This window comes from Aeromonas sp. 2HA2 (assembly GCF_029237345.1).
GTDB lineage: Bacteria > Pseudomonadota > Gammaproteobacteria > Enterobacterales > Aeromonadaceae > Aeromonas > Aeromonas salmonicida.
The window spans coordinates 57,672-115,342 of record NZ_JAACGB010000003.1 but is presented as its reverse complement, the minus strand read 5'-3'; the positions used below and the strand labels follow the sequence as shown (position 1 = coordinate 115,342).

Annotated in this window: 44 protein-coding genes, 6 tRNA genes and 5 pseudogenes (2 of these 55 cut by a window edge); 19 read left to right on the top strand and 36 right to left on the bottom strand. The window is 56.8% G+C overall.

Translation table 11 applies throughout. The features are described from left to right. A protein-coding gene (lrp, locus tag GWQ29_RS06840; RefSeq protein WP_005300047.1) for a leucine-responsive transcriptional regulator Lrp crosses the window boundary here: on the bottom strand, nt 1–208 show its 5' end (the start). It extends 284 nt beyond the left edge of the window; 208 of the gene's 492 nt are visible here — the first part of the coding sequence; the start codon lies at nt 206–208; its stop codon lies off the left edge, out of view. 150 nt (nt 209–358) lie between these two features. Between lrp and GWQ29_RS06835 the strand changes: the two are divergent. The 3 genes and pseudogenes from GWQ29_RS06835 to GWQ29_RS06825 form a co-directional block, all read left to right on the top strand. Further along, nucleotides 359–559 (top strand): annotated as a pseudogene (locus GWQ29_RS06835) (alanine dehydrogenase); the annotation flags it as partial. A gap of 722 nt (nt 560–1,281) precedes the next feature. Continuing rightward, nucleotides 1,282–2,232 (top strand): thioredoxin-disulfide reductase, encoded by a 951-nt coding sequence (gene trxB / locus GWQ29_RS06830; RefSeq protein WP_275919062.1) that lies wholly within the window; start codon nt 1,282–1,284, stop codon nt 2,230–2,232. A 57-nt stretch (nt 2,233–2,289) separates the two neighbouring features. After that, nucleotides 2,290–3,537, top strand: coding sequence for a diguanylate cyclase (locus GWQ29_RS06825; protein WP_059112415.1), 1,248 nt, complete (start codon nt 2,290–2,292; stop codon nt 3,535–3,537). A 102-nt stretch (nt 3,538–3,639) separates the two neighbouring features. Here GWQ29_RS06825 and GWQ29_RS06820 read toward each other — a convergent pair whose 3' ends face one another. Beyond that, nucleotides 3,640–4,110 (bottom strand): glycine zipper 2TM domain-containing protein, encoded by a 471-nt coding sequence (locus tag GWQ29_RS06820; RefSeq protein ID WP_275908921.1) that lies wholly within the window; start codon nt 4,108–4,110, stop codon nt 3,640–3,642. A 19-nt stretch (nt 4,111–4,129) separates the two neighbouring features. On the opposite strand from GWQ29_RS06820, the gene aat reads away from it, so the two are divergent. The 3 genes from aat to infA all read left to right on the top strand — a co-directional run bounded on the left by aat (nt 4,130) and on the right by infA (nt 5,837). Beyond that, nucleotides 4,130–4,837, top strand: a complete 708-nt coding sequence (aat, locus tag GWQ29_RS06815; RefSeq protein ID WP_275919061.1) for a leucyl/phenylalanyl-tRNA--protein transferase — start codon at nt 4,130–4,132, stop codon at nt 4,835–4,837. Continuing rightward, nucleotides 4,834–5,550 carry an arginyltransferase gene (locus GWQ29_RS06810; RefSeq protein WP_275919060.1) on the top strand — a complete coding sequence of 239 codons (717 nt, stop codon included), beginning with the start codon at nt 4,834–4,836 and terminating at the stop codon, nt 5,548–5,550. The genes aat and GWQ29_RS06810 overlap by 4 nt, the downstream gene beginning before the upstream one ends. Before the next feature lie 68 nt (nt 5,551–5,618). Further along, complete coding sequence (infA, locus tag GWQ29_RS06805) at nt 5,619–5,837, top strand: translation initiation factor IF-1 (RefSeq protein WP_005300033.1); 219 nt, start codon at nt 5,619–5,621, stop codon at nt 5,835–5,837. Nucleotides 5,838–5,905: 68 nt separating this feature from the next. On the opposite strand, the gene clpA is transcribed toward infA, so the two are convergent. After that, nucleotides 5,906–8,158, bottom strand: coding sequence for an ATP-dependent Clp protease ATP-binding subunit ClpA (gene clpA, locus GWQ29_RS06800; RefSeq protein ID WP_059169068.1), 2,253 nt, complete (start codon nt 8,156–8,158; stop codon nt 5,906–5,908). A 59-nt stretch (nt 8,159–8,217) separates the two neighbouring features. Beyond that, a complete protein-coding gene (gene clpS / locus GWQ29_RS06795) occupies nt 8,218–8,535 on the bottom strand; it encodes an ATP-dependent Clp protease adapter ClpS (RefSeq protein WP_005310725.1) in 318 nt (105 codons plus the stop codon). Between the two features lie 229 nt (nt 8,536–8,764). On the opposite strand from clpS, the gene cspD reads away from it, so the two are divergent. Continuing rightward, nucleotides 8,765–8,983 carry a cold shock-like protein CspD gene (gene cspD, locus GWQ29_RS06790; protein ID WP_005300025.1) on the top strand — a complete coding sequence of 73 codons (219 nt, stop codon included), beginning with the start codon at nt 8,765–8,767 and terminating at the stop codon, nt 8,981–8,983. A gap of 110 nt (nt 8,984–9,093) precedes the next feature. Here cspD and folD read toward each other — a convergent pair whose 3' ends face one another. After that, nucleotides 9,094–9,957, bottom strand: coding sequence for a bifunctional methylenetetrahydrofolate dehydrogenase/methenyltetrahydrofolate cyclohydrolase FolD (gene folD / locus GWQ29_RS06785; RefSeq protein WP_265421369.1), 864 nt, complete (start codon nt 9,955–9,957; stop codon nt 9,094–9,096). A gap of 203 nt (nt 9,958–10,160) precedes the next feature. Between folD and GWQ29_RS06780 the strand changes: the two genes are divergently transcribed. From GWQ29_RS06780 to GWQ29_RS06765, 4 genes and pseudogenes are all read left to right on the top strand, one after another. Continuing rightward, nucleotides 10,161–10,237 (top strand) — tRNA-Pro (locus GWQ29_RS06780). Nucleotides 10,238–10,274: 37 nt separating this feature from the next. After that, nucleotides 10,275–10,351 (top strand) — tRNA-Arg (locus GWQ29_RS06775). A 52-nt stretch (nt 10,352–10,403) separates the two neighbouring features. Then, nucleotides 10,404–10,479, top strand: a tRNA-His gene (locus GWQ29_RS06770). A 176-nt stretch (nt 10,480–10,655) separates the two neighbouring features. After that, a pseudogene (locus GWQ29_RS06765) lies at nt 10,656–10,830 on the top strand (IS481 family transposase); the annotation flags it as partial. Nucleotides 10,831–10,880: 50 nt separating this feature from the next. Here the strand turns inward: GWQ29_RS06765 and GWQ29_RS06760 are convergent. From GWQ29_RS06760 to GWQ29_RS06650, 23 genes and pseudogenes are all read right to left on the bottom strand, one after another. Continuing rightward, nucleotides 10,881–10,997, bottom strand: a pseudogene (locus tag GWQ29_RS06760) (IS630 family transposase); the annotation flags it as partial. Nucleotides 10,998–11,137: 140 nt separating this feature from the next. Next, a complete protein-coding gene (locus GWQ29_RS06755) occupies nt 11,138–11,929 on the bottom strand; it encodes a hypothetical protein (protein ID WP_275919059.1) in 792 nt (263 codons plus the stop codon). 397 nt (nt 11,930–12,326) lie between these two features. Then, a complete protein-coding gene (locus GWQ29_RS06750; protein ID WP_275919058.1) occupies nt 12,327–12,677 on the bottom strand; it encodes a hypothetical protein in 351 nt (116 codons plus the stop codon). Continuing rightward, nucleotides 12,674–14,998: a glucosaminidase domain-containing protein gene (locus GWQ29_RS06745; protein WP_275919057.1), complete on the bottom strand. Its 2,325-nt coding sequence runs from the start codon at nt 14,996–14,998 to the stop codon at nt 12,674–12,676. Before GWQ29_RS06745 ends, GWQ29_RS06750 begins: the two co-directional genes overlap by 4 nt. Nucleotides 14,999–15,007: 9 nt before the next feature. Beyond that, nucleotides 15,008–17,053: a type VI secretion system tip protein TssI/VgrG gene (gene tssI, locus GWQ29_RS06740; protein WP_275919056.1), complete on the bottom strand. Its 2,046-nt coding sequence runs from the start codon at nt 17,051–17,053 to the stop codon at nt 15,008–15,010. A gap of 11 nt (nt 17,054–17,064) precedes the next feature. Then, on the bottom strand, nt 17,065–17,352 hold the full coding sequence (locus GWQ29_RS06735) for a type VI secretion system PAAR protein (protein WP_111588344.1): 288 nt from the start codon (nt 17,350–17,352) through the stop codon (nt 17,065–17,067). Nucleotides 17,353–17,644: 292 nt separating this feature from the next. Continuing rightward, nucleotides 17,645–19,081, bottom strand: a complete 1,437-nt coding sequence (locus tag GWQ29_RS06730) for a VasL domain-containing protein (protein ID WP_275919055.1) — start codon at nt 19,079–19,081, stop codon at nt 17,645–17,647. Between the two features lie 44 nt (nt 19,082–19,125). Continuing rightward, nucleotides 19,126–22,623: a type VI secretion system membrane subunit TssM gene (gene tssM / locus GWQ29_RS06725; protein ID WP_275919054.1), complete on the bottom strand. Its 3,498-nt coding sequence runs from the start codon at nt 22,621–22,623 to the stop codon at nt 19,126–19,128. 42 nt (nt 22,624–22,665) lie between these two features. Next, nucleotides 22,666–24,111: a type VI secretion system protein TssA gene (tssA, locus tag GWQ29_RS06720; protein WP_275919053.1), complete on the bottom strand. Its 1,446-nt coding sequence runs from the start codon at nt 24,109–24,111 to the stop codon at nt 22,666–22,668. A gap of 8 nt (nt 24,112–24,119) precedes the next feature. Continuing rightward, nucleotides 24,120–24,725 carry a type VI secretion system-associated protein VasI gene (vasI, locus tag GWQ29_RS06715; RefSeq protein ID WP_275919052.1) on the bottom strand — a complete coding sequence of 202 codons (606 nt, stop codon included), beginning with the start codon at nt 24,723–24,725 and terminating at the stop codon, nt 24,120–24,122. Beyond that, nucleotides 24,725–26,263, bottom strand: coding sequence for a sigma-54 dependent transcriptional regulator (locus tag GWQ29_RS06710; RefSeq protein ID WP_275919051.1), 1,539 nt, complete (start codon nt 26,261–26,263; stop codon nt 24,725–24,727). The genes vasI and GWQ29_RS06710 overlap by 1 nt, the downstream gene beginning before the upstream one ends. A gap of 2 nt (nt 26,264–26,265) precedes the next feature. After that, entirely contained in the window at nt 26,266–28,908 is a 2,643-nt protein-coding gene (tssH, locus tag GWQ29_RS06705) for a type VI secretion system ATPase TssH (RefSeq protein WP_275919050.1), read from the bottom strand. A 21-nt stretch (nt 28,909–28,929) separates the two neighbouring features. Continuing rightward, complete coding sequence (gene icmH, locus GWQ29_RS06700; protein WP_265461402.1) at nt 28,930–29,709, bottom strand: type IVB secretion system protein IcmH/DotU; 780 nt, start codon at nt 29,707–29,709, stop codon at nt 28,930–28,932. Between the two features lie 23 nt (nt 29,710–29,732). Next, entirely contained in the window at nt 29,733–31,067 is a 1,335-nt protein-coding gene (tssK, locus tag GWQ29_RS06695; RefSeq protein WP_275919049.1) for a type VI secretion system baseplate subunit TssK, read from the bottom strand. A 2-nt stretch (nt 31,068–31,069) separates the two neighbouring features. After that, nucleotides 31,070–31,585, bottom strand: coding sequence for a type VI secretion system lipoprotein TssJ (gene tssJ / locus GWQ29_RS06690; RefSeq protein ID WP_275919048.1), 516 nt, complete (start codon nt 31,583–31,585; stop codon nt 31,070–31,072). Further along, entirely contained in the window at nt 31,585–32,820 is a 1,236-nt protein-coding gene (gene tagH, locus GWQ29_RS06685; protein ID WP_212540975.1) for a type VI secretion system-associated FHA domain protein TagH, read from the bottom strand. The genes tssJ and tagH overlap by 1 nt, the downstream gene beginning before the upstream one ends. Before the next feature lie 40 nt (nt 32,821–32,860). Beyond that, nucleotides 32,861–33,859 carry a type VI secretion system baseplate subunit TssG gene (gene tssG / locus GWQ29_RS06680; protein WP_059112431.1) on the bottom strand — a complete coding sequence of 333 codons (999 nt, stop codon included), beginning with the start codon at nt 33,857–33,859 and terminating at the stop codon, nt 32,861–32,863. After that, nucleotides 33,823–35,589 (bottom strand): type VI secretion system baseplate subunit TssF, encoded by a 1,767-nt coding sequence (gene tssF, locus GWQ29_RS06675; protein WP_005310691.1) that lies wholly within the window; start codon nt 35,587–35,589, stop codon nt 33,823–33,825. The genes tssG and tssF overlap by 37 nt, the downstream gene beginning before the upstream one ends. Before the next feature lie 3 nt (nt 35,590–35,592). Beyond that, entirely contained in the window at nt 35,593–36,024 is a 432-nt protein-coding gene (gene tssE / locus GWQ29_RS06670; protein WP_087755878.1) for a type VI secretion system baseplate subunit TssE, read from the bottom strand. A 6-nt stretch (nt 36,025–36,030) separates the two neighbouring features. Beyond that, nucleotides 36,031–37,509 carry a type VI secretion system contractile sheath large subunit gene (gene tssC / locus GWQ29_RS06665; protein ID WP_256688174.1) on the bottom strand — a complete coding sequence of 493 codons (1,479 nt, stop codon included), beginning with the start codon at nt 37,507–37,509 and terminating at the stop codon, nt 36,031–36,033. A gap of 38 nt (nt 37,510–37,547) precedes the next feature. Then, nucleotides 37,548–38,051, bottom strand: a complete 504-nt coding sequence (gene tssB / locus GWQ29_RS06660) for a type VI secretion system contractile sheath small subunit (protein WP_265421355.1) — start codon at nt 38,049–38,051, stop codon at nt 37,548–37,550. 654 nt (nt 38,052–38,705) lie between these two features. Continuing rightward, complete coding sequence (locus GWQ29_RS06655; RefSeq protein WP_275919047.1) at nt 38,706–40,064, bottom strand: tetratricopeptide repeat protein; 1,359 nt, start codon at nt 40,062–40,064, stop codon at nt 38,706–38,708. A 258-nt stretch (nt 40,065–40,322) separates the two neighbouring features. Further along, the gene (locus GWQ29_RS06650) at nt 40,323–41,021 is read right to left on the bottom strand and encodes a DUF2931 family protein (RefSeq protein WP_275919046.1); all 699 of its coding nucleotides are present in this window, start codon (nt 41,019–41,021) and stop codon (nt 40,323–40,325) included. Between the two features lie 19 nt (nt 41,022–41,040). Between GWQ29_RS06650 and GWQ29_RS06645 the strand changes: the two are divergent. Beyond that, a pseudogene (locus GWQ29_RS06645) lies at nt 41,041–41,640 on the top strand (IS3 family transposase); the annotation flags it as partial. An 87-nt stretch (nt 41,641–41,727) separates the two neighbouring features. On the opposite strand, the gene GWQ29_RS06640 reads toward GWQ29_RS06645, so the two are convergent. The 8 genes and pseudogenes from GWQ29_RS06640 to dauA all read right to left on the bottom strand — a co-directional run bounded on the left by GWQ29_RS06640 (nt 41,728) and on the right by dauA (nt 51,454). Next, nucleotides 41,728–42,429 (bottom strand): DUF2931 family protein, encoded by a 702-nt coding sequence (locus GWQ29_RS06640; RefSeq protein ID WP_275919045.1) that lies wholly within the window; start codon nt 42,427–42,429, stop codon nt 41,728–41,730. Further along, nucleotides 42,429–44,375, bottom strand: a complete 1,947-nt coding sequence (locus tag GWQ29_RS06635) for a DUF2235 domain-containing protein (protein ID WP_275919044.1) — start codon at nt 44,373–44,375, stop codon at nt 42,429–42,431. Before GWQ29_RS06635 ends, GWQ29_RS06640 begins: the two co-directional genes overlap by 1 nt. Continuing rightward, nucleotides 44,375–45,175 carry a DUF4123 domain-containing protein gene (locus GWQ29_RS06630; protein WP_275919043.1) on the bottom strand — a complete coding sequence of 267 codons (801 nt, stop codon included), beginning with the start codon at nt 45,173–45,175 and terminating at the stop codon, nt 44,375–44,377. The genes GWQ29_RS06635 and GWQ29_RS06630 overlap by 1 nt, the downstream gene beginning before the upstream one ends. After that, nucleotides 45,172–45,849, bottom strand: a complete 678-nt coding sequence (locus GWQ29_RS06625; RefSeq protein WP_275919123.1) for an ADP-ribosyltransferase — start codon at nt 45,847–45,849, stop codon at nt 45,172–45,174. The genes GWQ29_RS06630 and GWQ29_RS06625 overlap by 4 nt, the downstream gene beginning before the upstream one ends. A 174-nt stretch (nt 45,850–46,023) precedes the next feature. Beyond that, nucleotides 46,024–47,955: pseudogene (locus GWQ29_RS06620) on the bottom strand (type VI secretion system tip protein VgrG); the annotation flags it as partial. A gap of 305 nt (nt 47,956–48,260) precedes the next feature. Beyond that, the gene (gene hcp1, locus GWQ29_RS06615) at nt 48,261–48,779 is read right to left on the bottom strand and encodes a type VI secretion system effector Hcp1 (RefSeq protein ID WP_021140316.1); all 519 of its coding nucleotides are present in this window, start codon (nt 48,777–48,779) and stop codon (nt 48,261–48,263) included. A 576-nt stretch (nt 48,780–49,355) separates the two neighbouring features. Further along, nucleotides 49,356–49,443 (bottom strand) — tRNA-Ser (locus GWQ29_RS06610). Between the two features lie 274 nt (nt 49,444–49,717). Then, nucleotides 49,718–51,454, bottom strand: a complete 1,737-nt coding sequence (gene dauA / locus GWQ29_RS06605) for a C4-dicarboxylic acid transporter DauA (protein ID WP_275919042.1) — start codon at nt 51,452–51,454, stop codon at nt 49,718–49,720. 567 nt (nt 51,455–52,021) lie between these two features. Here dauA and GWQ29_RS06600 point away from each other — a divergent pair. The 7 genes from GWQ29_RS06600 to GWQ29_RS06570 form a co-directional block, all read left to right on the top strand. Then, nucleotides 52,022–52,097 (top strand) — tRNA-Asn (locus GWQ29_RS06600). Between the two features lie 2 nt (nt 52,098–52,099). Continuing rightward, nucleotides 52,100–52,175: transfer RNA gene (locus tag GWQ29_RS06595), tRNA-Asn, on the top strand. 211 nt (nt 52,176–52,386) lie between these two features. Continuing rightward, a complete protein-coding gene (locus GWQ29_RS06590) occupies nt 52,387–52,854 on the top strand; it encodes a hypothetical protein (RefSeq protein ID WP_265422069.1) in 468 nt (155 codons plus the stop codon). Nucleotides 52,855–53,085: 231 nt separating this feature from the next. Further along, nucleotides 53,086–53,571 carry a YqhA family protein gene (locus tag GWQ29_RS06585; RefSeq protein WP_265422070.1) on the top strand — a complete coding sequence of 162 codons (486 nt, stop codon included), beginning with the start codon at nt 53,086–53,088 and terminating at the stop codon, nt 53,569–53,571. Nucleotides 53,572–53,688: 117 nt separating this feature from the next. After that, nucleotides 53,689–54,138: a hypothetical protein gene (locus tag GWQ29_RS06580; protein WP_265461392.1), complete on the top strand. Its 450-nt coding sequence runs from the start codon at nt 53,689–53,691 to the stop codon at nt 54,136–54,138. 4 nt (nt 54,139–54,142) lie between these two features. Beyond that, on the top strand, nt 54,143–57,133 hold the full coding sequence (locus tag GWQ29_RS06575) for a hypothetical protein (RefSeq protein WP_275919041.1): 2,991 nt from the start codon (nt 54,143–54,145) through the stop codon (nt 57,131–57,133). After that, nucleotides 57,133–57,671 carry the 5' portion of an FTR1 family protein gene (locus GWQ29_RS06570; RefSeq protein WP_275919040.1) on the top strand. Its footprint extends 301 nt past the window's final position, so the window shows 539 of its 840 coding nt (coding positions 1–539); its start codon is at nt 57,133–57,135; its stop codon lies beyond the right edge, outside the window. Before GWQ29_RS06575 ends, GWQ29_RS06570 begins: the two co-directional genes overlap by 1 nt.

The following is a 57,671-nucleotide window of genomic DNA, read 5'->3' as shown; positions in this document are numbered from 1 at the left end:
CCAGATAATGAGGGTTCAGAATAGCGGCATATCCTTCGATATAACCTTGTCGCTCGAGGCGACGAACCCGTTCCAGACACGGTGTAGGACTCAGGCCAACTCGCTTGGACAACTCAACGTTCGAAATCCTGCCATCCTTTTGCAGTTCATTCAGAATGTTGCGGTCAATCCTGTCCAAATCCTTTAGCCGACTCTTAGCTTCCATCATTTTATTCCATCCTTTGGCTATTTTTTGGTAAGAATCACCAGTCATTTTATAATTATGGTCACAAATCCTGTCAATACCTGAATATGATAGGCGCAAATGTTACGTAACCTTGAAGCAACATAAAACACCGGTCGATAGACGAGGGATAGCATGATTATCGGTGTACCTAAAGAAATAAAAAACCATGAATATCGCCTAGACATGGTTCCGGCCAGTGTACGTGAACTGACAGCACGAAACCATACTGTTTTCGTCCAAAGCGGCGCAGGAAGCGGCATTGGCTTGGATGAGGCAGATTATCGCGCTGTCGGTGCCGATATTTTGGTCTCTGCAGCAGCCGTTTTCGCCAAGACCGGATGATCATCCAGACCAGATAACTCCGCACATCAAACATGCCTGCCCCACGGGGAACACCCCCCTCTTTAATTCCGTTGTGCCACCTGTTTGCATTGGGTCCCGGGCACTGGCCCTGTCAGTCAATCGCGGCCCCCTCTAAACCATCCGCCCGAAATGACCTGACGCTGCCGCCCATGGCGAAGAAAGTGGCTGAACGCATCTCTATTCATTCGAATAGCCCGCATGCTCCTCTTCTGCCTGACTGTCTTGGTATTCTGCTGAACGTCATCTCGCTGTTGAAGTGGTCAAGACAGGGATCAGCTGCGCAATGATGGCACCGGGCGCCACTGCGCCAAGAGTTGTCAACCATGACCATATTGTCCGCATGAAGCCGGGTTCGGCCATCGTCGGCATGACACAGATACGGGCAAAGACGAGAAGCCCCTCACCCGTACACATCCGGTTTGCGGCTTCGTCAACGAGGCAAGACCCGATAACGCAGCCGAAATACCGGGGGGACCAAGGCCATCCCGAGCGAACTCGCAAGCCCCGCCCAACCTGGCGCTGGCAAACGCACTTCTCTGAGTCAGGATCCGTCCAGAATGAACCCTTTTCACCTCAAAATGAGCATCAGCCTGCACCTATGGTCGATTGGCACAATCGACTCACTGACCTTTGACCCCATATCACGAATTACCTACAATCGCGCAAACTCATCACGTCTCGGAAATCACATCATGAGCCAAGTCACTCACAGCAAACTGCTGATCCTGGGATCAGGCCCGGCCGGTTACACTGCCGCCGTCTACGCAGCCCGCGCCAACCTGAATCCTCTGCTCATCACAGGCATGCAGCAAGGTGGTCAGCTGACCACCACCACAGAGGTGGAAAACTGGCCCGGTGATCCCGAAGGTCTGACCGGTCCAGCCCTGATGGAGCGCATGAAGGCCCATGCGGAGAAGTTCGATACCCGCATCCTGTTTGATCACATCAATGAAGTGGAGCTGACCCAGCGTCCGTTTCGCCTCAAGGGCGACAGCGCCGAATACACCTGCGATGCGCTGATCATCGCCACCGGCGCCTCCGCCAAATATTTGGGACTGCCTTCCGAAGAGGCCTTCAAGGGACGCGGCGTCTCCGCCTGCGCTACATGCGACGGCTTCTTCTATCGCAACCAGGAAGTGGCTGTGATCGGCGGCGGCAATACCGCAGTGGAAGAGGCACTCTATCTGGCCAACATCGCCAAGAAGGTGCACCTCATTCACCGCCGCGATGAGTTTCGCGCCGAGAAGATCCTGATCAAGCGTCTGCACGACAAGGTAGCGAGCGGCAACATAATGCTGCACACCCACCAGACCCTGGACGAAGTACTGGGGGATCAGATGGGCGTGACCGGTGTGCGCCTGCGCAGCACGCAGGATGACACCACGACAGATCTGCCGCTGATGGGCGTATTCATCGCTATCGGTCACCAGCCGAATACCCAGATCTTCGAGGGCCAGCTGGCGATGCAAAACGGCTATCTGATCGTGCGTGGCGGACTGGACGGCTTTGCCACCCAGACCAGCATTGAAGGGGTATTTGCCGCCGGTGACGTGGCCGATCACAACTACCGTCAGGCCATCACGTCTGCCGGCACCGGCTGCATGGCCGCCCTCGATGCCGAGCGATATCTGGACGCGCAATAAGCGCAAGGGATATAAAAGGCATGCCGTGAGGCATGCCTTTTTACGTTAAGGAGCCGGATGAAACAGAAAATATTGATTGTCGAAGATAGCATGACGATCCGTCGCATGTTGATCCAGGCCATCGCGCAGCAAACTGGCCTGGAGATTGATGCCTTCGATACCCTGGAGGGGGCACGTCACTGCCAGGGAGACGAATACGTGGTCGCACTGGTGGATCTCACCCTGCCTGATGCTCCCAGCGGGGAAGCCGTCAAGGTGTTGCTGGAGCGAGGCTTGCCAGTGGTGATCCTCACCGCCGACATCAGTGAAGACAAGCGGGAGGCCTGGCTGGAAGCAGGGGTGCTGGATTATGTGATGAAAGATTCACGTCACTCCCTGCAATACGCGGTCGGTCTGGTACATCGCCTCTATCTCAATCAGCAGATTGAAGTGCTGGTCGTCGATGATTCACGCACCTCCCGCCACCGCACCATGGCACAGCTACGCAAGCAGTTGTTGCTGGTCCACGAGGCGAGCCATGCCCGCGAAGCCCTTGCCACCCTTGAGCAGCATCCGGCCATCCGGCTGGTACTGGTCGACTACTACATGCCGGAAATTGACGGCATCAGCCTGGTACGGATGCTGCGAGAGCGCTACAGCAAGCAGCAGCTCGCCATCATAGGGATCTCGGTGTCGGACAAACGGGGCTTGTCTGCCCGCTACCTCAAGCAAGGGGCCAACGACTTTCTCAACCAGCCGTTCGAGCCGGAAGAGTTGCAGTGTCGGGTCAGCCATAACCTGGAGGCGCTTGAGCAGTTCAACAGCATTCAGGAATCCGCCAACCGTGACTACCTGACCGGGCTTTATAACCGACGCTACTGGTTCAACGAGGGGCAAAAGTGGTTTGAGGAGCATCAGCGCCAGCAGACGCCGCTCGCGCTGTGTGTCCTCGATGTGGATCACTTCAAGCAGGTCAACGATCACTGGGGTCATGCCATCGGCGATCAACTGCTCTGCCACCTCACCCGATTGCTGACCCAGTTCTTCCCCGATGCCATGATTGCCCGCTTTGGGGGAGAGGAATTTGCCCTTATGGTGCCCCATTGCACAGTGCCAGTGCTGCTCAAACGGCTGGAGGGACTGCGCCAACAACTGCGTCAGCAACCCTTGTCACGGGAGACGCCGCTGTTCGTTCGCGCCAGTTTCGGGGTAATCAATGTCGGGCGAGTCTCCATGGACGAGGCACTGAGTGAAGCGGATCGCCTGCTCTATCAGGCAAAAAACACAGGTCGCGACAAGATAGTGTCTCAGGGCTCATCTGCCTGAGCTAGATGAGTTCCGTGTAGTACCGCCCGACTGGCTCCTGCCAATGGAGACCGTCGGGTTGCTCCCCTTCCCTCTTTTCTGCTTCGCTCGATGCGCCCTGTCTCAGTAGGTCTTGTCGACTCGTACCCCATCGTCGAAATAGAGGATGCGCACCTTGTCTCCGTTCATGAATACCATGGCCGGATCGTAATCCTGGATAACGTTGACCAAGCCGTTTTGCTCGTTGCGAATGAGCAGCTCTACCAGCTTGTTCTCCACCACAGTGTCGCCAGACTGATACTGCTGCGCCGCAGCCGCGCCGGCCAGCGCCCCGACGGCGGTAGCAATTTCACGGCCGTGACCGCCGCCAAACTGGTTGCCAAGCAGGCCGCCCAAAACGGCACCACCCAGGGTTTTCCAGCCGGAATGTTCAGACTCCAGGATCTGGCGCTGGGTGATGTTGCGCACCGTCTCCACCTGGCCAAACACCACCTGATTGACGGGCCGCGCCGTGTTGCGCTCGTAAACCTGGGCCCCGGCGGGCGCAGTGACAAAGCAGAGCAAGCTGGATACTATCAGGATAATGGCCTTCATCTGTGAACCTCTTCGCCTTATGTCTCGCTATCTTACCCAATTGGATGATGCGCTGTGCTGGTTTCCCGACCCCGAGCACGCACTGGATGAACCCAACGGCCTGCTGGCGATCGGCGGGGATCTCTCCCCTGAACGATTGCTGGCAGCTTACCACAAGGGGATCTTCCCGTGGAACGAGCCCCACCAGCCGTTGCTGTGGTGGTCGCCGGATCCCAGAGGGCTCATCATCCCCGAACAGCTGCACATAGGTCGCAGCCTGCGCAAATTTATCCGCCGCACCTCATTCGATATTTCCATCAATCGCGCCTTTAATGAGGTAATAGCGGCCTGCGCCGCCCCCCGTCGCAGTGCCAGTGGAACCTGGATAAGCACGCCCATGATCGACGCCTATCGACAACTTCATCGCCTTGGCCATGCCCACTCCGTCGAGATCTGGCAGCATGGCCAGTTGCAAGCTGGCCTCTATGGCCTCTCCCTCGGCCGCCTCTTCTGCGGTGAGTCCATGTTCAGCCGCATCGACAACGGCGCCAAGCTGGCCATGGTGGTGCTCTGTCACCACTTCGCCAGCCACGGTGGTGCACTGATCGATTGCCAGATGCAGAATGATTTTCTGGCCACCATGGGGATCCAGGAGTGGCCAAGAGAGACGTTTTTGACGGCGCTGACCAAACTGAGCCGGCAGCCGTTGGCAGATAACTGCTGGCAAGCGGGGAGCATCAGCCTATGACAGAAGAAGTGATCCTAAAAGTAGGCCTGACCCCCAAGCATCAATGCAGCTATCTGGGCCATGAACAGGAGCAACTGCTGGTATTGATGGACCACAACCTGCTCAATGCCAGCGGCTATGAGCGGTTGCTGACGGCGGGATTTCGGCGCAGCGGAAATGACATCTATCGGCCCCACTGCCCCGCCTGCAGTGCCTGCCAGTCGCTGCGCATTCACAGCGAACGCTTTGTGCCGAGCCGCAGCCAGAAGCGGATCCGTCAGTTGAATCAGGACCTTGAACTGGTGCTCAGCTATGACGACAAGCCCGAATATTACCAGCTCTACGAGCGCTACATTCGCGAGCGTCACCATGACGGCAGCATGTATCCCCCCAGCCGGACCCAGTACAAGAGCTTTTTGCATTGCGACTGGATGCCGCCACTTTACCTTGAAATGCGCAAGGACAACCGGTTGATCGGGGTCGCCACCACGGATCTGCTCCCCCACTCCTTGAGCGCCATGTATACCTTTTTCGATCCGGCTCACGCCGATCGCTCCCTCGGTACCTTCGCCATTCTGAGTCAGCTGGATCTGGCCAAGCGCACAGGTCGAACCTGGTTGTATCTTGGCTATCTGGTGGAGGCGTGCCGCAAGATGAATTACAAGCGCCAATACCTGCCTCACGAGCGGCTGATACAGGGGGAATGGAAAAATATCGACACCAAGCCCGAGTAAACTTTACACATAGCCTTAAATCCGGCATGATCCAGCGGATTTTTGTTGTGGCTTATCAAGAGGATTCAATGGCTAAAGAAGACAGTATTGAGATGCAGGGCACCATTCTCGAAACCCTGCCCAATACCATGTTCCGTGTGGAACTGGAAAATGGTCACGTGGTTATCGCTCATATTTCCGGCAAGATGCGCAAAAACTACATCCGTATCCTGACTGGGGACAAAGTAACGGTAGCTCTGACTCCGTACGATCTCTCCAAGGGACGTATTGTTTTCCGCTCTCGCTAAGCCAGGAATTCAGCAAAAAACCCCAACCTCTCGGCTGGGGTTTTTTGTCGCTTTCTAACTATCAGTGCTTAGTGGGAGACAGCTTCAATATTGACCTGAAAGTCAAAGCTGAGGCTGTCATTTACCAACTCAACCTTCACTACCCCTCCATCAACCAGTGATCCAAACAGGATTTCATTGGCCAGTGGTTTCTTGAGGTGTTCCTGGATGACCCGTCCCATGGGTCTGGCTCCCATGGCCCTGTCATATCCCTTCTCGGCCAACCAGTGGCGGACACCCTCGGACACTTCAAGAGACACGCCCTTGGCATCCAGCTGTACCTGCAACTCGACAATGAACTTGTCGACCACCTGGTGGATCACCTGCATATCCAGATGGTTGAACCAGATGGTGTGATCCAGTCGGTTGCGGAACTCAGGACTGAACGTCTTGTTGATCACCGCCATGGCGTCGTGGCTCATGTCTTGTTGCTGGAAGCCAATGGACTTGCGCTGGGTCTCCTGCACACCGGCGTTGGTGGTCATCACCAGGATCACGTTACGGAAATCGGCCTTGCGCCCGTTGTTGTCCGTCAGGGTCCCGTTGTCCATTACCTGCAACAGCAGGTTGAACACATCAGGGTGCGCCTTCTCAATCTCGTCCAGCAACACCACAGAGTGGGGATGCTTGAGCACTGAGTCGGTCAGCAAGCCGCCCTGTTCAAAACCGACATAACCGGGAGGGGCACCAATCAAACGTGAGACGGTATGGCGTTCCATGTACTCGGACATATCAAAACGCAGCATTTCCACCCCGAGCGCCTTGCCAAGCTGCTGGGTGACCTCCGTCTTGCCCACCCCGGTCGGGCCGGCAAACAGGAAGCAACCCACCGGGCGGCGTTCATTGCCAAGACCGGAGCGTGACAGCCGGATGGCATCAGTCAACACCTCTATGGCCTTGTCCTGGCCAAACACCACCATCTTGAGATTACGCTCCAGGTTTTTCAGCACTTCCTTGTCAGAAGAAGAAACAGATTTCTCCGGGATACGGGCAATCTTGGCAACGATGGCTTCGATTTCCGGCACATTGATCACTTTCTTGCGCTTGCTCACCGGCAGCAGTCGCTGCCCTGCCCCGGCCTCGTCGATCACGTCGATGGCCTTGTCAGGCAGATGGCGGTCGTTGATGTACTTGGCCGAGAGTTCGACCGCAGCACGGATCGCCTTCACGGTATAACGCACACCGTGGTGCGATTCGTAACGGCTCTTGAGCCCCATCAGGATGCGGGTTGTATCATCCACGCTCGGCTCGACGACATCGATCTTCTGGAAACGACGGGCCAAGGCACGGTCTTTCTCGAAGATCTGGGAGTATTCCTGGTAGGTTGTCGACCCGACACAGCGCAGCAAACCATTGGAGAGCAACGGCTTGATGAGGTTGGCGGCGTCAAGCTGGCCACCCGAAGCCGCACCGGCCCCTATGATGGTGTGGATCTCGTCGATGAAGAGGATGGCCCCTTCTTGGCGCTCAATCTGCTTGAGCAACACCTTGAGGCGTTTTTCGAAATCACCACGATACTTGGTGCCAGCCAGCAAGGACCCCATATCCAGTGAATAGATGGTGCTACCGGCAATCACCTCGGGCACATCCCCCTTGACGATGCGATAGGCCAGGCCTTCGGCGATGGCTGTCTTGCCGACACCGGCTTCACCCACCAGCAGCGGGTTGTTCTTGCGGCGACGGCACAATACCTGGATGGTGCGGCTCAGTTCCTGATCGCGGCCGATGAGCGGGTCAATACGCCCTTCCAGCACCAACTGATTCAGGTTGGTGGCAAAGCTTTCTATCTGGGCAGCAGAGACATCATCGTCAGACTCGGCATTGTTACTGCTGTTGTCTGGCTTGCTATCTTTTCGCACTCCATGGGAGAGGAAATTGACCACATCCAGCCGGCTTATCTCGGCCTTTTTCAGAAAATAGGCCGCCTGAGATTCCTGCTCACTGAAGATGGCCACCAGCACGTTGGCGCCGCTGACCTCAGTATTGCCAGAGGATTGCACATGGAAGACAGCACGCTGCAGCACTCGCTGGAAGCCAAGCGTGGGCTGGGTTTCTCTGTCTTCATCATCGCGGGGAATAAGCGGGGTTGTTTGACCGATGAATGCGCTGATCTCTTTGCGCATCAGTTCCACATCAGCACCACACGAACTCAACGCCTCATGGGCTGAGCTGTTATCCAGCAGGGCTAACAACAGGTGCTCGACAGTCATGAATTCGTGGCGCTCGTCACGGGCCAGTTTGAAAGCCTCGTTCAGCGTCTTTTCTAGATCTTTATTCAACATAGGCACCTCCCCTAGTACAGCAACAATGTGGTGTCGTTCTCGCCATCAAGTCATCAGATTCAAGCCTTTTCCATGGTACATAGCAGTGGATGTTCGTTGTTACGTGAATAGGTGTTGACCTGGACCACTTTGGTTTCGGCAATCTCGGCGGTAAACGTACCACAGACTCCCTTACCACTATAATGCACACTCAGCATCACTTGGGTAGCCTTGTCCAAATCCATACCAAAGAACTTTTGCAGCACCTCCACCACAAACTCCATCGGTGTGTAGTCGTCGTTGTTCAGGACGACCTTGTACATGGGTGGCGGTTGCAGCTTCGTTTTCTCTGCTTGTGCAATCTCTTCATTAGCAAAGAGTTCTTTCTGCTTGCTCATAGTCGCGCTTCGGTACCTCTAGATTACTACCGTCTAACACAAGATTGTCAATAGACTTGTTAACCAGATCACATCAGTTGTTAACAACTCCTTGACTCGCTCAAAAGTTAGACTAGATTGGTTACTTGCTAATCGGCGCCCGTCTGCTATAGACGTATGCTACTAGTTATAAAGGGCTGGCGCAGGTTACTCAACGACTTCAGGGTAATCAATAAAAGGATGTAGATGTATGGCAACCGGAACAGTCAAGTGGTTTAACAACGCAAAAGGATTTGGGTTTATCTGTCCGGAAGGGGGTGGTGAAGATATCTTCGCCCACTACTCCACGATACAAATGGAAGGTTACAAGACCTTGAAAGCAGGTCAGGCAGTCAACTTCGAACTGCAGCAGGGGCCGAAAGGAAATCACGCCTCTGTCATCGTGCCAAACGAAGCACAGAACATGTAAGAGTCAAACTGGATAAATAAAAAACCCGGCGAACCGCAAGGTTGCCGGGTTTTTTATTGTGACCTTTGAGTGCGAGCGTGAAGCCAATCAGATGCAGGCTTCACCCATCATCACAGTGCCTGGTCGTGATAGTCCTGACAGGCACACAGGGTGTTTTCCATCAGGCTCGCTACCGTCATGGGGCCGACACCACCCGGAACCGGTGTGATGAAAGAGGCATGATTACGCGCCGTCTCGAACTCCACATCCCCCACCAGAGAGCCGTCAGCCAGACGATTGATGCCCACGTCGATCACCAGGGCCCCCGGCTTGACCCACTCTCCCGGAATGAAGTTTGGCTTGCCCACGGCCACGACCAGCAAGTCGGCACGACGCACCTGTTGTTCCAGATCCTGAGTGAAGCGGTGGCAGGTGGTCGTAGTGCAACCGGCCAGCAGCAGCTCCAGCGTCATCGGGCGCCCCACTATGTTGGATGCACCGACCACCACAGCATGCAAACCATGAGTCTTGACGCCAGTGGTCTCTATCAGGGTCATGATGCCCTTGGGCGTACAGGGGCGCAGTGCCGGAATGCGTTGCGCCAGACGGCCCACGTTGTAGGGGTGAAAGCCATCCACGTCCTTGTCGGGACGAATACGCTCCAGCACCTGGGTCGTATCACAATGAGCCGGCAGCGGCAGTTGCACCAGAATGCCGTCTACATCCGCATCATCATTGAGCCGATCGATCAGGGCCAGCAGCTCTTCCTGGCTCGCCGTCGCGCTCAAATCGTAAGAGCGGGAGATAAACCCAACCTCTTCACAGGCGCGGCGCTTGCTGCCGACATAGACCTGAGACGCAGGATCCACCCCGACCAGGATCACCGCCAGACCTGGCGCCCGTTTCCCTTGTGCCAACCGCTGTTGGACTTGCGCTGCGACCTGATTGCGAATCGTTTGCGCAACCTGTTTTCCATCAATGATTTTGGCAGACATCGTTCTTCACTCACCATGTGTTCAACTGCCGCGCATTGTCGCATTTTTTTGGCGCGGGTGTTAGCAGCGCTCGCTGGGCGGGCAATAAGTAGGCACTTGAATTTACTGGCGGAAAAATACGTTGACGCTGCCTTTCCCGCTTGGGTATGATGCCCGCCCGTTGCCCAGTACCGCCGCTATCGGTATGCTGGACAAGAAATTTTCGGTGATTAGCGCAGCCCGGTAGCGCATCTGGTTTGGGACCAGAGGGTCAAAGGTTCGAATCCTTTATCACCGACCAAGTTCATCGATGAGCCACCTTGGCTGATCGATACAGAGCGCCCTTAGCTCAGTCGGATAGAGCAACGGCCTTCTAAGCCGTGGGTCGCAGGTTCGAATCCTGCAGGGCGCACCATTAATAAATCCTCCCTCCCCGGGATGGATGGTATTAATGGATATTTTCAGTGGTGGCTGTAGCTCAGTTGGTAGAGTCCCGGATTGTGATTCCGGTTGTCGTGGGTTCGAGCCCCATCAGCCACCCCATTATCTCCTTTCAGAAAAAATTCAATCTTATCTATTTAAATCCGGTAGACATCCCCCCCCCCCAATGTCCTGACCGTTGCTGAAAAAATACCTGCAACTGATCGTACAAGCGACACTCTAAAATGCATCAGCATTGGTGCTGGAGGTCGCCAGCAACCCATATCAGACCTTGTGGGCTCAAAAGGAGAACAACTTGGCATGAGTCGGTGGGGCTTGCTGTAGTCAGACTTGGACAGCTATTTGGAACAGCAGCCACAACAGAGCAGGATGATGGATGGGCAGACCCCCTACAGCATGTTTAAAAAGGGTCTGAAATTGATACCGAAGGAAGCGCGCTCTAAAGTAGCGTAAACAAGACACCGGTTTGAGGCCGGTGTCAGGTGATAACTAGATCTGTACACTTGATGTAACAGCAAGATAGCCATCAAGCGACGAGCATGACCTTTATCACGCGTGGCATGGATGATTTTGTGAATGCGGCGGCGCTGTGGCCGTGGCAGGGGTGGTAGCATAGGCATCAACTCAGTCCTTTGGGTGCGGCTTGTTTTGTTTGGCGACTAATGAGATCGCACAAGCTGGACTGAGTTCCCTTCCTCCAGTGATCTACTATTCGGAACAGCTATTTAGATCTGTACATATAAATACTAATTAAAAAATTTCACATTGGATTGATAGATATCTCTATTTCATTGACTACTTCAGAACCAAAAAACTTCATCATATAGTTATCACTTGTATAAATAAAAGCATCATCTTTCTTAGACGCAGGTACACCATATACTTTTATGACATCAAGCATTTTGCTTCCCACATAGATCCCTCTACTACTAAACCCCACATCTTTCTTAAGAATGACTTTAGTTATCCTATAATCATCAAAGTCTCTTTTTAATTTATTATAGTCAAGGTTCGATGACTCTATATATATGAAACCAAAGTCATGAGGATAAAATTTATAATCTACGCCATCAATATTTTTAAATACATCGGCAAAACCATTTCCACTATACATTTCGGTGAACCCATTAAAAGCTCCGATAACTTTACTGCAATCACCACCAACTTTTATATCATAACCATTAAAGTGTATAGCAAAATCGCTTTTTTTAACATTTAAATCCTCAGGTGATTTTTCTTTTTTGGTGATACGGGTTGAATCAACCCACCCTGTATGAGCTTCACCTTTTCGATCTAAATAACTAACATATTGAAATCCATTGTATGATGCATATGAAATTGCCTTATCCCCATTAATAATGAATTTTTTCGACTTACACTCATCAAGAGGCATGTCATAAAAAAAAGTGCGACCTTTCGATGTGACGACAACACTTGACACATCATACGCAACTTTATTACCCTTCTGAACTTCATTAAATCTTGCGTTTTCACATGCTGTTATCTCACTAAATGGATAAAGAAAAAAGACGGCACAGAGAATATTTTTCATTAATTATTCCTAACATAAAGAAGATATCTATGGTCGGCTTTATAAAACTGATGTAAATTAAAGAGATATTAAATTGCATTAGTATTTCTTTTGTCTTGAAATTTTTATAAAAATAACCACACACTGATAAAATACAGAATGCAAGTGGATAGCATTTATTAATAAATCATTTTTCAAATATCACATTGCTAAACAAGCATTTTAGCCACCATATAACTGATGGTTCTCTTTCCTCCACTTTTACAAGCATGCCCTTGAGTTTATATTCTTGGGAATGCTTGTAAACACTTAGGAAAAATGAAAAGACACCAACCGGTGTCCGGTGATAACTAGATTGTACATATTAAAGAAATGCATTGCTTGATCAAAATTTAGGTTTTTTGGAATATATCCAGCTTCAATTATTACCCACACCATAACCATTTTCTTTTAGATGCTCTGACTTCATCCACCCTTCAGTTGTCACACCATTTTTCCCAAAATACATGATATAATAAAAGCCATTATATTCCATGTAAGCATCAACCTGATCTTTAAATATAATGAACTTACTTATTTTACATTTATCATCTGGAGCTGAATAGAAATAGCTTCTCCCTTTTGTTGAAACTGTATATCCAGAATCAACACTGTTTATTCTTTCTGCTTCGACTTTACCAATAGCATCTTTATTTGAACAATAACAATCCACTTTACCATATGAAATTGAGCTATAAAAAAGTAGCAAGAAAAGAATAATTTTCTTCATTTTACCCATCCATTAGTCTTCATGATACTAATCAATTTATATGCATATTTGGGGTCTGTGGCATAACCTTTATCTTGGAGACCTTGAGCCCATAATACAGGGTCGCTTGATTCAAAAAGTGAATGATACCGTTTGTTTTTGACAAAAAAATCGGCCCTACCACTTATACTATCCTCAAAAGAATCATACGCTCTAAATTTATCTAGAATTTTAACTTTAACGCCCCCCTCATATTCATGGGTGTATATCTCAACAAACTCGGGATGACCATGAGCTTTGATACCAAAAAGATTATAACTATAAATTCCAGTATTAACATCAATTGGAACACTCTTACCATATCCAGTTTCCAAAATTGCTTGGGCAGCAGTAATTTCAGCAGGTACACGTGAGATCGCCTGACTCTCTTTAGCAGACTCATAGACGAAGGTAACAAATTCAGATCTTGTAAAATTCTTAAGTAATCTTGACGCTGTTTTCTTTTCTCGGAATATTAATGGGAAAAAGTGCCATGATTCAGAATGTAACTTGAGTTTAGCTGCGCTCTGCATCCACTCCAGCTTATCGATACGCTGTTTTTCATGGTCAACCAATAAATCAAAATCTGGCAGGCCAATCTTGGTCATAAGTTTATCTAGCCACAGATAACTGCTGGCTGACGATTTTTCATACCATTCGCTGGGGTGCTTGACGATAAGCTTGTGAAGTTGGTCTGCATTGCTGCTGTTTTGCAGGACCGCCTGTATTTCTTCACTGCTAAGTTCACCATTGCCATCGGAATCAAAGCTCTTGAGCAGATCGGTGAAAAAGGCTGGGGGGGCATCGGGATCCAGATAACCATCGGAGCCTGAACCATCGACCTTCTTGAAACCAATTTTCAGCCAGTCATGTTGGCTCAACAATTCGACTTGCTCTTTCTTGACATATTTTCCTGACGAGACACAGACCCACTCCTGCTTGATGGCGTCTTTTTCAAGCCCGGGTGATTCAACCAGCACCTCAAGGCTTTTGTCAGCGGTCGCAACCCAGAGATCTTTATCGTCCTGTTTTTTCTTCTCGTGCAAGACAAGTTCCGCAGGGACCTTGGCATAGGTAGCGCCGCCTTTTGTTCCCGCCTTGTTGGCCAGCACGTCGTCAAGACGAGGATCCTGGGTGAAGACTTCAAGATGGACTTGATGCTTGCTCTTTTTGCCTCCAATCAGAGAGCCAGGCGTTTCCACCAAGCCGAGATAGCCTATGGTCTCACCTGCGGCAATGGCCACGGGAGATGGCAACACATAGAGTTCGCCGAGATGGGAGGGAGGAAGCGTTTTTGCCTTGATAAATTCATCTTCGACGCACACCCAGGCGACACCGCAGCTACCTGGCGAGCCCTCATTATTCGGCATCACATAGTTGCATCTCGCCATCTTGCGTGCTTTGTCACCAATCCAATGGAATTCAAGTTGGTGGGCATCATACTGCAACTTGGTGTTCGCAGGCAGAGATACACTTCTGTCTCCCGCCATCAGACGACCTGTAGGTCCATTAAGAACAGGATCCGCACGACCAACCATATTGGTCAGCAGTTCAGCCTCTATCTGATCGAATAGCCAGGTCGGCAAGTTGGGTTTAATCACCTCGACAGCATCCGGGCTATTGGCGATCCAGATAGAACTCCCTTCACTGACCAATACGCCGGCCTTCTCGGCCTCTTTTATCTGGGCATTGGAAAGCTTGCTCTTGATAATCACTTTGATGAAATCATACTCCTTGCCCCCAACATTCCCCTTCTGGGATGGCGCACTGCTGTCCATCTCCAGTTCGGTATCTTTGGGCAACGTGAAACGGGGCAAAGCGGCATCAACACGCTGCTGCTCGGCATCGGGATTGGCATGGGGAACGGAATTGCGCGCATTCCAACCCTTTTTCAGCACCAGCTTTTCGGCGCTTTGGTACTTATCACAAGGCAGCAGATGCATATAAAGCGAATAGAAGGTGAACTCGTTTTTCGCTTTAGTTTCTGCATTTATTTCACAATATTCGTGCTGTACCAGGCAGAAGCAGTTGGAATAGCGTAGGGACTCACCCTGATATTCAGAGGTCAAGTAATCCTTCATCATCCGGAATGCCACCACCTTGCCATCGGCAATGGCTCTGACGGGATACTTATCCTTGCACCAAGGGGCACTCTTGTCGCTGATATGAATGCCGCCATGCCACTTGTTGTGGTTGCCAAGTAGATAGTGACCCGATTGCTCGCCATTTATCAGCTCCGTTAGCGCCTTGACGTCCTTGAACTCTTCCCCTTTGGCGGTGAGGATGGGAAATGCAAACTTCATGCTGTTTCCTTATTCAGAAAAGAGGTAGAACGCGCCAGGCTTCTCTTCTTTCAAGAGTGCCTCCATCGCCTTCTCGGTGGCGATCGCTTTGACCAGCTCAACCAGCTCGGGAGCCTTGACCACTTCTACCCCCTTGGGCACCACGGGAGCCTTGCCACCCCAGCCAGAGCCTGAACCTGCGCTGCCGCCGGCGTTGAGCTTGATGGCGGGGCCCACCAGCTTGATGCCGCTCGGGTCAACTTTCACAAAGCTGCCGCCCCCCTTGAGGGTGATCTCGGAGCCCGCCTCCAGTACCAGTTTGTCGCCCACCTTGATATGCACCTCCTGGCCCGCCTCTACCAAGAGGGACTGCCCTAGTCTCTGGTGCATGGAGGCATCGACGGTCAGCGACAGGTCACCCTTGATATGGTCGCGCTTCTCCCCCTCCACACTCAGGTGGTCGTTGGCCTTGATGCGAGTCACCCGCTCGTTGTCAATATCCCTATGCTCATCGTGCTTGATATGCCATGCAGCATCGTTTTCTATAAGCACGTTCAGGTCTTTCTGACCGTGGATATAAATCTCTTCCTGCCCCGCCTGGTCTTCAAAACGCAGTTCGTTGAAGCCCTCTCCCTGATGGGTTTCGGTGCGCAGCACAGTACGGGTCTTGTTGGCAGGCAAGTCGTAGGGCGGCCGGTTGGTGGCGTGGAAGGTGCGACCGGTCACGATAGGCTGGTCCGGGTCCCCTTCAAGAAATGAGACGATAACTTCGTGGCCGATGCGCGGAATGGCCATCATGCCGTATTGCCCACCAGCCCAGCCCTGACTCACCCGCACCCAGCAGGAGCTCTGGTCGTTGGAGCTGCCATATCTGTCCCACGGGAACTGCAGCTTCACCCGGCCATGTTCGTCGCAGTAAATCTCCTCCCCCTCAGGCCCCACCACGATGGCAATTTGCGGGCCGTCCACCATGGGCTTGTGCGGCGCTTGTGGGCTGCCAATGCGGGCACGCCAGGTGGTCGCAGCTTTGACCACCCCAAACTCGTTGTGGTAGACGGTCGGGCCGCTGCCCCCCTCCTCTTCCAGCGCCTGTGGCTGCAAGCCGGTGTGGCTGATGCGCACGATTTGCCAGTCGGTATTCAGATTGCCGTTCGGATGCTCGGTCAGCGAGAAAAACTGGCCCGGCAGCAGGGCTGCACTGTTGGATTTGCCGCTGCCCGCCACAGCGTCATTGCGCAGCGCATCGAGCCTGTGCTGGGCAAACGCTTTGCCGCTGCCGTCCTGCTTGTAGCGACCCGGGTAGTCAAAGTGCTGATAGCTATCGCGCTGATGCTCCAGCTCGCTGCCCTGTTTCTTGTGGGAGAGCCCGTAGGCCGGGGTCTTGAAGCTGTAGTCCTTGAGCTCCACATCAGAGGGGCGCACCGCTTCCCGGTAGTGGAACTGGCGCACATAGGGGCCCTGCTCCAGCGAGCGGTTGCCCAGGTTGAAAAAGAGCTCGGGGCCGGCGGTCAGCGCCGCCGCATCGTCAGCAAACACGATGCGGTGTTTGCCCGCGTCGAATTCATGAAAATAGAAGAGCCCCTCTTCGGCGGCGAGCCGATTGAGGAACGCAAGGTCGGTTTCCCGGTACTGCACGCAGTATTCCCGCTTGGCGTGCTCATTCTTGAGCGCAAAGGCGTAGTCGGTGATGCCGTGCTCTTGCAGAAGAATGCTGAGGATTTCATCGGGTTTCTGCGCCTGGAAGATGCGGGAATTGTGACGAAGCGAAAGCCGCCACAACGCCGGCTGCACCAGCAGCTGGTAGCGCGTGCGGCGAAAGCCGCTGTCCCCTTGCGCAAAATCACTGACAACCCCGCACACACGCCGTTGCAGCTCGCCGTTGTACCACACCAGGAGCTCGCAGGGCTGGTCCAGCACATCGGCAAAATCGACATCCGGCTGGGGGCTGGCCAATTCCAATCGCAACTGGAACGGCCCATTCAGCGCCTCTTCCAGCGCAAACTCGGCCACCACGAAAGTGCTCTCGGGCAGCGCCCCTACCTTGACGGTAAATTGTAATCCTGTGCTGTCTGCCATAACGCTGTTCCTTATCCTGCCTGTCCGCTGCCCGAGCCAATCACAACGCCACCGCAACCGATGGCGGTACCGGTCACGGCGATGGGCTTGCCGTTGACCAGAACGGTGCCGACGCCACCCGAGATGCTGCGCGGATGGGGGGGATTGTTGGGCTTGTCATGGGGCGCCAGCGGATCGCCCTGACGGGCCACTGGCTTGCCGTCGAGAAAGACATCCGGGCTGGCGGCAATCACTGGGGATGGGTGAAAACCATCGTGGTCGGTGCCTATGTCACCGAGCAATGCAATAGAGGGACACATATGAACTCTCCGTGTGGGCAAGGGAGCCAACCCGAGGGACTCCCGCCATGCCTCGTGCTCACCGTCGTGACCATGGGCTCAGATGCACTTGGGGTGGCTACCCAGCAGCCTTTGTGCCATGACAAAGACGCCGATAATACTGTTTTAAATCAGTCTATTAGCTTCATGTACCACAAGGCTGACAGGGGCTGCTGCAATAGTTTGCGCAAGACAGGGGGATCGCCAGGCCAGAGATTGCGCTGGCAGTCGAACACACCATAAGGTACGCAACATGTTGCTCAGTGCAGCATGATCAACTACCTGCGCTGCTCTGCTGCAACTGGTAGAGGCGGATGTTGAGTGCTTTCAGGTCATTTTCCAGACTCTTCAATTCGGCTGCCGTGACGGGCTCCTGGGATGCCTTTCTCGCCTCCAGTTCGCTCAGGCGCAGACTGAACGGGATATCCTGCATCAGGTTTTTCTGCACCTCATAGAGCTGGGACTTGAGATAGGAGATGGTCACCGTCTTGCGCTGACGCTCCAGATCCAGCAGCTGATCGAGCAAGGCGTCGACACCGGCGCGAGCATCCAGATAGGTCGGTACGCTGATCACATCCCCCTGTTGACCGGCCAACGCCGTCTGCCACTGCTTGTCCAGCGCCTTGACCGACAGCGAGTCGGGATAGAGCATCTGCAGCGAGTTGCGCAGCCCTTCCCCATAGCGATACCAGTAGAGCGGCGAGGTCTGCTCAAGCCGTCCCAGCTGGGCTTGATAACGGGACACCAGCTCGCTTTCCATACCTTGCAGGGTCTGTTCGCCCAGTACGATGCGTGCCTGGCGGATATCGTCATAACTGAGGGCCCGTGGCAACTCGGCGGCCGGTTGCTGCAAGCGCTGGGCAGCCACGGCTTTCTCCTGCTGCAGATGCTGCCAACCCAGCCAGCTCATCACCGGCAGGGCGCAACTGAGCAAACCGCAGCCAAACCAGAACCAGGCAGGGCGCTGCTTGCGGTGAGGTTCAATCTTGAGCACTGTGGGTTTGACCTGCCCCTTCTCGCGACCAATCAGTATGCTGCCCTGAGGCAGGTGTGGCGTGCTGGAAGAGGACGTTGAAGAAGAAGGGCTGTCGTGCTCCATGTCGGACTTGAAGAACACCATGGGCGGGATCTGCAGTTCCTCCTTGAGACCGGGCTCATCGGAGACGATGACGATCTCGGTCTCGTCGAACAGATGGGTATACCCCTCGATGAAGTGCACCAGATTTTCGACCCGGGGAATGCGGCTCAAGCCCACGTTGTGCAGCTTCTCGCTGATAAGCTGCAACGCCCGCTCGCAGCGATAGACGAGGCGCTTGTCTTCGTGGCTGATCTGGTACTGGCGGATCACGTCGCTGATGCGGGCAATGAACCAGTCCAGCATTTCGATACGGGCTCGCTCCTGATGCACTGGTGGCCAAAAGCTCTCCCACTGGGTCACAATCAGATTGGCCAGAAACTCGCACCCTTCGGTAAAGCCGTTCAGCCCTTGCAGGCGCGACCGCGCCAGGGTGAAGTAGATGGCGGTCTGCAGGTCCACCCCGTGCTTTTCAAAGATAAGGCTGGCGAGCCGATGGATCTTGAGCCAGTCCACCTCGGGGCGGGAGGCGTGGCTGAGTTTGTTGATCTCGCTGCGCAACGCCTCGTATTCCGGCAACATGCGAGGATCGCGCCCCACTTTCAGCGCCTGCTGACCTTGTTGATTCTGTGACATATCGGCTTCCAAAGCTTGAGGGGGCACACAGTACCCCCACTTTATCAATAGAGAGATTCAGGCAATCTGAACTGACTGAACAGGCCGCCAGTGAAGGGGTTTTGCGCGCTGTCGGTGTAGACGCGATAAGTCATGGAACCCTGATCCACCGGGAAGCGCACATCGAAGGTGGCTTCATTGACCTGGGTCAGCTCCCCCTTGTCCATCAGTCGGAACATGGCCCAGGGGCCGACGAAGCCTTCGCTGCGCGGTGAACGTTCCCTGGCTGCCGGCACCAGGGTGATCTTGCTCTCGGCACCGTCACGCATGGTGTTTGGCCACACCAACGGCACCTTGGTACGACGGCCATGGGCATACTCCAGCAACTGACCGTCCAGGTTCAGCACGCTGCGCCGCTTGTTGGCGGTGAGCTCTATGGGCTCGAGGGCGAACTGCACCTCCAGGTTGCCCTGCTGGGTGAAGAAGATCTGGCGGATACGAGCGGCTCTGTCCAGCTGCTTCACCAGCTCGGTCTGGATAGGCGAGCTGAACTCACCCTCCATCAGGCCGCTCTCCACCATGGGCTTGAGGTTGACCTGATAAAAGCTGTCCAGGGTGCCACCCGGCGCAAAGAAGCGCTCCATCTCGGACAGCGGCACATCCTTGGTTGAGCCCGGATCAAACGGATAACGACCGGCCAGCTGGCTGTTGAACGGTGCCAGTACCTTGTCCTGCCACTCTCGATTAAGGGACGACATGGCCAAGTCGATCACCAGACGAGAGCTCTGCTCGGAGAGCTGACCCACCCAGCGATCCAGCGGGGCTGGCAGACTGCGGGCATATTGCTGCAACGCAAAGACAGGATCGGCGTACTTGTTGGTCAGACGCAGCTGCACCGCCTTGAGAGCGGACTGGCCTGGCTCGGTGGCGTTGACGATGAGTTCCAGATAGTGCTGCAGCTCTACCAGCTTCTGATTGACCTCCTGGATAAGCGGCCCCTGCTCGCCACGACCGCCAAGGGCGGCATTGGTCGCCATGAAGGGACGGCCGATGCGGGCCGTGATGGCCTGCGCAGGATCCCCTTCCACATCCGATATCTTGCGGATCCGGGTGTTGTCATCCAACGAAGCCAGTACCCGCTGGAAAGGCTGATCGTTGCCGGTAATGGCAGAGAGCACGTCCAGTGCCTGCTCCGGGCTTTCAAGGGTCTGCACGTCCAGATTGGTCAGCAGTTTCTGCCACTGGTTGACGTAATCGGTGACATAACGGTCGTTGACCTGACGACCGATCTCCTTGCGATCCGCCTCGCTCAATTGACTCAGCCTGCGCTGACCCAGCACCCAGGCATCCATGGCTGTGAGATCAATCAACGCCTTGTCCTGCTTGAGGAAGAAGTCGTTGAAACCGGGCCAGGTCAACAGACGTGGCACTTGCCCTGCATTGTCACTGCGCAGGGCAAAGACGGTGTCAAAGGTTGGCCCCACTTCGTCACGTACGTTGAGATCCGGCGGCAATACGTCGTTCGCCTTCACCACCAGGTTCTGATAGACCCGCTGATACATGGGCAACTTGCCAAGCTCGCGCTGGGCGCCGTAGACAGGCTCCTTGAACGGTGCGAAGGCGATGATGGCGGCCTGATCACGGGCAGCCCTGGCACCATGCCAGTCGGTATGATCGAGGGCGTAATCCAGGTGCCCCATCAGCTGCTCCTGTACAGGGCCCTGCCCCGGGAAGGCGCGCTGCCAGCGGCTTGCCATGTACTGCTCCACCAGGTCCTTGTTGCGACCGGAGGCATCATCCAGCATCCGCATCACCCGCAGTATGGAGAGCTTCTCCTCACTGCCGGCCGGAGCCTGATTGAGATCCTCCAGCAGCCCCTGCATCTGGGCTGGCAAAAAGCGCTGACCCAGCAGTTGCAGATAGGAGCCTTCCACATGAGGACCTATTTCGTCCCCCTGATAGAGACCCAGATCCGCCACCAGCGGCGTGCGTCCGCGGTAGTTGCCAAAGGCGAGGGTCGCCTCGCGAATGAGGTTCAGACGCGGCAACTGACTCACACCGAAGGCATGCTCATCGACGACCTCGTTGGTCTCCATGAAGGCTTGCGCCTTGGTCAACACATTGCGACCGGCTTCTTCGTTGACCCGATAGAAGTAGTGCCAACCGCCGATCAGGGCCGCCGAAAAGAGTGACAGACAGCTGAGGCCGATAGCCATCCGACGGCGGCGATAGAGGGTATGCAGCCGGTTCTCCCCGGCCAGGTGGGCCTCGGGGAAGATGATGGAGGAGAACAACCTGCGCACGAAATAGGTATTGGACTCCCCGCGCAGGGCCGAGTGAATGGGCTCTGGCAGGTTGTAGCGGCGGGAGGCCGCCTGGGCAAACGCATCGAACGGCACCCCTTGCTGATAGACGGAGCTGATATAGACGCCGCGCACCAACAGCGGCTTGCTCTCCTCAATTTGCAGCGTCTCATCGAGCAGCGCAGTCACATAATCCTTCAGCCCCGCCAACTGACGCACGAACGAGAAAAGCGCGTTGCGCTGGGTGGCATCGAGTCGTGCCAGCATCAGCTCGGGCAGGTTCTGGTTGAGGTTGTCCACCCACTGATCCCAGAACAGGGCCAGATCCTGCTGCCAGGATTTTCCACGGCTGTCGGCCGGGTTGAACGTCACCCCCAGCACGGCCTCGCGGGCCTCCTTGTCGAGCTGCTCATACACCACATCGAAACCGCGCAGCAGATCGAGTTTGGTAAAAGTGACATAGAGCGGCAACCGGGTATTCATGGTGGCCGACACCTCTTGCAGGCGAGAACGCATCAGCTGGGCATAAGCCTTGCGTTCGGCCACGCTGGCGCCGGAGAGCCAGGCCAGATCCACGGTCAGCACCAGACCGTTGAGGGGCTGGCGGCGGCGGTGTTCGGAAAGCCAGTTCAACAGGTGCAGCCAGAGCCGCTCATGCTTGCGCGCCAGCGGATCGAGTTCCGGCTCGGATTGAGACAAGAGCTCACCGGCGGGATCCAGCATCACCGCCTGCTCCCCCAGCCAGCAATCGATCAGCTGATCCTGCGCCACGTCCCTGAGCTCGGTATCGAGTCTGGGGTTGAGCTTGTTGGCCGGATTGGCTCTGTGGATCAGGCTGCTCTTGCCGCTGCCGGGCAGACCCAGCACCAGATACCAGGGCATGGCGTAGAGCGCTCCCTTGCCCAGGTGTTCGACAAGGGCCTGCAACCAGCGATTGAGAAACAGCGCCTGCTTGTCGATGAGCCCTTTCACCGGATCCTGCACCAGCACGGTTTCATGCTGACGCTCGGCCTTGAGTTGCTGCATCTTGCGCCACACCCGCCAGGAGAGGATCCCCAGCATCAGCCAGAGCCAGAGCAGGGTGAATACCACCCGCCCCCACAGCGGCTCGAACGGTTTGGCGCCGCGGATCTCGAGGCGAGGACCCAGCCACCACACCAGAATGAGGGCAAGTCCCCAGAGCACCACGCCGAGCAGGGGCCAGGAGGGTTTCAATTTCGGCAGCTGTTGCCGCAGAAAAGTTAAGATGGTCTTGAACATAAGATTGTGATCCAACTCCGACTCAATGACTCATTTCGGCACTTATTTCGACAACGGGGCCGCATGGCTTTCCAGGCGACTGACCAGCCCGGGCTCCCATTGCGCCAATCCCAGGCGACTTGCCTCTTGCCACAAGTGTTGATAGTGCTGGCTAGCCAGCGAATTCATGCCTTCCTGCGCCAACAGCTCCGCCTGCACCAACTGGGCATGGAAGCGGGCTCTTGGCTCTTTCAACTGCGCCATCCTTTCATCGAGCAGGGTGAGGGCCGCAGCCACCCCCAGCTCCCCATGACGCAGGGCAACCTCTTCGGCCAGACTGGACTCCCCGTCCCCACCTGCACCACCCACCTTGGCGGGCTGCAACCAGCGGCTGCACTCGGGTGACAGGAAGGGACTGCCATCGCTGAAGGTGAGATCCCGCAGCGCCGGCAGACGCTGCAAGAAACCATCCAGCTCCTGCATGATGGCCTGGGCAACGGTGCCAAACCCCAGCTTATGGGCCACTTCGGCCGAGAGCCGATGCCCCTCGAACCAGTAGGGCGCCAGGGTCAGGCTCTGTTCGATCCGCTGCCAGAGCGCCAGATCCGGCGCGGACCGCTCCAGTGTGGCCAGAGCGGCGCGGTACTCATCCACCATGTCCACCGACATGGGGGCCAGCTGGGTTTTATTGCCCTGAGCCGTCATGGGTGGCGTGGTGATCCCGGCCCAGATGGCGTGGCGACGCAGACGATAGCCCACCGCCGCTTCCGGCTGGCGCTCGATAAGCAACTCGGCCACCTTGAGCTGGGTCTGGCGCCAGGCACGATCGTTGGAGCTGTCAATCTCGACTCCGGAGCCCTTGCTGCTGCCACTGAGCACCATGGTTCCCGACATGCCGCTCGCACTGGCTGTGGCAGCAACAGTGCTGCTTGAAGGTTGGCCACCGGCATCTGCCTGGGCCTGTGCAACCTGCTGGCGTTGGGCCCGTTTCAGCCCCATCAACAAGGGATCGAGCAGCTCGCCCTTGTCCGGGCACTGGGCAAGCCAGCAAGCCTCCAGCAGCTCGGCCTGGGCCAGCAGCTGGGCCAGCTCAGCCGGCGAGGCGCTCTCGCTCACTCGCGGCAAGGCCCCTTCAAAGCGTTTGACGATCTGCACCATCAGCCGCTGTTTCTGGCTGGTATTACCGGGCCAGGCTTGCAGCCAGTAGGCCCGGATCCAGGACTCCAGCAAGCTGAGCGCAGCCCCCAGAGGGGCCGCCTTGGCCGGATGTTGCAGGCAGCGTAGCAGCTGGGCCAGCACCCGCATGTCCTTGGTGCGGCTCTCCAGCAAGCCAAGGCAGGCTTCGGCCACCGCATTGAGATCCACCTGGCTGTGGGCCAGAGAGCCCAGCTTGACCAGTTCGGTCTCCACGTAATCCCAGCGAGGCTCGTCGGCCAGCACGGCACCTTTTATCTGCTCTTCCGGCAAACTGGTGAGCAAACGGGCACACCAGGGGTGTTGATAGCTCATGGCGCCCCCTACCAGCGACACTGTTGGCGCAGGGGCTGCAGCGCCTCTTTCAAACCGCTGAGATCGACCCGGAACAAGGCGCCGTTGTCGGCCTTCACCTGCAGCTCGCGATGACCTATCCAGCGCTTGAGCTCCTCGATGGCGGGCAAGCCACGGCCATATTCCAGCAGCAGGCCCTGATCCCGGATAAACCAGCTCTGGGCGTTGCGGCTGGGCTGGCCATCCAGTTCAATCCGTACCCGCTCACCAACCCAGGGGGCATCAAGCCTTAACCGGATATGGGTAATGCTGTCGACACAGCCTATGGCCAGGGTCGCCCCGCGCAAGGCTGGGCGAGTGAGGGTTTCGCTGCCACGCCCCGCATCGCTTTGCAGCAGGAAGGGAGCACTCTCTGGCGTGCGGGCCTGCTCCTGTGCCCAGATGGCCTGCCAGGCGGCAGACTTGGAGGCACCGCCCTCGCTCGTCTGGGCGAGGCCATTGCCGATGGCGTCATAGCAGGCCAACCGGATCAGCGGCGATGGCTCGCGGCGACACGCCTGCAAACTGGCCATGTCTTGTGGGGGTAATGCGCTGCCGGTCGCCAGCAACAGGGGCAAAAGGCCAAGGGCGCTCATCAGTTCACCTCCAGTTTCTGGCACTTGTGATCCAGGGTGCGCTTGGGAATATTCAGGCTCTCGGCCACCAGCATGCGATTGCCCTGGAAGTAGCGCAGACGCGCCTCGATGACGGAAGCCTCGTACTGCTGCATGGCCCGGCGCAGATCCCGGATGTGGTTGTAATCATCCATGGATTCGGGCAACAGGGCGCTGACTCGCTCGCGCAGCTCGGGGGGCAGCGCCTCCAGCACCACCTCTTCCCCGTGACGGGTGTGGGCGCAGGCGACCTCCAGCAGATTGCGCAGCTCGCGCACATTGCCGGGAAAGTCATAACTTTGCAGTTGCTTCAAGAACTTGCGCTGCAGCCCCGCCAGGGTTTTGCCATCCTGGGCGGCAAACTGGGCCATGAAGTGCTGGCACAGCAGGGGGATGTCATCCATGTGCTCCCGCAGGGGGGCGATGAGCAGCAGACACTGGCAGAGGCGGTGATAGAGATCGGCCCGGAACTGCCCCTCCTCCACATGGCGGGTGAGCGGCTGATGGGTCGCGGCGATGAGGCGAAAATCGGAGTGGCACTCCTGCTCTGCCCCGAGCGGCCGATAGCTTCGCGTCTCGAGCACCCGCAGCAGCTTGGCCTGCATGGCGGCGGGCATGTCGCCGACTTCATCCAGAAACAGGGTGCCGCCGTTGGCCTGGGCCACCAGCCCTGTCTTGTTGGACAGCGCGCCGGAGAAGGCCCCCTTCTGGTAACCGAACAGCTCGCTCTCGATGAGGTTCTCCGGAATGGCGGCGCAGTTGATGGCCACGAACGGTTTGGCGGCGCGATCCGAGCACTGGTGCACCAGCCGGGCGACCACCTCCTTGCCACTGCCTGTCTCCCCCTGGATGAGCACGGTCAGCTTGTGCCGGCCCGCCAGGCTTATCTGCTCGCGCAGCCCGCGGATCACCGCCGACTGGCCGATCAACTGATCGCCCAGCAGCTTCTCATGCTGGCGCTGGCGCTCTCCCTCCCCCTTCATCTGGCGCAAGGAGTCGCGCAGCACGCTCTGATCCCGGCGGCTAAGCCCCAGATCACGAATAAGGGTGAGCTGGTTGCAGAACACCTGTGACAACTGGGCAAGCTCAGGGCGAGCCGCCCACTCTTGCAGCACCTCACCGCTGTCCATCATGGCCAGCACGGCGAACGGCTTGCCGTTGCCATCATTGAGGGGAAAGGCATGCAGACCGCACTGCTGACCCAGATTGGCAAGCAAGGTACGAAACGCGGCGTGTTCGATGCGGGCGCCGCCGTGCAGGGAGTCCCAGGTGCGGGACTGCGCCTTGTGCAGCACATAGGCGAGCGGATGGGAAAAGTCATCCACAGCCAGCGCCAGCGACACCGCCTGCCCCTTGACCCAACCGCTGCATTCGAGCTGACGGCCGCTCACGTCCAGCATGCCCAGCAGTATCCCTTTGGGCTGGAAGCTGGCATTGAGGGTCGAGGTCCACCAGTGGCACAGGTGCTGCTCATCGCGCTGCTGGGTCAAGGCGAGGGCAAATGCGAGGGCTTGTTCCATGTTCAGCCCTCCACCTCGGCCACGAACTGGCGCTCGCTCACAGAGAAACGCACCCGCTTGATGGGCTCACCGGCCGAGAGGCGCTGCAGCAGTTGCAGGGAGACTGGCGGCAGCAGGGCACCGTCGATGACGGATTCCAGCATGCGGGCCCCGTTCTCGCTGCGATTGGCGCGGCGCAGTATCTCCTCAGCCACCTCGTCCTCCAGCACCACCTCAGCACCGAAACGCTCCTTGAGCAGCCTGACCAGTCGGTTGAGTTTGCCGCCCACGATCTGCACCAGGGTGTCGTGATCGAGTGGCAGATAGGGGATCACTTCCATCCGTGCCAGCAGGGCCTGCTTGAAGAAGGCGGCGAGCTCGGGATAGAGCGCATCCAGCAGAACGTCGGGCTGCTCGGCGTAATCGACTATGGTCTGGAAGCCGAGGTTGGAGGTGAGGAAGAAAACCACGTTCTTGCAGTCGATGATGCGCCCTTCCCCGTCGGCCAGCTCGCCCTTGTCGAACGCCTGATAAAAGAGGTTGAGCACGTCAGGATGGGCTTTTTCCACCTCGTCCAACAGCACCACCGAATAGGGCTTCTGACGAATGGCTTCGGTCAGCACGCCCCCTTCGCCAAAACCGACATAGCCGGGAGGCGAACCAATGAGGCGGGAGACAGTATGTTTTTCCTGGTACTCGGACATATTGATGGTAGTCAGATACTGGCGACCGCCAAACATCAGCTCGGCAATCTGCAGCACTGTTTCAGTCTTGCCGACCCCGCTCGGTCCCACCAGCAGGAAGGCCCCCAGCGGACGGCCCGGGCGGCGCAAGTCGGCGCGGGCCGTGAGCAGGTGTTTGTGCAGATGGGCTACCGCCACATCCTGCCCCTTGATAAGCTCGCCGAGGTACTCCGGCAGCCGGGTCACCACGTCCAGTTCACCCTGGGAGATGCGATTGAGGGGCACTCCGGTCCACTCGGCGATCACCGCGGCGACCTGAGTCTTGTCGACATGGGCGGAGACCAGCACCTCAGCCTGTTGCAGCTCGGCCAGCTCGCGCTCAAGCCCGGCCAACTGGTCGGCGGCCGCTTGCGGATCGAGAGGCGCATCAGCGAGATCCAGCGCCTCTCTGGTCAGCATCTCATCCTGCTGATCGGCCAGCAGGGCGGCGCGCAGTTCAACAATCTGATGCACCAGCCCCTGTTGTTGCTGCCACTTGGCTTCCTGCTCGCGCAGGGCATCACGGCTGGTCTGCTGGGCAGACTGCAGCTCGGCCAGTCGCTCTGTGTTGTCACCCAGCCCGATCAGACTCTGGCGCTCCAGCTGGCGGATCTCCAGCTCACGCTGACGCAATGCGTTTTGCAAATGACTGACGGCACGCGGCGGCGTAGTCAGGTTGATGGCCACCCGGGCACAGGCGGTATCGAGCACGTCGATCGCCTTGTCCGGCAACTGACGACCTGAAATATAACGGGCGGAAAGCTGGGCAGCCGCTTGCAGCGCCTCTTCGTCGATCAGCACACCATGGGCCTTCTCGTAGATGCTGCGCAGGCCGCGCAGGATAACCGTAGCCTCATCGGCATTGGGCTCGCCCACCTTCACCAGCTGGAAGCGACGCGAGAGAGCGGCATCTTTCTCCACGTACTTCTTGTACTCGCCCCAGGTGGTGGCGGCTATGGTACGCAGCTCGCCCCGGGCCAGCGCCGGCTTGATCAGGTTGGAGACATCCAGCCCACCGGCCTGATTGCCAGCCCCGATCAGGGTGTGGGCCTCATCGATAAAGAGGATGACAGGACGCACCGCCTCCTTGACCTCCTGCATTACCCCCTTGAAGCGTTTCTCGAACTCCCCCTTGACCGACGCACCGGCCTGCATGGCACCAAGGTCGAGCGTCATCAGCTCCACCTCGCGCAATTTTTCAGGCACCTGATCCGCCACGATGCGCAGCGCCAGCCCCTCGATCAGGGCGCTTTTACCGACCCCGGCCTCCCCCACGACTATGGGGTTGTTCTTGCGGCGCCGCGACAGGATGTCGATCATGAGGTCGATTTCGTGATCTCGACACAAAACAGGGTCCAGGCGGCCCTGGCGTGCCTGCTCGGTCACGTTGATGGTAAAGCGGGCCAGCAGGCTGGCATCGGCTGGCAGGGCTGCCTGAGTCGAGGTGCCGTTTGTAGAAACAGTCACTTGGGTCTCGGCGGACTCTTTCACCCACTCGTCAAACTGCTGGCGCAACAGCTCGCGGTTGACGTTGGCCAGCAGCCGGGTCACAGAGCCCGGCAGGTAACGCTGGGGAGTCATCAAGAGCACCAGCAGCATGACGCCGCTGCGCAGTTGGGCGTGTTGCAGCTCGGCCGAGGCCAGCAGCCAGCTGTCTTGCAACCACTCCACCAGGAGCGGCGAGAAGGAGGGGTAACCCTGGGCATAACCACTGTCTGCACCGGCAGGCTGGAGCAGGGTTTTGAGCTCGTCGACCCCGACGTCGGCCCGCTTGAGGATCTGGCGTACATCAGACAAGGGGGTATCCAGCATCTTGAGCAGCAGGTGCTCGATGCGGATCTCCGCCCCCTGATGGTTGACGCAGAGGGCCGCAGCCTCCTCCAGCATATGACGACAGATGGGGTTGAGTCTTTCCACCAGTACGGGTAGCTCTATACGAATCAAGGCGTGCTCTCCTCAGAATAATTATTTTAATAATTCGCCCAGTTGACGCAGTACGTCCTGGGTCTGGTTATTGAGTTGGTGATGATAGAGGCCAAAGATGATGGCCAGGATCAGCGCGCCCCCCATGAACAGGCTGCGCAGGGAAATCTGCTTGCGCAGTCTGTAACGGGAAGCCTGACGACCGAGGTCGAGGTGAAAGACGCTGGGGGCTTCACCGCTTGTCTCGGGGGCCAGCTGCTTGTGCAACTGTTTGACGATACGCTCGAACTCGTCACGCCCCTTGTTCATCACCTTGTAGCGCCCCTCGAAACCGAGACACAGGCACAGATAGATGAACTCCAGGATGTCGCGATAACGCACCGGGTCTTCCTGCAGACGAGCGAGCAGCACGAACACCTTCTCCCCGCCCCAGGTCTCGTTGTGAAAACGGGTCAGCAAGGAGTGTTCCGACCATTCGCTCTGGCTACCCCAGTCGCGGCCCATGACGGCCTCGTCGATGAAGGTGCAGAGGATGTAGCGAAACGACAGCACCACACCGTTCTCGTAACCCTGAGCCATCAGTTCCTGTTCTATGGCCTGGATCTCGGTCACCACCCGCTGGTACAGCTCCGGCACCCTGTCGTAGCGCGACAGCAGGCGCACCCGCTGCACCAGCCCCAGCAAGGGGGTTACCGCATCTATCATGGGGTTGATGCTCTGGCCGCGCAGGCGGAACCAGTAGTCCGAATCCATGTCCAGCTGCTCGGCATGATCGAACAGCAGGTCACTGAGTTGCTCGTTCTTGATAATGTCCGTGGTCATCTCTGCTTGTTTCCTTGATGCGATCACTGGCTGCGAATGGCCCAGAGCTGCATGTCGAGCTCGGGGAAATCACCGGCAATGTGGAAGGCGAGCGTGTTGCTGACCGCCAGTATCTGCCAGGCCGGGCTTTGCCGATCGAGCTGGAAGTAGCTGTAACCGGCGTGATAGGGCAACTGACGCGGCGCCACCGGCAGTGGCAACAACGGAATGCCGGGCAGTTGCAGGCTGATGAGTTCGCGGATCTTGTCGCTCGACGCCACCTTGGTCTGCTGCAGCAACTGCTTGCGCAGCTGCTCCTGCGGCATGCGGGCACGCACCGCCAGCACGAAGTCGGCGCTTTGCATCAGCTCGCTCTCGTTGACCATGGCCACCATGACGCCGTACTGGTGCTTGCGCAGCTGGATGGAGACGGCACGTGGCGACAGCACGGTACTGAGCGCCTGACGCAGAGCCAGCATCACAGGCTCGAAACTCACCTGCTGATCGTCGTGACGATAGGCGGCAAACTCGGGGGGCAGACGGGATTCATCGGTGAAGGTCATCAGCTCGCCACAGATCTGCACCAGGGCCTCGTGCAACCGTTCCGGATGCAGGGTGCCAAGACGCGCCAGATGGGAAAGCTGGGGCTGAGCGCGGTTGAGCAGTTGCAACATCATGAACTCGGCCACATCGGCGACCCCCTGCTGACCGGGGGCGGCAATGCGCTGGGAGAGGCTGCGAGCCCGCTCGGCCACCAGCCCGGCCGACTCGCCGAGGAAGCGCTTGAGGGTTGGAATGGCAGAGACGCTGATGCTGCAGGGCATGAAGTTGGGATCCAGCACCAGACCACCGTCCGGACGCTTGTCCAGAATGCGAGCGATGGCGAGCGAGGCATAGGCGCTGCGATCTTCGCGCTCCAGCATCAGCCGCAGGCTGACTCGCCCCACTTCCAGGGAGACAACATCCCCCCCTTCGCTGTGCAGATCGCGCACATCGTGGCGATGGGCCTGCAAGCGGGTGGCGACCTGGCCGCCCTGATTGACTTCGTTGACCCCGTTCACCGAGAGCGGCAATGCCAGGTAAACCTTCTGGTTGGCGACCGAGGCATCGGTAATTTCCAGGGGCGCCGGCAGCACATCGTCATTGGGAATATTGAAGACGGTGCCGTCCGGCAGTATGCCGGTCGCACCTACCAGGGCGATACGGCCAAACCCCAGGTAGTCCTCGTTGATGGCCAGCGACTGCAAGCCATAGAAATAGTCGCTGAGCGCACTCAGTCTGGCGTGCAGCGCATACTCTGAATGTCTTTGTTGTTGCTGGAAGTGCTGGGGCTTGATGAAGAGCCCCTCACGCCAGATAACCCGATTTCGACTCGACATGATTATTCTTCTTCTTTTTGCAGTTCCACTTCATCCAGACGCAGATGAACCAGGATTTGATAGGCTCGCCCCATGCTCTTCACCTTGATGACCTTGCGCCACTCGGCGCTGTCCGGATCGGCATAACGCGCGATCACCCCGATGTAGCGGGTCTTCTCATCGAGCTTGATGGGCGGCAGATACTTGAACTGGCCCGGCAGCAGTGTGTAGTCCTGATGATCCAGGTAGTTCTTGCCAAGGGCCTTTTCCACATCCTCGGTCACCTGGTCGTAATCGGTGGCGAGCAGCTTGGAGTCTTCGGCCAGCAGCACCACCTGAAACTCGATGGGTGCCGCCTCCCCGCTCTCGTTGGGGTTGACATCCCGCTCGGCCAGCAGGCTCAGCCCCAGGGTGGTGGCTTGTTCATCGTTGCTGCCCACCTGGATATCCGGATCCATGGCCACATCGGCCATCTTGCCCATGGTGGTACAGCCTGCCAGGGTCAGCAGAAAGGCCCCCAGCATCAGCGCACGTATCATCAAATCAGTCCCTGTTGCTGACGCACGGCCTGGTCGTATGCCTGGGCATAGACCTGATGGAACAGCTTGTCGAACCCCTGCTGACGGGCAGAAGTGAGCTCGCGGTAGTAGTGCTGGTACATGTTCCAGGCCCAGCCTTCGTCGGCTACACCGGGGGCGCCGGTACGACGGTAGTGCTCGAAACGGCCAATCAGTGCCTCTGGCGAGAAGGCTTGCAATATGCTGTCCAGCGCCGCGCCAATGGCCTGCTGGTTCGCCACATGATGAATGCGCACATTGCGCAGGCTCTCGGCCACGGCCGCCGGCGCCGTCAGGTGCACCGGACTCTTCTGTTCGGCAAACATCACCGCCAGGGTCTCGTCATAATCGAGACCAAGGCGCAGCGGATTGTCTTCGATGGGACGCAGGTGCTTGTCTGCCAGCGCAGCCTGATCGGTTTGCAACTGCAGCAGTCCTTCCACCATGGCGCGCACCGTTTTGCCCATCTCTTCGAGCATGTCGTGAGCCTGCTGGGTATCCTGCAACTGCAGGGACTGACCCAGGCCGCGCATCAAGGGGGTCAGCGCCACGTGGTCCACCCCCTCCAGCGGAGGGTGGTAATCGGGGTGATTCTCTATGGTGGGCATATCCAGAAATTCTTGGTTCATGGTGTTCTCGACAGCAGAAAAAGGGGCGAGGGATACGGCATCCATATCCGGTTGTGAACGCAGTGGTGACGGCTGGCGGGGATCCACCAGCGGGGTCAGCACCGAGCGTTCATGTTGCAGTGCCAGCAAGGGGTCGACGGCGAGGGCGCGTGGATCCTCCATGGCTTGACCGGTCTCCTCCCCGGCAAGCCACTCATCGAGCTGCTCGGAGGGCCGGTTGCCCAGCACCTGGTGCAGGTTCTGCTCGGGGGAGATGGCCCCCAGATAGGCGCGCATCCGGAACGGACCGACGATCAGTTCGTCACCCTGCTCAAGGTGTACCTTGCGGGCCCGCCCTATGGGCGAGGTCGCGCCGTTGATGTAGGTCTGACCGCTCAGATCGCACAGGCAGAAACGGCCATCGTTCAACTCGATCCGGGCGTGGGCCGGCATGACCGACCCCAACCTGTCACGCAGTTGCCAATCGTCCTGCTCTGAGGCACCCAGAGTGCCCCCCATCTCGTCGAAGCGGTACTGCACCTGCTGGCTGCCATCGAGCTGTTCGCTGTTGAGCACCACCAGGGAAAGTTGCTGATTAAAATCGTCCACATTCACTCCTGCACTGATTTCTACACCGAATTTCCTGCGTTTATTCCTGTACACAGATAGTCACAAACGGGTCGCTCGGCGGTTGGCCGAGAAAGGTACTCCATCCCAGGCGCGCGCTCTGCTCTTCTCCCAATCGCAACCCCCGGGCCTGCTCCTGGCCAAAGCCGAGTCGCAGATCCCAGGCCAATTGGTCGCGCAGGATGAAGGAGACAAAGGTCACCAGCGCATGGAAGTGTTCCCCGTTCGGGAGAAAACCGAGAAACTGGCCAAAACTCAGGTCATTGATCTTCAATAAAAACTTGCCCGCACAATCGTTCACCTTGTCACCGATGACAAAGTCGCCGCCCAAAGTGGCGCAAGCACCGCCCAGCCGGTTTTGCTGATCCTGATGGATGGGCACCTTGCGCCATTGCCAGGCACTCACTTCCACATCCGCCAGATCGAAACAGTGCGCCACCAGACCGGCCACCACCTCGGGCGAGCGGCTGGGACTGGCCAACATGCCTGCATAAGAGAGCATCTTGGCGCGATTGACCGGCAGGCTCTGGCAGACGGCCTCATTGCCCAGCCCCACCAGGGCAAACATCAGACGGGAGAAACCATCCTCGCCGTTGTCCTGAAAGCGCACGTGATAGCGATATTTGCGCCAGATCCTGTGCAGCAGCGTCAGCAGGCGGTGGTGAAAGAAGTCCAGAAACAACCCGAGCTTCTGCTCCCCTTGCGCGTACTCCCACGCCAACGAATCCAGGTAATAACCTGGCATGGGTGACTGGCTGCCGTGCAAGCCGAGAAACGCTACTTCAAGCTCATGGCGACCCTTGCCATCGCGACCCACCTGCAATACATCGCTGGTGGGAAAACCCAGGGACGCGGTCGCCTTGAAGCGGATATTTTCGTCACTCGGCAAATGGTCGAGGCCGCGCTCCTGATCGGCGCCGTCCAGCCGGTTGAGCAGTTCAACCAGCTGGAAGAAATTGAAACGGGGCGCGTCCCTGGTGGAGGTCACATCAGGGAGTGCTGACCGATCTGGACTGGCCATTGATAGCGCTCCTTGTTGTCGAGATTGACCACCTCCAGCAGGTGGAAAGCATTGACGCTGGCATACAGGGAGAAAAAGTGAGCCAGCACGGTACTGAAGAGATAGAGCTCCCCTTCGCTGCCAAAGGCGGATTGGCGAATGGAGAGTACCGACTTGAGCCCGCGCACCGGCATGCCGCGCACCAGCCTGTCCACCGGTTTGGTCTCGATCTCCTCGATCCCCGCCAGTCGCTTGCGCGATGCCTGTTCAGCCTGCTTGTCATGCAGCGCGGGGAAGTCATAGGTGCGCAGCACTTGTACCAAGGCATCCCGACGCAGCAGAGAGACATAGTTGAGCGACAGATTGGAGATGAGGGTCCAGTGCAGACTGCCATCCAGCGCCGGACGCAGCGGCCGGGTCGGCCGGATCAAGTTGCGAAAGGTGGCAAACGAAGGCGAGCTGCCGGTGGGCACACAAATGCTGCCAGCCTTGAGACGGGCAGCTCGGGAGCGGTTGGTGCACGTCAGCGTGACCGAAATGGATTCGTCCAGCTCGACCGTGGTGGTCTCATCCCCGCGTACAAACGAGAGGTTGTGCTCGAAGCCATCCCCGCTGACCGACTCTTTGACCCGCACCCGGTAATAGAGTGCCAACCTGTGCTTGGCCCGTTCGATCTGGTGCTGAAAACTTTCAAACGGCTGGTAGATACGCGGCGTACCGCGGGAGCGACCCAGGTTGCCTTCCACCCAGCCCTCGACTTGATCCACCGAGAAGATTTCGAAACTGTCCGCATGGCGATAACTCGCCTTGAGGGGATATTCCGCCTGACGGCCATTGAGGTTGACCGGCTCACTGTCGTGCTGGAACAGGTTGATGGCCGGCACACAGTTGAGCATGAAGGAGTCGGGTCGGATCTTGAGCTCGGCAGGCAAGGGCCTGTCAAAACAGAAATGGAGCTTGAATTCGCTCACCGGCAAGGGTTGTTTCGGCCAGTCGCCGCCGCTGAGTTCAAAGAAGAGGAAGCTTTCCGGGAAGCAGAAATACTCCTGCAAGATCCGGTAGCCGGAATAGACATTGTTCGGATAAGGAAGGAGCGCGTCGTCGCGCTCGAAACCGACCGATTTCAGGGCCTTGGCCTCCTGGCGAAAGCGCTTGCCATCGATCTCCAGCTCGATATGGGAGAGCTGGTTGGCGAGCCAGAAATAGAGCTCATAGGCGGTATAGCTGTCGCCACCTAGGAAGAAACGCAGCTTGTCCAGCTGCAACTCGCAGAGCGGCAAGGGAGCATGCAAGGCAATATCGAGCGAGATGGTGGAGAGATCGTTACCACTTTGCGCCGAGATATGGCGGATATCTGCCGGATAGACCCAGGCATCGTGACAGGTCTGAAAGTGACAGGTCACCTCGTCGATGGGCAGGCTGTCGAGCTGACACCCCTGCTTGACCAGCGCCGGTTGAGCGATGGCCCCCGGAATAACCGAAAACTGCATGATGGTCATGCTGGGTACGGGGCGCAGATAGTTGGGCCAGAGCATATTGAGCAGACCATGGGTCAGCTCGGGAAACTCATCCTCGATCTTGGCGCGCAGATTGCCGGTGAGAAACGCGAAGCCTTCCAGCAGGCGCTCCACATCCGGATCGGTATTTTGCTCCGACAGGAAACGGGTGAGCTCGGGATAGGTATCGGCAAATTCACGCCCTTGCAGGCGCAAAAAAGCCAATTCATCCCTGAAGTAATGTTCCAGCGACATTGATCAGACCATGCGGTAGTGACGGTGACTGTCCATATGGACGTTGAACGAGGTGACCTGCTCGATATGCTCCAGCCTCACGTGGGCCGTCACCTGAAACGACATCTCAAGCGGACTCGCCTGATAGTCGGGTGACCGTACATCCACATGAATGATCCGAGGTTCATAACGACGGATGCACTGCCGGATCGCCTCACGGATCCGCCCCTTGATATCCGCACTGCCCTGAGTAGCGTCATTGAGATCAATGACACCCAGATCGGGCGCGCTGCGGCAATTGCCGGGACGGGTATTGAGAACCTGTTCGAGCTGCCGTTTGACAGATGCGATCAGTTCCTCAGACTCCGTGCGGGGGGAAGAGCTCAGCCCCTCCCCCCGGATACGATCAAACAGACTGGCCGCATTTCCTCTATCCCAGGAAGAGAGATACGGCATCGGGCATTATTCCTTGTCCAGTCGACCTACCAGAGACAGCTCGAAGCTGGCTCCCATGTACTTGAAGTGCGGACGCACAGCCATGGCAACCTGGTACCAACCCGGCTCCCCTTCCACGTCCAGCACCTTGATCTGGGCGGCACGCAATGGGCGACGGCTGCGCACCTCTGCCGGCGGGTTTTCCTGATCCGCGACGAACTGCTTGATCCAGCCGTTCAGTTCACGCTCCAGATCCTGACGCTCCTTCCAGGAGCCGATCTGCTCGCGCTGCAGCACTTTGATGTAGTGCGCCAGGCGGTTGATGATGAACATGTAGGGCAGCTGGGTACCCAGCTTGTAGTTGGTCTCAGCTTCCCGGCCTTCCTTGGTATTGGGGAACACCTTGGGTTTTTGCACCGAGTTGGCGGAGAAGAAGGCTGCATTGTCGCTGTCTTTACGCATGGTCAGGGTGATGAAACCCTCTTCTGACAGCTCATATTCGCGACGATCGGTGATGAGCACTTCGGTCGGGATCTTGGCTTGCAGCTGACCCATGGCCTCGTAGACATGTACCGGCAGATCGTGGATGGCACCACCGCTCTGCGGACCGATAATGTTCGGACACCAGCGATACTTGGCAAAGCTGTCGGTCAGGGAGGTGCCCATCAGATACGCGGTATTGCCCCACAGGTAGTGGTCGTGATCCGAGCTGATGTCTTCCTGATAGTTGAAGCCCTTGATGGGATTCTCGGTCGGATCGTATGGCAGACGGGCCAGAAAACGCGGTGCCGTCAACCCCAGATAGCGGGCATCTTCCGATTCGCGCAGTGCGCGCCACTTGGTGTAGGACGGGCCTTCGAAGACAGACTTGAGATCCTTGATGGAAGACAAGTCCGTGAAGTTGTCGACCCCAAAGAAGGCGGGTGCTACCGAGGAGATAAAGGGGGCATGCGCCATGGCGCCAACGGCACTGACATACTGCATCAACTTGATGTCGGGTGAGCTGTGGGTGAAGGCATAATCACCTATCACGGCACCGACGGGCTGGCCACCGAACTGGCCATAACCACTGGAATAAACATGCTTGTAGAGGCCGGACTGAGTGATCTCGGGGGAGAACTCGAAATCTTCCAGCAACTCTTCCTTGGTCGCATGCAGCACCTGGATCTTGATGTTTTCACGAAAATCGGTGCGATCCACCAGCAACTTGAGTGAACGCCAGGAAGATTCCATCTCCTGCAATTCTTTGGCGTGCAGGATGACGTCCATCTGTTTGCTCAGCTTCTTGTCGAGTTCGACAATCATGCTGTCTACCAACGCCTTGTTGACAGGATCGCTGGTGGTACCGTTATCAAGAATATTGGCGATCAAGGCGGCAACGCCTTGTTTGGCAACACTGTAACCCTCATCAACAGGGCTGATACGGGCCTGCGCCATGATTTCGTCCAGCAAGGACGGGGAGGCGGTATTGGCCCCCGCTTGAACCTGTTCTTCGACCAAAGACATGTTGTTTTCCTTTCTCGTCAATCAATCCAACCTACCGATCACTCGGCAGGCTTAATCAAATCCAGCTCCTTGAGCAGTTGCTCACGAGCTTCATCACTGGACAGCAGGTCCTGCAAACGATTGCGGAAGGAGGGAATATTTCCCAGCGGTCCCTTCAGGGCAACCAGCGCCTCACGCAGTTCCAGCAGCTTGCGCAGTTCGGGTACCTGCTGGGCTACGCTGTCAGGGGTGAAGTCATCCAGTGACTGGATCTTGATCGAAACCGGCATCTCGTCCTGGCTGTTCTCCTCCAGGCGATTGGGAACGTAAAAATTCAATTCCAGTGCAGATTCTTTCATGACGGAAGAAAAGTTGTTCTTGTCGATGGAGACGGTCTGACGCTCCTCGATAGGGGTTTCTTCGGTACGGCCTTTCATATTGCCTACCACCATCATGGTCAGCGGAAGTTCAACTTCTCCCTGCTGCCCACCGGTTGCCGGCACATATTTGATATTGATGCGTTCTTTGGGCGCAACAGTGGCGCCATCGATACTCTTTCCCATGCTCTAAATACCAAGTTGTGGATCTGCCAAGACCCAAAAGCTTATAGCCGATGGATTAACCAACAACTGTCAAAAATGACAGTTGACTGTGTCGCTGAATAGCGACACGCGACTCCATAGGCCGACTGATATGTTTTTGATATAAAAAGAGCAGAGACTCTAATAATCAAAAACACAATATGCACCTTGTTATCTATACAACCCGATTATGCCTCTGCTCTTTGTCAGAGGTCATGTTGGCTTAAAGTGCCATTTGCGGCGAATGGTATATTCATCCATTCAGCAACGTCAATAAGACATGATTAAAATAAAATATTTACTTTAAAAAACAAGCGCTTGTGTACACTTATTGAAAAAACAAAAAATATTAAAACCTGTATGCAAGATGAAACAAAAGATATTCGAGATGACTATTATAAAAGAATATCCAATAAAGCAATGACGACGCGACAAGGATTGACGCCAAGCACCTGTTGCTGCGTCAACCCTTGTCACATATGTTCATTCACTCATCTTTAAACTCATCTGGCACAGGAATTACCAATGGAAGGGTAAAAGATACATTTAAACAAAATAAATATAATAAGAGGTGACACTCAATACCTAGATGACAGGCATATGATTTACAACGCTTTTAATAAAAAATTCATTCGATTAAATCGCGCCTTTGAACTTAACGAACCAGTGCTGCGCCAGTTTCTGACCGGTACTCTTCTCTTTTTCTGTCATCCCCTTTTCCAGCTCATCGCGCGCCTTGGTTGCATCACTATTACCATCCGTTGCAGCAAGCAAGTACCATGCATAAGCATGCAATCTATTACGTGGTGCTCCCCACCCTTGCTCACGCATTATCCCCATACGATATTGCGCGTTTCTGTGATTGGCATTGGCTGCCAGTCGATACTGCTGCAGTGCCTGACTGTAATCTTCCTTGCCGCCCAACCCCAGTCGTAGCATCTCGGCATAAGCGTACCGGGCATCGACATTGCCTTGTTGGGCTGCCTGCGCAAAACTCTGACGGGCTGAAGCCAGCTCCCCCCGTTCTTGTTGCAGCTCCGCCAATGCAACTTGTGCCTGACTGAACCCTCCCTGGGCCGCCAGCGTCAACCAATGCTCACGTGAAACAACATCGGTCTGCAGCAAGCTCAACTGATATTCAGCCTTATGGGAACCACGACCAGCCGCCAGCTCCAGCCAATATCGACCCAGCGCAAGATCCTGCGCTACCAGATCGCCGGCCTGATAGGCCAATCCCAACCACAACTGGGCAGGCGCAGAACCCGCGTTAGCAGCACGCTGATAGGCAGTAAATGCCTCTGCCGAACTTGCCTGGCGAGCAAGCACCAGCAAGGCGTCCGGTTGCTGCTGGGCGGCAGCCTTCTCAAACCAGCGCTGGGCAATATCGGAGCGCTTGTTTACCCCCTTCCCCTGCTCGTAACGCAGCCCGAGTTGGTACTGAGCGTCACGATTGCCCTGCTCGGCCGCTTTTTCCAGCCATTTGATGGCCTCTGTATCGGCACCGGACTGCTTGGCATACCACTGCCCCAGGATCAGTTGCGCTTGGGCATGATCCTGTTTGGCCGCCTGTTCGAACCAGTCGAGACACTCGCTGACCAATTTGCCTTTATGGTTGAGCTGGCAATCCATCCCCAGCTGATAACTGGCCTCACGATTACCCAGTTTGGCCGCACGTTGCCACCAGTCATTGGCCAACGTTGGGCTCTTCGGCTCACCCAGGCCGGACTGATACCAGCGACCCACCTGCAACGCTGCTTCACCACGAATATCGCTATCCGCCGCCAAGGGGCCAGATTGCTGCGCCGCCTGCTTCATCCAGCGCATCGCCTCGGGATAATCAGGCTTGGCCGCCAAACGCTTGGCCAGTTCATACTGGGCTTTGCCATGACCCTGCTGGGCTGTTTGAGATAGCTCCGACTCAGTGAGTGATGTAGTTGTGGTACAAGCGGTTAACCAGCTGCTCGCCAGTGCAAGCCATAAAGCACGGTATGTCATGAGAAAAATCTACGCTGATAGAAGTTGAAGATGAGTAGATGCCATATTACTGGCAGCTCCGTTATGCTACGTGACCACCTGATAGGCATAAAGCTGATGCCGCGCCGTCCCTGACTATTAGCCTTGCCTGCCAGAAGGCACCGATACTCTCTGCCAATTCTGCAGCCATGACATGGTCGTTATCACGATGGCAGGTCAGATACTGGGCCAACCAATGTTGGTACTGCTTCATTGATACCTCTTAAACCACTATCCAAATTAATCGACCGGGTTGGTATCCGTCTTAGGCTGTGCGGCACGGTAGGCGTCCATGATCGGGGCCCAGTCCATACCGAACGGTACAGGGTGTTGCTTGAATAGCTCGCCATATTTCTTGTCGAAATCATCCATACCATATTGGCGCGCTATCGGTACTTTCTGATCATACCAATCATCGATCACCTCTTCGGCTATGCCGCGGACAAGCAGTAGGTCAGGGCTGAGCTGCAATCCTCCTCCGGTTAATATGACCTCGAAATAACCACCAGGAGCCAATCCAAAGTAGAGCCGATTTCGTCTTTCATAACGCCCTTCAACCAAATACACCTGACGCATTTTCTGCTCTAGATCGATAGGTAAATCTACCTTGATGCGGTAGCGCTTGCCATCATGGAACGAAACCATCTCAATCACGGCTTTATCGGGGACGGGAACGCCATCGGTGGGCAGGCCACCGCCGCCAGCCCAGTAATAACGCTGTCCCTTGATACGGTCGGCAAGCAGACCTCCAGCCCCCCCTCCAGCTAGACGGTCCGCATAAACCTTTTTCCCTCCAAGATAGAACTCGGTCTTGGTGTTCTTAGTAAGATCTATATTGCTGCCTGTACCATAATCCCAAGCAAATTTAGACAGAGATTGTGGAACCGCGCAGGCCATCAATGACAAGCTGACTCCCAACAATGCGACGATATATTTCATCTTTATGCTTCCTTGTTCTCTATCATCCAAACAGCCGGACACACACAGTTATAAGGTTGCACGGTCTGAACAACCGGACATTCCCAATCTGCTGGCCCGCGAATTTGATGTCCAGCAACCCAATCAGGTGTGGTGTGGCGATATCACCTACGTCTGGGCAGGTGGTCGTTGGCATTACCTGGCAGCGGTTCTTGACCTGCATATCCGGCGGGTTGTGGGGTGGGCGATGTCAGATAAACCAGATGCCGAGCTGGCCGTGAAAGCACTTGAGATGGCGTATCAGCAACGAGGTTGTCCGTCAGGCGTGCTGTTTCACTCTGACCAGGGCAGCCAATATGGCAGCCGGGCATTTCGGCAACGACTGTGGCGCTATCGTATGACCCAGAGCATGAGCCGACGTGGCAACTGCTGGGATAACGCCCCGATGGGGCGGTTGTTCAGGAGCTTGAAGACGGAGTGACTTCCGGCGACAGGTTACATGAGTCTGCGGGAAGCGAAACGGGATATCAGCCATGACCTGATGGATTACTACAACTGGCGGCGACCACATCAACACAATAATGGGATACCGCCAGCAGAGGCCGATACTCGGCCTAACCAAGTGTCCGGATTTAGTTGACCACTACATTGGGTCCTGTGGGGGCAGCTTGGCAGGCTGCGACTAACGGCAACAGCAGCAGTAATAGGAGTGTGCGCATCGATGCCATCATCGAACCAGGTTTATATCTGTCTTAGGCTGTGCGGCACGGTATGCGTCCATGATAGGAGCCCAATTCATCCCACTAGGAGTAGGGTATTGCTTGTAGGCATCCCTGTAATCCTTGTCAAAACGGGCCCAAGCATTTTTAAACTGGCTGGAGAGTGGGAAACGTTGATCATAGGGATCATCCGTGACCTCTTTGGCAATTCCCCTGGCCAGTAGGATATCAGGTGTCACTCTGACACTGGTTAAAAATGCTTCCACATAGCCTCCGGTGGCCATGCCTAAGCCAATGTTATCTCGACGCTCTTCGCGCCATTCATCCCTCACCTTGATGCGATAAGGTTGTACAAGCATGCTTTCCAGCTCAGCTGGTAATGTCAGGCTAATGCGATAGCGTTTTTTGTCATGAAATGAAATCCACTCCAGGTCCACCCGATCCGGCGTTGGCCGCGTGGTGTGGCTCCCTTTAGAAATACTCCAGCGATAGTCTTTTTCTTTTAATCCTTCAACCCCGAAAAATCCGGCGGAACCATTGGTCGAGGCATCCACCAACTTGCCCTGACGATAAAAGAGTACCTCGGTCACCCAAAGTTCATCTGAGTTGGAACCAACCATATGCCACCACTCCAAATTTTTGGGTGGGGAAGAAGCGGCCTGACAAGCAGTGACTAGCGGCAACAGCAGCAGTAAGAGTATCCAGCGCATTAATAACCTCCCTTTTTATTACCCGCCATCTTGCGGATTTCTGTGTCACCAACCTTGTTGGGCTTGTTGACTAGCCCGGTATCTGCGCTGTAGTGCAAATAACTCAGTCGCAACTTTTGGTACACTTCGTCAGGTAAGCTACGAGCTAAGTTGATCGCCTCTCCACGCCGTTTGGCCACATTTACCCATAGCTCATCGAGTTTGGCCAGGTTCACAGTGGGGCATGAAAGTGCACTTTTCATCATCAAATCCCGTCGAGTGGGGTCCCACTCTATAAATGGCACTCCCGCATCCCGTGCCGCTTCCACCATTATGTGCAAGGGGATCCGTGAATACTCCCCCTCCACAATCCGGTGCAGCACCACCTCGACGCTGATGCGACGCTGGCCACCAGTTTGGCTACCTGTTATTGAGCCTATGTATGGGCGTACATTCAGATAGCCAAGTTGGGTGGGCTGACTATTGCTAGTCAGAGACACAACGCCCTTGGCCCACCCTTGTGCGACCCTCATTTTGGCATAGGCACAAGCATCCAGATACGCTTTAGACTTGGCAGCATTGATGTGAGGCAACTCAAAGGAATTGAAGCTAGCGATCACGCAATTTTCAGTTATGAGCGGTGAGGCCCCGTTGGGGTCACGCAAACTCCAGCGGCTGTAATAGCCCCCACCGATATCGGAGTGAGCGCCGGGAATAATGACCTCGGTAAAACTATCCGCAATCGCAGTACCTGCGGCATCATCAGTAATACGGGTCAAGTCAAAGTGATAGCGCCACTCGTCAGCCGCCACGATATGCACCACTCGCTCGGCACAGTCAGGGGCCAGCGTCACATTACGTTTACCCCACAGATAGGAGCTGACCACGGTATCAAACAGCCCGACAAACTGGATGCGCACATCATCACGACAGGCCCAGTCAAAGCCCGTCTTCAAGGGGATATCGGGATCAGTGGCCATGGCCTCCACCAGAGGGTGATCTCCCTTCTGATCGATACGGTTTACAAACTGGCGGGCGGCAGATGCGCCCCTGCTAAAGCCAAATACATCGAACTCGACCTTCTGAATGCACTCGATAGTGGGCAGTATACGCTCAAGTTGTTTTTTGACCTCTGCCACAATTTGGGTTTGACAGGCCTGCTCAACCCGAACAGCACTAGAGGTGTCGCCCTTGTCTGCGGCAAGACCGGCTTTTGCATCGTCTTGCCCTTCGGTGGTGCCAATACCTTCAACATAAACTGCTACATTCAATTCGGATTTTGTTGGCTGTTTATATAGCTCCCTAGCCTTACCAATATTGGTGATGTCGTTCTTCTCACTGTTATTCAGGCCATCAGGCAACGCCCCTTCAAAACACTGCTCCAGCAATATCTGCTGCTCTTCCGGGCTGCATTGCTCCAAGGCAGCCTCCAATGCACTTTTCCCCTCTTTATGCTTGAAGGTGTTGTTGGCTGTGCCATCAAAAAACACCCCGATACGCAGGGTGGTAAGCTGATAGCCCTTCACCTCAATCACGTAGGAGTGTTTGGTGATAAAGCGTGGAGGCTGAGCCTGTCCTGACTGATGTCTTTTCGGTAGCGGCTGTTCTGGCTCGGTGAGACAAAGGTCGCCAGTGGTCACCTTGATATGCTCTCGTTTGACGTCGCAGTGCCCGAATAACTTGTCTGTATAGGCGGGTACCTGTGTGGCCTCACCCTCCTTGAGGGCCTCACGGGATTGCGCCGCCTTGAGCCAGGCTGGCGTCTCGATTTTTACAGCCACTGGGCCAACCGCAAACCCTCGCACCAGGGTGGGCCCATCCTTCAGGGTGACCGTCTCTGACTTGCCGGTTTCGTCAGTCAAGGTGGCCTTGAGCCCCTTGAACGAGCGGTTATGCTCATCGCGAACGTCTATCTCTATCCAGCCGTCATATCGTTCACAAGGGATGCAGTGGGGATCTGCCGCCATCAGGATACTCCTGTCAATTCGTGATGTTTGTTCAGCCAGTTGGCTACCTGAACCAGCTCATCATCGGTCAGCATCAAAGGCGCCCGTATCTCTTCAAGAGGCAGATTGGCCTGCAAGGCCAAGGCGCCAGCCACCACACCATCGCGCACATCCTCTTGCAGCCCATCCTGATTGGCCTGTTTAAGGGTGGGTAAAATGGTACCGGCTGGGTCGGGATGGCGCTCCATCATAGCCGTCATGGTCTGCCATAATCGCCGTCGCAAGATGTAGGCATGACGGTTCTCGTCGTAGAGTCCAGCCAGATGATTAGGCCGGATATAAAACCAGGGAGTTTGCAAGGCCGGTTGGAACCGGGCATTGGGCGTGCGAACGAAGGCTTCACCATGGATCCAGAGCCCGGAACAGGGACCCAGCACACTATCGCGTTCATCAGGGGTCATGGCGCTGAGCATAGGCAGAAAAATGCGTGGGTCAGAAAAACGAAACCAGACTGCTTCTCCCTCGCGTATCGCTTCTATCAGGCTCTGCCAATGGCGGCGGATCAGCTCCACTGATTGGTCGCTGATCAGGTAGAAGCCGCTCAGGGCAGGATTGGCCATCATGAACTCAGTGGAAGGCGCAGGTAGCAACCAGGGCCCCAATGCAGACTGCTCATCAAAAGCGGTACCGGCAAAAAGTGGATTGGCATTCTCTCCATCATATGCATAGAAATCCGCCACAGCTGACACCGCCTGGGCTCCATCGATGACGGCATATCTCTCACCCGCTTGCTCGCCAGCGAGCCAGTCAAATAACGTCATAATACGGAAACCTCAATCAGTCGCTTGATCCTGTTGCGGTTGTCCGATGCATTGTCAGAGGTTGGGACCGTATTGAGCAAGGTATCGAAATCACCTCTCGTGGAGGAAACTACTCGATCAACCCTTAGCTTGGTCTGCGTCGGAAACAGCATCTCAGCTTCTCCCTTGAAGTGCGCAGCGTCTCCCAGCAGACGGCCACCATGACCGGCAGGCAAGCGGATCTTCAACAAGGTATCGTTGACCCAGGCCTTGTCCGGTGAGGTACTCATGAATCCTGGCTCAACAACAATATTGCCCACCCCGGTGAACTGCTCTTTCAGGGCTGCAAGCTCCGGCTTGTCTAGCGCTAGCCCCCGGTAAACGAAAGACAACTCAGGTGAGGCCGGCAATTTGGCCAGACCAGCCTCCACATCGGCAACATAGGCCTTCATTGCCTTATCAAATTCACCCGCAGATGTCGGCTCATCATTCAAATAGCTGCGACTAAGCAGGGTATCGATGGCCTCTCGCTGCTTGTAGGGGCGATCACGCAAATAGTTATTGAGCAATGTGTACCCCTGCGCCGAATAGTATCTGAGCGCTTCATCCGCTTTGGATATCTCTACCGTCGCCCACTTCTTTGCCGGCTTTTTACCTTCCCCTTTGGCCGCAACAGGTGGCGGCGGCGGTGGCATCCCTGCGCCTCCGGCAAGCTGGGGTGGGACGGGTGGTGGAGCCGGTGGCCCCCCGGCAGGCGGAGGTGGTACAGGTGGTGGGGCTGCTGGACAAGGCTTGGCCAGCGGCGCCATGGACTCCATGCTCTTGTGGATGGCCGGGGCTGGCAAAGTTGCTGGTGGTGGTGTTGGCACTTCGACATTGCCTGGCAGGATTGGGGCCTTGCCCCCCCAACCAGCACCTGAACCCGGGCTGCCACCCGAGTTCATCTTGATGGTGGGGCCGACCAGAGTAACGCCGCCACCATCGACCTTGATAAAGCAGCCGCTCACCTTGACGGTGATCTCAGATCCCGCTTCCAATACCACTTTGGCGCCGGCCTTAACGTGCACTTCCTGCCCTGCCTGGGTGAGCCAGCTCTGGCCCAGCTTCTGGTGCATGGAGGCATCGACGGTCAGTGACAGGTCACCCTTGATATGGTCCCGCTTCTCCCCCTCCACGCTCAAATGGTCGTTGGCCTTGATGCGGGTGACTCGCTCATTGTCGATGTCGGTGTGTTGGTCATGCTTGATGTGCCAGGCCGCATCATTTTCAATCAGCACGCTCAGGTCTTTCTGACCGTGGATGTAAATCTCTTCCTGGCCCGCCTGGTCTTCAAAACGCAGTTCGTTAAAGCCTTCGCCCTGGTGGGTTTCGGTGCGCAGCACGGTACGGGTCTTGTTGGCAGGCAAGTCGTAGGGCGGCCGGTTGGTGGCGTGGAAAGTGCGACCAGTGACAATAGGCTGGTCCGGGTCCCCTTCCAAAAATGAAACGATAACTTCGTGGCCGATGCGCGGAATCGCCATCATGCCGTATTGCCCGCCAGCCCAACCCTGGCTCACCCGCACCCAGCAGGAGCTCTGGTCGTTGGAGCTGCCATATCTGTCCCACGGGAATTGCAGTTTCACCCGGCCGTGTTCGTCGCAGTAAATCTCTTCCCCTTCAGGGCCCACCACGATGGCGATTTGCGGGCCGTCCACCATGGGCTTGTGGGGGGCTTGTGGGCTGCCGATACGGGCACGCCAGGTGGTCGCAGCTTTGACCACCCCAAACTCGTTGTGGTAGACGGTCGGACCGCTGCCCCCCTCCTCTTCCAGCGCCTGCGGCTGCAAGCCAGTGTGGCTGATGCGCACGATTTGCCAGTCGGTGTTGAGACTGCCGTTCGGATGCTCGGTCAGCGAGAAAAACTGGCCCGGCAGCAGGGCTGCACTGTTGGATTTGCCGCTGCCCGCCACAGCGTCATTGCGCAGCGCATCGAGCCTGTGCTGGGCAAACTCCTTGCCGCTCGGGTCCTGCTTGTAGCGACCGGGAAAGTCAAAGTGCTGGTAGCTATCGCGCTGATGCTCCAGCTCGCTGCCCTGTTTCTTGTGGGAGAGCCCGTAGGCCGGGGTCTTGAAGCTGTAGTCCTTGAGCTCCACATCGCTCTGGCGCACCGCTTCCCGGTAGTGGAACTGGCGCACATAGGGGCCCTGCTCGAGGGAGCGGTTACCCAAGTTGAAGAAGAGTTCGGGGCCGGCGGTCAGCGCTGCCGCATCGTCGGCAAAGACAATGCGGTGTTTGCCTGCTTCAAATTCGTGGAAATAGAAGAGCCCCTCTTCGGCGGCGAGCCGGTTGACAAAATCGAGGTCGCTCTCGCGATACTGTACGCAGTATTCGCGCTGAGCATGCTCGTTTTTCAGCGCAAAGGCGTAATCGGTAATGCCGTGCTCTTGCAGCAGGATACTGAGGATTTTATCGGGTTTCTGCGCCTGGAAGATGCGGGAATTGTGACGAAGCGAAAGCCGCCACAACGCCGGCTGCACCAGCAGCTGGTAGCGGGTGCGGCGAAAGCCGCTGTCCCCTTGCGCAAAGTCACTCACTACCCCGCACACCCGCCGTTGCAGCTCGCCGTTGTACCACACCATTAGCTCGCACGGCTGGTCCAGCACATCGGCAAAGTCGACATCCGGCTGGGGGCTGGCCAATTCCAACCGCAACTGGAACGGGCTGTTCAGCGCCTCTTCCAGCGCAAACTCGGCCACCACGAAAGTGCTCTCGGGCAGCGCCCCTACCTTGACGGTGAATTGTAATCCTGTGCTGTCTGCCATCGGTGAGCGCCTCTGAGATATGGTGCAGCCCCGTACACTCGGGGGCTTTTCAAACTGTGTGAGAGATCCGCCATCGCCCTGGCTTTTCTGACACCATGGCTACCGCACGCCCTTGACGGCGTGCGACAAGACGTGAATTCGGTTTTTTTCTTGTACCCACTCGCAAAGAGCAAACGGGTACAAGAAAAAATCGGGGTGGTGCAGAACGGGGGAGTAGAAGACAGTCGGCGAGATATCCTCAAATGGATGCTCGTCAATCGCGTAGATAGCAAAGGGCACCGCAAGCAGTGCCCCTTTGTATCAATTTACGCTTCGCTGGGTGCGCGCCAGTCGTCAGAGCCGGAGGTACCAGCAACTGTGTGTTCCCAGTCAATCTTGCGGTAGGCCAGAGAGACCTGGATCAGCTGGGTGAAGTCGGACTTTGCCGGATCCTGGCAGTGGGGCATCTGACAGTCGATATCGACGATGGTGGCATCGGTCAGCACGGTAGAGAAAAAGTGCTCCTGCTTGCCTTCCACGGAAGTGCGATACCACTTCAGGGTCACTTTCGGCAGCATTTCACCGGAGGCCAGGGCGTTGTACATCAGCGGTACGGCCTTGTTCAGGGCAACGGTGAATTTGAACGGCTTGTGGACACGCTGGCCGGCAGGTTGACCGGATTGCGGGTCAGTCGGCACTGTGACGACGTGTTGGAACTCTTGCACCAGCATCTCGTCTTCGTGGCCCTGCACGAAGATGTTGCCGACGGAATCGGAGGTGAAGGCACTCGCGGTGATGTTGCCCTGGGTTTTACCTTCGATGCTGATATAACATGGAGTTGGCATGGGTATGCTCCTGATTGGTTGAACGGTAATGACACTCGACCAAAACCATTAGCAGTGACCATGCCAAACATTTTTATTTATAAAAAACAAAGCCTTACGAAAAACTCAGGTCTATACCCTCACAAAGAGAGCGCAACAAGTTGCGCGAGTGGCATATAACACTGCAAAAGTTTGCACGCCCAGTATTTAAAACCAAAATTAAAGCAATGCCTTGCTCATAATGATACTTAACCCCGTTAGGCAAGTAACAGCGTCTTGTGGCTGACCTTCCCACTGAGCTAGAGCAGTAGGCTGAGGTAATCCACTGATGACGCATACGAACAAGGTTCTGGCAATCATGACGACCAGATCACCCGATGCGATCAGAGTAATGAAGAGGCTGGGCGAATAGCTGAACCGATATAGGGTCGAATGGCCGCCATGGAAAAACAAAACCCCCGGACAATCAGATTGCCTGGGGGTTTGCTGCATGTCAGTGATAACGAGATCTGTACACATATCACGTTCGAACCGGACAGTCCGTCAAACGGGCATAAAGAAAAGGGCCTGTCTTGCGACAGGCCCTTTTCTTTTATTTGGCGGTGAGGGAGGGATTCGAACCCTCGATACGTTGCCGTATACACACTTTCCAGGCGTGCTCCTTCAGCCACTCGGACACCTCACCAAATTTTCACTTCGTTGAAGTGGCTTTCGGATCACGCCATGCGTGCTTTCTTGCCGACTTCGTCGGTGGGCAGCCATTCTGGCATCCCACCAAATTTTTTCTCACATTTTCAGGTGCCTGAGTTGCACCATCGCTTGCAGACCATGCCGCAGCGACGGGGCGTAATGTAAGGGATGCATTGTGTTTGGGTCAATGCAATTTTGCGGTTTTCAATCTGTTTGCTCAAGAACCGAGCCAACTGCGCAAAATCTTTCCACCTCTGCATCCCATACCATCAACTGGCGGCCTGTTCGTGACTCTGCTCGCCTTTCAATGCCTCTTCCAGAGAGCCATAAAACTCCAACTGACCCGGTACAGGGCGCACCTTGGCACGCGCCAATGTCTTCAACGGCTGAAACTGCAACTCGGCAACCCGCAGCTCCACTCCGGCCTTGGCCATCTGCTTTTCAAACTGCAGGAAAGCAGAGAGTCCCCCGGCATCCAGGATGGAGACAGCCTCCATCTGCAATACCAGCAGCTTGTGCCCCTGAACCTGAGCCACCAGCTCGCCAAAGACACGCTCGGCTGCCGCAAAAAACAGCGGGCCGTTGATCTTGTAAAGCAAGGCATTCGTCGGCACTTCGTCGGCATAGCGCTTGTGATCGGCCAAATCGTGCAGCTTGGTCATCTTGGCAATTTCACGCATGAACAACAGCGACGCCAGGATCACCCCGAAAGTGATGGCAATGACCATGTCAAAGATGACGGTCAGCGACAGACACACCACCAACACCAGCACATCGGATTTGGGGGCGCGACGCACAAGCTCCACTACCTTGTGTGCCTCACTCATGTTCCAGGCCACGATCAGCAACAGCGCGGCCATGGCCGAGAGCGGCAACCAGGAGAGCCAGGGTGCCAGCACCAGAATGGCGGCCAGTACCACAAGCGCATGCACTATGCTGGAAACCGGCGAGGTGGCACCCGCCCGTACGTTGGCCGCGGAACGGGCAATGGCCGCCGTTGCCGTGATACCACCGAAGAAAGGCGCCAATATGTTGCCCAACCCCTGCCCCACCAGCTCGGCATTGGAGCTGTGCTTGCGACCCGTCATGCCATCGAGTACCACGGCGCAAAGCAACGACTCAATGGCCCCCAGCATGGCCATGGAAAACGCAGCCGGCAGCAAGCGCTCGATGGCCGCCAGGTTCCATTCGACCGGTGAACCATCCGGCCCCGGCAGTGCCCAGGGCATTACCAGAGTCGGCGCTATGGGCGGGATCCCCATGCCTTGTGTGCCATCGGCCAGGGTATAACTGAACTTGCTGCCAATGGTGGCCACATCGACACCAAAGTAGTGCAGACCAAACCCCAGCCCCACACCCACCAGCACGGCGGGCAAGTGACCGGGCACTGGCAAGCGCAGCCGTGGCCAGAGCAATAACACGGCCAGGGTAGCAATCCCGACCAGCGTGTCACCCCATTGCCAGCTTGGCAGGGCATGTACCAGCGCCTCTACTTTGCCTATGTAATTTTCCGGCATATCAGGCACCTGGAGCCCGAAGAAGTCCTTGATCTGCAAGGTGGCGATCACGATGGCGATCCCGCCGGTAAAGCCCAGGGTCACTGACGGCGGAATGTACTCAATCAGGCGCCCAAGTCGGGCCATCCCCATGGCGACCAGAAAGAAGCCGGAGATCAGGGTCGCCATCAGCAGGCCACCGACCCCGAATTGCTGGGCCACCGGGTAGAGGATCACCACGAAGGCGGCGGTCGGCCCCGACACGGAGAAACGGGATCCACCGGTCACGGCAATGACGATACCTGCGATGATGGCGGTATAAAGACCATGTTGCGGTGGCACGCCGCTGGCAATCGCCAGCGCCATGGCCAGCGGAATGGCGATGATGCCGACCGTGACGCCGGCGATCAGGTCACGGCCAAAGCGAGGGATGCTATAGGGTTCATCAATACAGGATTGGCGTAAAGCAATGGCCAGCTTCACGCTTTGCAAGGGAGCTTGGTTGTGCATCTATGTCGTAATACCAGAAGAGGGAGATAAAGGCCGGATTTAACCGGCGCCCGATCATCATCAAGGGCCGGCAGAACTGTCGACACGGCGATGGTATCCGGGGCAACCATACTCCAGCCGAGGAAATATTTCGATGGGCAGGATCAATGAATGACCATTTCACCGCAAAATAGCGGTTTGTTGCTGGCATATCGCCGATTTTTATCACCATTACGCAGATTTTTCACTTCGCCTGCTAACCAAATGCACACGGCCCGCGGCAGACACTTGTCTACCATCGGGGCGGTTTATGAGGCATGGGACCTCCCATTCACCCACCCCATTTTTATTGCACGGGCAGGGATGGTTGGCCATCACTGAGCATCCAGAACACAATCCGCCACCAGCGCAAAAATTGATAACGTGGCCGCCAGAGGCCAATCTCAAGCTGCTGATTGTGCTGAAAATAGTCCACAATGACCAAGTTTTGGACAAACAGGGCGAAATTCCATTTTTTGCGCCGGATCGCGGGTTGACACCCGGCCGACAGGCTATTAATATCCGCACCGTCTCAACGAGACAGGCAATTCCTCCTTAGTTCAGTCGGTAGAACGGCGGACTGTTAATCCGTATGTCACTGGTTCAAGTCCAGTAGGAGGAGCCAATTCCCTCGTAGTTCAGTCGGTAGAACGGCGGACTGTTAATCCGTATGTCACAGGTTCAAGTCCTGTCGAGGGAGCCATATTCTAAAGCCCAGCCTTTTGGCTGGGCTTTTTCATGTTTGCCACATCCTCCACTTACTCCCCCTCCTTTCCTCTCCATCACGGCTCGCCCCCCATTGCAAGGCTGGCTCTCGCCTCCCGCTCAGGAGACAGACGCAAGCAGGTAGCCCTTGGTCGCACGCAGTACTAAAGTGGACGAGGTGAATAACCTGACAACAGAAGTGAGCAATTATGATGTACAAGACCATGATTACGGCGGCAGCACTGGCCCTGCTGATCCAGTCCCCTGCCCACGCCATCAGTGCCAAATACCGCCAGCAACTCGAAAACTCCGGCTGCACCCAGGCCTCCGAGTTGCAAGGGTGCGATATCACCAAGAGCAAGGCCGAAAATGCCAAGGCTGGTTTTGGCGAGGCAGCCACTCCCGCGAGCACGGAGGCCGCAGCAGACACCACACCCTATGCTGGACAATGGGTGGCCAAAAGCAACGAAGGAGCCACAGTTGCCACCATCCATATAGATGGCAAAGAGCAGGTTTGGGTCAATGGCAAACAGGTCAAGGCAAAGCGGGCTGACGGTGCACTGCTGTTCAAGCAGGGCACCCTCACATTTACCATTCAGGGCGATCGCCGCCTGAAGGGGGAAGATGTCTGGATCGATAGTGATGCGGGCACCAAGGGCCCCATCAATGTCGAGTAATAACCGAGGTGCCTGCCCCGCAACCGGGCACCTGTTCTGCATTCTGACTGTATTGCATCAGTACCGAGCGCTTGCCATCTGGTGATGGTGGCGCATCGACTGTCGGGGTTGGCCCATCGATGCAACACCTTCTACCGAGCACACGGCCATGCAGGCTTTATCAGTAAAACATGCATTCGTCGCCTGACTCAGGCGATAATCAGCCCAATTTCACCCTACTCAGGAGTTCTCATGCGTCGATTCAACGTCATGCTCAACGGCAGCCGATTGATGATGTTCCCCTTCTATGTCTGCATCCTTGTCTGTGTCGCCCTCTTGATGGTGAAGTTTGCCATGCAGCTCTATGTGCTGTGCCGCGACATCATCGACATCCCCTATCTGGATCTGATCACAGGGGTGCTGACCCTGGTGGACTTCGTGCTGGTAGCCCAGATGCTGATCCTGGTGGCCATCTGCGGCTACGTGCAGTTCATCAAGACCCCGGAGCAGCGGGCTGCCCTCGGCGACAACTGGCTCAGCAAGATCAACTTCGCCTCCCTCAAACTCATCGTCATCAACTCCTTGGTGACCATAGCTGGGATCGAAGTGCTCAAGGCCTTTCTCAACGACGGCACCGGCAACGAGATCGAGATGAAGTGGTCAGTCATCGTCTTTTTGGCCTTCTCCACCGCTGCGCTTATCTATGCGGTGACCGAGCGGCTGGCGGAACACAAATAGGGCCCGGCGTCATTCAGGGTCTATTCATCAAGACCGGAATTGATAACTCTTTTCATTACCTTTACCCCATTGTAAACTTGCTCCCCCGGGCTGCATTGCCCGGGCGCTGGAGCACCTATGACAAGCCTTTCTCTCTCACCCCGACACTGCTGGCAGTGGCTGGCCTATCACCATCAGGCCGCCGAGGGCTCCCTCTATCTGATGTTCTTCTCCGGCATGCTGCTGTGGGAGCCGCTGACCCCGCTCTGGTCCCTGGCGCGCTGGAATCTGTTTCTCCACGTGATGCTTTCGCTCACCCTCTTTCCCCTATTATTTGGCGCCTTCTGGCTCTCTCATCGCAGCCTGTTGAACCGCAGCAACAAGCCCTTTTTGCGCACCACGGGGCGAATTATCGAAGCCTTGCTGCTGGTGTGTCTGGCCAGCGGCCTGCTGCTGGTGCTGCATGGCACTCCGGGCGATGCCATGGGCAGCCTCGCCAGCTGGGCCCACTGGCTAAGCGCGTTGGCGTTAACTCCTCTGGTGCTGCGCCACGCCTGGCGCTGGACCATCTTGAAATGGCGCGCCTGACCCCATGTTGAAGTCATCTCTTTGTGCATGTTTGTCACCCTTGCTGGCCCTCCTCCTACTGCTGGCCAGCCCCTTCACGTTTGCCCAGCAGATGGGCGCCGGGATGCTCGCCTATGAGGAGGGGCAGAGCCCGCGCCTTGTCACCGCCAACCTGAGCGCAGGCTCGGTTACCCTGCTTGAACGCGATAGCGGCAAGCGAATGAAAGAGGTGCGGCTGGGGGGCGATCTGCGCCAGCTTGCCCGCGCAGGCGACGGCACCCTGCTGGTCACCGACTACAGTGGCGATCGCCTGCTGCTGCTGGATGATGATCTCGACCTGGAAAGGGCGATCCCCACCGGCCATAGACCCTACGGCATCATCTTCGATCCCAAGCGGCACTGGTTCTGGGTCACGCTGTTTGAGGCAGGTCGTCTGCAGGCCTACAACACCGCGGGCAACCTCCAACTGGATGCAGAAACCGCCGAGACCCCGCGCGGGCTCGCTCTGACCGACGATGATCGCCTGCTGCTCACCCATGCCATGACGGGCCAGCTCGCCATCTATGATCTCGCCAAACTCGGCCACGGCGCCAAGGGCGCCACCCTGCCCAAGCCCAAACTCATCACCCTGGCCGAGACCCACAGCGACACTCCAAGCGACTCTCAGGGATTGCCGCGCCTGCTGGACGGCATCGCCCTCTCCCCCGATGGCAGCGAAGCCTGGCTGCCCCACGTGCTGTGGAGCTTTGACCACCCCTTCCAGTTTCAGAGCACCGTCTTTCCGGCGGTCTCCATCATCGATCTCGATGAGGAGAAAGAGCGGGTCGATGAAAGAAAACAGCTCTTTTTGCAGATCAATCTGCCAAGCGTCGGCAACCGCAGCCAGATCGTCTCCAACCCGTTCGCCGCCCGCTTCGCCGCCGACGGCAAGCGGGTCTATCTGACCCTGGCGGGCTCGGAAGATCTGCTGGTGTTTGACCTCTCTCGCAGCGGCAAATCCAACAACAACCGCCATCGCCGCAAGAAATTTCAGGGGGGCGCCAAGGCAACCCAGCTCTTGCGTCATCTGCCAGGCCAGAATCCGCGGGATCTGCTGATCGATGGCGACCACATTCTGGTGCACAACGCCATGGGGCAGGATCTTACCCGCCTCAATAGCGGCGGTAGCGGCCCGTTTGCCCGGGTCACGGTGGATGTGCCCCACTTCGCCAAACTGGTCGAGACAGATCCCCGCCCCGAGCCGCTCCAGCGCGGCGAGCGGCTGTTCAACCTCGGTAACACAGCGGCCAACTCACGCTTCCCCATGGCGGGAGACAACTGGATGAGCTGCAACTCCTGCCATCTGGACGGGTTCAACTTCACCAACCGCTATCTGATGGCGGCCCATCGCCAGAAGAGCGGCGACAACGCCATCAACGGCCACGCCAACCTCACCAACATGGTGGCGGGGAATTTTGTCGGTGAATACCTGCGCATGACCCAGCAGACCCAGGGCGGCATGGGCCATGACACCCGCGATGGGGCGGAGGCAGTTGACCCCGCGAGGCCCCAACCGGAAGTGAAAGCGATGATGGAAGATCTGCACGCCTTCGTCACCGCCGATGGCAACCTCCCCTATCTCGCTAACTGGCTGCGGCTCGATGCCCCGCGCAGGGATCCTGCCAAGGCACCGACTACCCATCCCAAGGAGTGGCTCAACTCCGCCTCCTGCCAGAACTGCCACCAACAGGCCTTCAAGGATTGGAGCGAGAGCAACCACCGACTGATGGGCAACTCCCACCCCTACTACAAGGTGGTGCAGGCGCTGGCCCGCGAAACCGAAGGGGAAGCGTTCGGCCAGTGGTGTCAGGGCTGCCATATGCCCCAACAGGTGATGACAGGCCAGACGGATCTGCCCAAGGGCTCCCACATGTTCGAGCAGGGCGGTGCCTCGTTGATTGCCGCTCACAAGGCTGGCGAACCGGTCGTTGAGGAAGGCACCGGCTGCGTGCTCTGCCATCGCATCACCAAAGTGGAAGACGCGGGCGGCAACAGCGCCTTTACCGTGAATTTGAAAGACAGGGAGAGCTATGTATTCGAGGATGCCGCGGGCGGCAGCCTTCAGCACTGGCTGGCCGAGCGGCAGATTAACGCCCGTCCGGCGGCCCACAAAGCCTCCTATCAGAAGGATTTCTACCGCGACGCGGCCCTGTGCAAGTCGTGCCACAACGAGTTTGCCCCCGGCACAGGCGCCAATATCGTCAACACCTGGGACGAGTGGGATAACTCCAGCTTCGCCAAGGCGGACGATCCCGCCAAGCGGCGCACCTGCATCGACTGTCACATGAACCCCGAACCGGGCAACGGCGGCGCACCGGTGGCGGGCCAATCCACAGAAAACGGCACCATGAAGGCGCGGCTCTATCGCCACAACTTTACCGGCGCCCAGCATCAGCTGGTGGGGCTGCGCAACCCCGACCTTGAACAGGAGAGCCTGGCCCTGCTGCGCTCCAGTGCTACCCTATCCGCCCGTATCGAGCAAGCAGCCGATAGCCAACAGCTGGTAGTGCGGGTCGCCAATACAGGCGCGGGCCATGCCCTGCCCACCGGGGTAGCCGATTTCCGTGAACTCTGGCTGGAGCTGACCGTCACTGACGCCACCGGCAAGGTGGTGCTTGCCAGCGGCCAGCCGGTGGATGGCGCCGTCCCTGAAGATGCGCGGCTGTTTCGCAAAGTATTCGGCGATGCCGAGGGCAAGCCGGTGGGGCTCAAGTTCTGGCGCTTCGCCAAGCTCTTGGAAGATACCCGCATTCCGGCCGATGGCTGGCGCGATGAAGCCTGGCCGCTGCCCGCAGATTCCCAGGGGCCCTTCAAGGCCGATATCAAACTCAATTTCCGCACCTACCCCAAGTGGGTCAATGATGCGGTGCGCGCCGCCGAGCCCAGCTTGCCGGAGCCACCCATAGTGCAGCTAAATCGGTTGCAACTCACCTTGCAGCCTTTCCCCGTCACGCCCGCTACGGAGCCTCAATCCTGATGTTTGCAAGTTTTCTCATTACCCTGCGCGAGGGGCTGGAAGCCTTCCTGCTGGTCGGCATCTGCCTCTCCTACCTCGCCAAGCTGGGGGCGAGCCGCTACAACAAGTTCATCTATCTGGGGGTGGGGCTTGGCCTTATCGCCTCCCTGATCGTCGCCTTCCTGTTCCAGGTGGTGGTGAGCCAGTTCGAGAGCGAGCGCTACAACCACCTCTTGATGGCGGGGATCCTCATTTTCGCCACTCTGGTGCTCACCTATATGGCGATCTGGATGCAAAAGCAGGCCAAATCCCAAGTGGGGGTCATGACGGCGCGCATCGATGCCGCCATCGATGGCGGCAACCTGTTTGGTCTGGTGCTGCTCGCTTTCCTGGCGGTGATGCGCGAAGGGTTTGAAACCGTGCTCTTCTTCTCCGCCCTGCTCTACTCCGGCCAAGGGGTGGATCTGCAATCCGGCCTGATAGGCGCGCTGGCAGGGCTGCTGGTCTCCATCGCGCTGGTGTGGGGGCTGCTGCGCTCCACCCGCAAGGTGGCGCTGGC

Coding starts and splice junctions, on each gene's coding strand:
- vasI (WP_275919052.1), bottom strand. CDS start 24,725: ATGAGCGCCCTTGGCCTTTTGCCCCTGTTGCTGGCGACCGGCAGCGCA.
- trxB (WP_275919062.1), top strand. CDS start 1,282: ATGAGCCAAGTCACTCACAGCAAACTGCTGATCCTGGGATCAGGCCCG.
- GWQ29_RS06710 (WP_275919051.1), bottom strand. CDS start 26,263: ATGGAACAAGCCCTCGCATTTGCCCTCGCCTTGACCCAGCAGCGCGAT.
- GWQ29_RS06825 (WP_059112415.1), top strand. CDS start 2,290: ATGAAACAGAAAATATTGATTGTCGAAGATAGCATGACGATCCGTCGC.
- GWQ29_RS06820 (WP_275908921.1), bottom strand. CDS start 4,110: ATGAAGGCCATTATCCTGATAGTATCCAGCTTGCTCTGCTTTGTCACT.
- tssG (WP_059112431.1), bottom strand. CDS start 33,859: ATGGCCAGTCCAGATCGGTCAGCACTCCCTGATGTGACCTCCACCAGG.
- hcp1 (WP_021140316.1), bottom strand. CDS start 48,779: ATGCCAACTCCATGTTATATCAGCATCGAAGGTAAAACCCAGGGCAAC.
- cspD (WP_005300025.1), top strand. CDS start 8,765: ATGGCAACCGGAACAGTCAAGTGGTTTAACAACGCAAAAGGATTTGGG.
- GWQ29_RS06810 (WP_275919060.1), top strand. CDS start 4,834: ATGACAGAAGAAGTGATCCTAAAAGTAGGCCTGACCCCCAAGCATCAA.
- GWQ29_RS06625 (WP_275919123.1), bottom strand. CDS start 45,849: ATGCCACCGCCGCCGCCACCTGTTGCGGCCAAAGGGGAAGGTAAAAAG.
- tssE (WP_087755878.1), bottom strand. CDS start 36,024: ATGCCGTATCTCTCTTCCTGGGATAGAGGAAATGCGGCCAGTCTGTTT.
- GWQ29_RS06735 (WP_111588344.1), bottom strand. CDS start 17,352: ATGTGTCCCTCTATTGCATTGCTCGGTGACATAGGCACCGACCACGAT.
- GWQ29_RS06630 (WP_275919043.1), bottom strand. CDS start 45,175: ATGACGTTATTTGACTGGCTCGCTGGCGAGCAAGCGGGTGAGAGATAT.
- dauA (WP_275919042.1), bottom strand. CDS start 51,454: ATGCACAACCAAGCTCCCTTGCAAAGCGTGAAGCTGGCCATTGCTTTA.
- icmH (WP_265461402.1), bottom strand. CDS start 29,709: ATGACCACGGACATTATCAAGAACGAGCAACTCAGTGACCTGCTGTTC.
- tssK (WP_275919049.1), bottom strand. CDS start 31,067: ATGTCGAGTCGAAATCGGGTTATCTGGCGTGAGGGGCTCTTCATCAAG.
- clpA (WP_059169068.1), bottom strand. CDS start 8,158: ATGTTGAATAAAGATCTAGAAAAGACGCTGAACGAGGCTTTCAAACTG.
- GWQ29_RS06650 (WP_275919046.1), bottom strand. CDS start 41,021: ATGAAATATATCGTCGCATTGTTGGGAGTCAGCTTGTCATTGATGGCC.
- folD (WP_265421369.1), bottom strand. CDS start 9,957: ATGTCTGCCAAAATCATTGATGGAAAACAGGTTGCGCAAACGATTCGC.
- GWQ29_RS06755 (WP_275919059.1), bottom strand. CDS start 11,929: ATGAAAAATATTCTCTGTGCCGTCTTTTTTCTTTATCCATTTAGTGAG.
- tssA (WP_275919053.1), bottom strand. CDS start 24,111: ATGAGCTATCAACACCCCTGGTGTGCCCGTTTGCTCACCAGTTTGCCG.
- tssM (WP_275919054.1), bottom strand. CDS start 22,623: ATGTTCAAGACCATCTTAACTTTTCTGCGGCAACAGCTGCCGAAATTG.
- GWQ29_RS06640 (WP_275919045.1), bottom strand. CDS start 42,429: ATGCGCTGGATACTCTTACTGCTGCTGTTGCCGCTAGTCACTGCTTGT.
- tssI (WP_275919056.1), bottom strand. CDS start 17,053: ATGGCAGACAGCACAGGATTACAATTTACCGTCAAGGTAGGGGCGCTG.
- GWQ29_RS06655 (WP_275919047.1), bottom strand. CDS start 40,064: ATGACATACCGTGCTTTATGGCTTGCACTGGCGAGCAGCTGGTTAACC.
- GWQ29_RS06585 (WP_265422070.1), top strand. CDS start 53,086: ATGCGTCGATTCAACGTCATGCTCAACGGCAGCCGATTGATGATGTTC.
- GWQ29_RS06750 (WP_275919058.1), bottom strand. CDS start 12,677: ATGAAGAAAATTATTCTTTTCTTGCTACTTTTTTATAGCTCAATTTCA.
- tssB (WP_265421355.1), bottom strand. CDS start 38,051: ATGGGAAAGAGTATCGATGGCGCCACTGTTGCGCCCAAAGAACGCATC.
- GWQ29_RS06590 (WP_265422069.1), top strand. CDS start 52,387: ATGATGTACAAGACCATGATTACGGCGGCAGCACTGGCCCTGCTGATC.
- GWQ29_RS06580 (WP_265461392.1), top strand. CDS start 53,689: ATGACAAGCCTTTCTCTCTCACCCCGACACTGCTGGCAGTGGCTGGCC.
- tssC (WP_256688174.1), bottom strand. CDS start 37,509: ATGTCTTTGGTCGAAGAACAGGTTCAAGCGGGGGCCAATACCGCCTCC.
- GWQ29_RS06635 (WP_275919044.1), bottom strand. CDS start 44,375: ATGGCGGCAGATCCCCACTGCATCCCTTGTGAACGATATGACGGCTGG.
- infA (WP_005300033.1), top strand. CDS start 5,619: ATGGCTAAAGAAGACAGTATTGAGATGCAGGGCACCATTCTCGAAACC.
- GWQ29_RS06745 (WP_275919057.1), bottom strand. CDS start 14,998: ATGAAGTTTGCATTTCCCATCCTCACCGCCAAAGGGGAAGAGTTCAAG.
- clpS (WP_005310725.1), bottom strand. CDS start 8,535: ATGAGCAAGCAGAAAGAACTCTTTGCTAATGAAGAGATTGCACAAGCA.
- tssF (WP_005310691.1), bottom strand. CDS start 35,589: ATGTCGCTGGAACATTACTTCAGGGATGAATTGGCTTTTTTGCGCCTG.
- aat (WP_275919061.1), top strand. CDS start 4,130: ATGTCTCGCTATCTTACCCAATTGGATGATGCGCTGTGCTGGTTTCCC.
- GWQ29_RS06575 (WP_275919041.1), top strand. CDS start 54,143: ATGTTGAAGTCATCTCTTTGTGCATGTTTGTCACCCTTGCTGGCCCTC.
- tssJ (WP_275919048.1), bottom strand. CDS start 31,585: ATGATACGTGCGCTGATGCTGGGGGCCTTTCTGCTGACCCTGGCAGGC.
- GWQ29_RS06730 (WP_275919055.1), bottom strand. CDS start 19,081: ATGTCACAGAATCAACAAGGTCAGCAGGCGCTGAAAGTGGGGCGCGAT.